This is a genomic window from Streptomyces sp. CA-146814, from assembly GCF_050942385.1.
Classification (GTDB): domain Bacteria; phylum Actinomycetota; class Actinomycetes; order Streptomycetales; family Streptomycetaceae; genus Streptomyces.
In genome coordinates this window covers 4855927-4912013 of sequence record NZ_CP192068.1, presented here as the reverse complement: position 1 = coordinate 4912013, position 56087 = coordinate 4855927, and the positions used below count along the sequence as shown (strand labels likewise).

Sequence of the window (56087 nt, the reverse complement as noted above, 5' to 3'; positions counted from 1 at the left end):
ACGGGTTGTTGAGCGTGATCCCGACCGTGGCGGCCTTCGGCCGGCCGCTCTCCGGATACGGGTGCAGACCGGTCTCGGCCGGACCGCCGAGCGTGAACACCGGCGCCTCCTCGGCCTGCGCCGGCGCGGCCGCCACGGCGAGCGAGGCCGCGGCCAGCAGGCCTGCGGCGGCGAGAGAACCGGCCGCGCTGCGCAGCGCGGTTCTCGGGGAGAAGCGTGTCATCGGGGACCTCTGGTACGTGGCGGGCGCTGTGTGACTGCTGTGAAACAGTACGGGTTCGACCGCGCAGCTCCCCGAACAGTTGCCCGGAGGAAGATCACGGATTGGGTACGGGGGTGTTCCCGACGCCCTTCACCTCGGCCCCGGCCTCCACCGTCCCCTTCGGCGGGACGACGGGGATGCCCAGGAACGGCAGCTTCAGCGCCGCGAACGCGTCCTTCGGCACGGCCGGCGCCAGCGGCTCGACCGGGGTGAGGCGTTCGTAGGCCGCGTCCTGTTCCGGCCTCGGGTCCGCCTCGCCCTTGTTGGGCCAGAGCGACATGGCGCGCTCGGCCTGCGCGGTGATGGTCAGCGACGGGTTGACGCCCAGGTTGGCGGAGATCGCCGAGCCGTCGACGACGCTGATGCCGGGGTGGCCGTAGAGACGGTGGTACGGGTCGATGACGCCTTCGTCCGCGCTCGCGCCGATCGGACAGCCGCCGAGGAAGTGGGCGGTGAGCGGGGTGCCCATCAGCTCGCCGACGTTGGAGCCGGCGAAGCCGTTGATCTCCTCCGCGAGGAGGGAGGCGCTGCGGGTGGCCTCCGGGATCTGGGTCGGGTTGGGCGCGCCGTGGCCCTGGCGGGCGGTGAGCAGGCCTTTGCCGATGCCGCCCGGTTTGCGGTACGTGGTCAGAGAGTTGTCGAGCGACTGCATGACGAGGCCGATGATGGTGCGTTCCGACCAGTGGTGGTTGGAGAGCGAACGCGCGGCGAGCGTGGGGTGCTTGACCATGTTGGCGAGCCAGCCGCGCACCCGGTGGGCCCCGTAGGGCACCTGGAGGATCGACATCGCGCCCATGGCGTTGGAGCCCTTGCCGTACCGGACCGGCTCGATGTGGGTGTTGTCGTCCGGGTGGATCGAGGAGGTGATCGCGACGCCCTGCGAGAAGTCGGCCTTCGCGATGCCGTGCTTCTTGCGGTAACGGCGGTCGCTGGTCTGGGAGCCCACCAGCGCCTCGGAGTTGGTCCGGGTCAGCTCGCCGAGCTTGGCGGAGAGCCGGGGCAGCAGGCCGCGGTCCTTCATGGAGTGCAGCAGGGTCTGCGTGCCGTACGTGCCCGCCGCGACGACCACCTTGCGCGCGCGCAGCCTGGTGGGCTTCGCCTTGCGGCGGCGGTCGGTGGGGACGGTGAGGACCCGGTAGCCGCCCTCGGGGTCGTCGGTGACCGCGACGACGGAGGTCATCGGGTGGATGACCGCTCCGGCCTTCTCGGCGAGGTGGAGGTAGTTCTCGTTGAGGGTGTTCTTCGCGCCGTGGCGGCAGCCCGTCATGCACTCGCCGCACTCGGTGCAGGCCTTGCGGGCGGGTCCGGCGCCGCCGAAGTACGGGTCGGGGACGGTGTCGCCGGGCTTGGCCTTGGCGGTGCCGTCGGCGTCCTTGCCGTCGCCGAAGAAGACGCCGACCGGGGCCAGGTGAAAGGTGTCGCCGACGCCCATCGCCTCGGCGGCGGCCTTGAGGTGGATGTCGGAGGGCGTCATGGTCGGGTTGAGGCGGACCCCGAGCATCCGGCGGGCCTGGTCGTAGTACGGCTTCAGCTCGTCCTGCCAGTCGGTGATCGCGGCCCACTGCCGGTCCTCGAAGAACGGCGCGGGTGGCACGTACAGCGTGTTGGCGTAGTTGAGCGAGCCGCCGCCGACCCCGGCGCCCGCGAGCACCATGACGTTGCCGAGCAGGTGGACGCGCTGGATGCCGAAGAGGCCGAGCGCCGGGGCCCAGAGGTAGTTCTTGAGGTCCCAGGAGGTCTTCGGGAGCGTGCCGGGGGTGAAGCGGCGGCCCGCCTCCAGGATGCCGACGCGGTAGCCCTTCTCGGTCAGCCGGAGCGCCGACACCGCGCCGCCGAACCCCGAGCCGACGACCAGGACGTCGTAGTCGTACGCGGCGTCGTCCTCGGCCGGCACATGGCTCACGGGCTGTTTCTGGGCAGGGCTGTCCTGGGACATGGCGCTCCTCACTACGGAATCGGGGCGGAAGGACGGGGAACGGCGACGGCGCTCAGCGCAGCCGGAACGCCTTCATCGCCTTCAGGCTGCGGGTCATGAACGCGGCGTGCTGTTCGTCGTCCATGCCGAAGGACGGGGCGAGCGGGATCAGCCGCTGCTGGGCGACGGTCTGGGCCTCGGTGTACTTGAGGATGCCTTCCGAGCCGTGCCGCCGGCCGAGGCCGGAGTCCTTCATGCCGCCCATCGGGGACTGGACGCTGCCGTAGGCGGGGGCGAACCCCTCGTTGATGTTGACGGTGCCGGTGCGCAGCCGGGCGGCGACCTCGTGGCCGCGCTTGGAGTCGGTGGTCCAGACGCTGGAGTTGAGGCCGTACGGCGTGGCGTTGGCCAGTGCGATCACCTCGTCCTCGTCGGTGAACCGGTAGAGGGAGACGACCGGGCCGAAGGTCTCCTCGGTGCAGACGGCCATCGGCGCCTCGACGCCGTCCAGGATGGTCGGCTCGTAGAAGAGCGGCCCGATGTCGGGGCGCGCGACGCCGCCCGCGACGAGCGTGGCGCCCTTCTCGACGGCCTCGGCGACATGCCGGCTGACCGTCTCCAATTGCCGCTCCCCGACGAGGGAGCCCATGTCGGCGCCGTACGCGAGGGAGGCGCCGAGCCGCATGGCCTTGGTGCGGGTGGCGAACCGCTGCACGAAGTCGTCGGCGATCGACTCGTGGACGTACAGCCGCTCGATGGAGATGCAGAGCTGCCCGGCGGAGGAGAAGCAGGCGCGGACGGCGCCCGCGGCGGCCTTCTCCACGTCGGCGTCCTTCAGGACGAGCATGGCGTTCTTGCCGCCGAGCTCCAGCGAGACGCCGACCAGCCGGGAGGCGGCGCCGATCGCGACCTCGCGGCCGGTGCGGGTGGAGCCGGTGAAGGAGACGTAGTCGGCGCGGCTGACGACCTCCGGGCCGACGACCGGGCCCTCGCCCAGCACGATCTGGAAGACCTCGGCGGGCAGCCCGGCCTCGATGAGCAGGTCACGGGCCCAGAGCGCGGTGAGCGCGGTCTCCGTGTCGGGCTTCATCACGACCGCGTTGCCGGAGACGAAGGCGGGCAGCGCGTCGCCGACGGACAGCTCGAAGGGGTAGTTCCAGGGCGCGATCTGGCCGATGACGCCGCGCGGCTGGCGCAGCTCGGTGACCTTGGTGAGGGCCGGGATGACCCCGGTGTGGCGGCGCGGCTTGAGGTAGGCGGCGGCCCTGCGCCCGTAGTGGCGGGCGGCGACGGAGACGGCCTGGACCTCCTCATGGGCGTGCAGGCGGGCCTTGCCGGTCTCCAGCTGGATGAGGTCGAGCACCTCGGACTGGCGGCTGAGGACCAGGTCGTGGAAGCGCAGGAGGACGGCGGCCCGCTGCCGTACGGGGGTGGCGGCCCAGGCGGGCTGGGCGGCGCGGGCCCGGTCGAAGGCGGTGGCGACGTCCTCGGGGGTGGACTCGGGCAGGTCGGCCAGCTTCTCGCCGGTGAACGGCGTGTGGTTGGCCGTGCGGCCCGATCCGACGACGCCGCGGATCAGCTGCGCGATCACCTCGGGGGTGACCACGTCGGCGGCGGTGCGCACGCCGGCGGGGGCGACCGCGACGGGGTTCGTACCGAGTGGGGCGTCAGGGGCCTGCGAGTCCGTCATGAGGCCGAGAGTATGTCCAGCCGCACCCTTTGGGTACCCGTGGGTAACAGTTTTTCACAGGACCCGACGCCCACCTCGGACCGTCCCGCCGATCGAGCCAGTGATCGCTGGCGGTATAACCGCTGATCAGGGCCTATACGGAGGTGTGAGCGGCCATGCCGTGGTCCGTCACGCCGAATTTCGGCCCTCGGCGTGACGGAAGGGCGTGGCGGCCGCTCAGCCCTGCTCGCCCGGCGCCCGCCAGCTGCGCAGCATGATGTCGAACTTCTCGCGGCTGGCGTCCCAGCCCTCCTGCGGCGCGGTCAGATACAGCGCGTACTCGGGGCCGCCGGAACCGCCGTAGTACATCTGGTCGATCCCGTGCCGGGGCCCCGGGTGGTCCTTGGTCTCGTGCCAGGTGAACTCCCAGAGCGAGCCGGGCCGGTCGCGGAAGGTGTTCTTCTCCAGCACGATCCGCTGGTACCCCGGCAGCCGCTCGGCCAGCTGCTGCTCCATGTTCCGCATGTGGAGATACGGATGGTCGAAGTCCGGGTCCGGGTCGACGCTGATCCGGATGCGGTGGGCCCCGCCGTCCGGCGTGTAGTCGATCTGCCCGTCGTTCACCTCGCGCGTCCAGTTCTCCGGTACGACGAGGCTGAAGCCCGCCGGATCGTCGACCCGGCGCCAGCCGTCGGGTATCTCGGGCGCGGGCGTGGTGGGAGCGGGCGGGGACGTCCGGGGGGTGCCGGACGTGGTGGGGGTGGGGGTGGTCGTCCGGCCGCTGGCCGAGGCGCCCTGTCCGTACTTCATCGCGGCCAGCCCGCCCGCGCCGCCGAGGATCGCCGCCGCGACGACCACGACGAGGACCGTGCGCCACCGCCGGGACCCGGCGCGCCGGGTGACGGGGGCGGAGCCGGGGCCGGTGAGGGGTCCGGTGGCAGGGAGGTGCGGGGGGCCGGTGGCGGGGAGGTGCGGGGGGCCGTCGGCGCCGGGCGTTCCGGGGATCCGGGCGGTGGAGCCGTCCGGGCCCGCGTATCCGTACCGGTGCTCCTCCGTGACCCGTTGCGTCGGCACGTACTCCTGGGCCGCGCGCGGGTGCCGGCCCTCCATGGCGTCCAGCAGCATCTGCTCGGTCTCGGCGGCCGTGGGCCGGCCGGCCGGGTCCTTGCGGAGGAGCGCGGTGATGACGGGTCCGAGCGGACCGGCGTTGACGGGCGCGGGCGGTTCCTCGGTGACGACGGCCTGCATGGTGGAGATCGGGGACGTACGGCGGAACGGCGATCGGCCCTCCACCGCCGTGTACAGCGTGGCCCCGAGCGACCAGAGGTCGGAGGCGGGTCCCGGGTCGCCGCCGCGTACCCGTTCGGGCGCCAGATAGTCGATGGAGCCGACCAGTTCACCGGTTCTGGTGATCGTGGAGTCGCCCTCGATCGCGGCGATCCCGAAGTCGGTGAGGAGCACCTGACCGCTCCGGGCCAGCAGGACGTTGCCGGGCTTGACGTCCCGGTGCAGCACTCCGGCGCTGTGCGCGGCGCGCAGCGCGCTCAGGACGTGCAGGCCGATCCTGGCGGCCTCACGCGGCGCGATCTCGCCCTTGGCCTTGGCCTCGTCGGCGAGCGAGGGCCCGTCGACGTACTGCATGACGATCCAGGGCCGCTTGTCGTACTCGATCACGTCATGGACGGTGACGACGCCGGGGTGCGTGATGCGGGCCGCCGCGCGCGCCTCCTTCTGCGTACGGGCGTGCAGGACGAGCCGGTCGGCCTCGGCGACGTACAGCCCGGCGGTCAACTCCTTGACGGCGACCGTGCGGTGCAGCACCTCGTCATGGGCGCGCCAGACCTTGCCCATGCCGCCGCGGCCGAGCTCCTCGCCCAGCCGGTAACGCCCCGCCAGCACCAGTCCCGCGGCCGTGCCCTGTGATCGGTCCACCTGTGTCCCCGCCCCCGTTCCTCAGCTTGCCAGATTACGGAGCGCGGGCGGCGGGACGGAACGGGGGATCGCCCACGAGACCGCACTGTGATGGTTGTCGACATCGCACAACAGCCGTGGCGGGCGAACCACGGTGACGTGCGGTCAGGCGTTGACCCGGTAGGAGGCGATGGCCTGCTGGTAGATCTCGGTGACCTTGTCGCGCTCGCTCTCCGGGCCGATGACCTGGACGATGTGGTAGCGGCCGTCGACGATCATGGCCAGGTTGCGGACGTAGACCTCGCGGCCGCCGCTGTCCTGCCAGGTGAACTGCCCTTCGGCCATGGCCTGTCGGCCCACGTCGACCCGGCGCAGCCCGGAGGAGGTGGCCCAGCTGGAGTCCCGGAACGGCTGGAGCTCGGGCTGCTTGACGCGCTGGTAGTCCAGCGGGTCGCTGCCGCCCTCCTTCACGGTGTCCCGGCCGGGAACGACGAGGAGCGTGAACCCGTCGCTTCCGTAACGGATCTGACGGTCCGCGTTGGCCGGGCTGCGCTGCCAGCCCTTCGGTACGCCGACCTCGAAGCCCTCCGCGTCCTTGCTGAGCGTGTAGCCGGGGGCGAGCGCGACGGCGGAGCGGCTGGTCTGCGGCTGCTGGGAGCCGGTGTCGGAGCTCGCGCCGTCGGAGGGCGCGGGTGAGCCGGAGGCGGCCGGTGGCGGTGCGGCGGAGCCGGTGGGCTGCCCTGGCGCACCTTGTCGGGTCCCGGTCTCCTGCTTGGGCATGAAGAGGAAGGCGTACGTGATGGCCGCGGCCATCAGCAGCAGGATGAGGATCAGCAGCAGCCGGCCGAGGTGGCGCGGCGAGCGCCCGTCGCGCGGCCGGGAGGGCTCGCGCAGCACCCGGGGGCCCTTGGGCTCGCGCGGTGCGCGGGACGGGCGGGGCTCCCAGGCGTCGGCCGGGTGGGCGCGGCCCTGGTCGGGACCGGGTGGCAGCAGCGACTCGTGGCGCGGCGGGGGCTGCCGCGGGTCGTGGCGTTCGGCGGCGCGCTGCTTCTCCAGCTGCTGCCGCTGCCGCTTGCCCTGCCGGTGGCGGCCGTGCGCCGAGCCGCCGCCGAACCGGCCCCGGCGCCTGCGGACCAGCTCGCCGCGACGGCGTACGACGGGGAGCCGGGTGGCGTCGGGGGCGGGCAGCGGGACGACGTCGGTGCCCGCCTCGGGCTCGGGCGCGGACCGCACGAGCGAACGCAACCAGCCGCGCAGCTCCTCGAAGTCCGGCCGCTCGGTGGGGTCCTGGCGCAGCAGCGACTCGACGACGGGCCGCAGCGGGCCGCACTCCTCGGCGAAGGCGGGCGGCTCGGCGCAGACCATCTGGACGAGCTCGGCCGCGCTCTCCTCCGGGTAGGGCGCGTGGCCCTGGACCGCGCGGTAGAGCAGCGCGCCGAGCGCCCACAGGTCGGTGGAGGGGCCGATGGGCGGCGCGAGCTGCCAGTTGTCGTGGACCGGACCGGCCTGCTCGGGCGCCCAGCGCTCGGTGACGGGCCCGACGACCGCGATCCGGGCCTGCCGGGCGCGCTCGGCGGCGAGCGGGGTGGCGGGGCCGCGGTAGACGGCCGTCTTACGGCTGCCCGCGACGGCCTCCTCCCAGGTGGAGGAGGGGGCGCGCTCGGCCGGGAGGCGAGGGGCCGGGGCGAGGGACGACTGTCCGGGGCGGCGGGAGTCGGCGCGCAGCGCGTCCGCGCCGGAGCCGCCGGCCGGAACGGGACGGCCGGAGCCGGGCCCGTCGTCCCAGGTGCCCGCGAGGTGGACGCGGCGCGGCGGGCGGGGGCCCTCCTCGTCGTCGTCCTCGTCCTCGTCGTCGTAGGGGTCCTCGGGCGGGCTGCCCCAGGGGCCGGTCAGACGGGGGCCGGGGAGGCCCGGGGTGGCGGGGGCGTCGGGTTCGGAGCGCTGCGGAGGGAGGGTGCCGGTCGCTTCGGCCTCGGGGGCCGGGGCCTCGGCCTCCTCCTGCTTCACGAGGTTGGCCGGAGTGGTCCCGGCCGCCTGCTGACGGTCCTCGGTGACCCGGGCGGCGGCGCGCGCACCGGCCCGGTAGGCGGCGATGGCCCCGGCACGGGCGGCCCGCAACTGGGCGGCGCTCGCGGCTCCGGGCTCGGCGGGGGGCCGGGGCGTGGGGGTGTAGGGCACGGCGGGCGTGGCGGGACGCGGAACGAGCTCCTGGCCGTCCGGGGTGCCGTGCGCCTCCTGCCCTCGGCCCTCGCTCCGGTCGTCCGGACGGCGGACGTGGTCCTGCGGCTGGGCTCGTACATACGGCGGTACGAGCGGGAGTTCCTGGCTCTCGTGGCTGTCGGCCGACGGCGGCAGGGCGTAGGCGCCACGGCGGTCCGGCGCGTCCGGCAGCTCCACCGGCTCGTCGGCGTCGACCGTCTCGACGACCGGTATCCCGAGCGTGTCGTCGGCCCCACCGACCCCGGGCCCCGCATAGGTCCCAGGCGCCTCGTACGCCCCCGGCCGGCCGCCGTACATCTCCGACGGCCGTCCGTACGTCTCCGACGACCCTCCGCCGTACGACTCCGACCGCTCTCCGTACGAGTCCGACCGCTTTCCGTACGGTTCCGACCCGCCTCCGTGCGCGTCCGACGTGCTGCCGTACGACTCCTCGTCCGCCACCGGCTCCTCGTCGGGCAGCGGCTCGGGGGCGTAACCGCAGAGCGCCTCCTCGGCGGCGCCCGCCGCGAGGCCGGTGAGCATCACGCGGCCGTCGTCGCAGACCAGGACCGTGCGGACGGTGATGTTCCGGTGGGTCCAGCCGTGCGCGTGGAGCACCCGCAGGGCGGTGAGCACGTCGGAGCCGATCTCGGCGGCCCGGAACGGGTTCAGCGGGCGTTCGGCGAGGAGCGCGGCGAGCGGGCGGGCGGCGACGAGCTCGCTGACTATCCAGAGCGAACCGGCCTCGGCGAACACGTCGAAGACCTGGTCCAGCCGCGGATGGTCGGGCACCTGGGCGGCGGCCTGCGCGGCCTCGATGGCCCGCCGGACCGCCGGGTCCGTACTCCGGCGGACCGCCCGCCCGGTGGTGCGCCCGCTCGCCGAGGCCCGGCCGTCGGCGTCGACCACCTCGGCGTCCACGATCTCCGGCAACGGCACCTGGCGGACCAGGACTTCCTGACCGCTGTATGTGTCGAACGCCCGGGTCTCGACCAGTTCGTACCCGTCGGACGGCGGCAGCGGAAGGCGGTAGCGGTCGGCAAGCACCCGACCCGCGTAGTCGTCCACGACGCCTCCCCAGAGCGCGCTGTTCCTCCGGCCATCTGTTCCGGCCATCTGTTCCGCACGAATCAGTCGGTTCAGTCAATTACGGTCGTTCGGCGGGCAATTGACCCACTGTTCCGGCTGCGTACGGTCTCCGTCGTCTTACGATACGTGGCAACGCGCGCCGACGGGCCGGGTCGCACCAACCCGGCCCGCCCAATACCTACCGCGCGGCCTGCCGACGCTCACTTCGTGGGCGTGAAGGTGGCGTGCGCCGTCTCGCGCAGGGTGCGGCACTCGTCGCCGTCCCACTCGTCGGCCTTGCAGCTGATCATGATCGAGTAGCCGCGCTGGGCGTCGACCTTGAAGCCGCGGTTGAGCACCCGGACCCGGTGGCCGTCCAGATTCCGCTCGAACTCCCAGTCCGCGACCGTGGGATAGCCGTTGTACTCGACCGCCCTTATGCCGCGGTGCTTGTAGTTCGCGCTCAGGAGCTTGGCGCTTCCGACGGCCCCCTGCCAGGCGGCGACGGCATCGTCCTTGGGCGAGCTGTTGAAGTCGACCTGGATGCGCGGGTAGCTCCCCCGGGTGACGCTGTACTCCCGGCCCGAGTTGTCGCCCCGTATACGGATGGGCCGGAAGTCCCCGGGCATCGCCATCGTGAAGCGGAACTGGTCGTCGGTGACCGTCCTGTACCCGGCGGGCAGGGAGCCGCCCGGCTCGTCGGTCTTCGGGTCGTCCCCGGCAGGGTCGTCCCCGGCTGGGTCGTCCGTACCGGGGTCGTCCGTCTTCGGGTCGTCCGTAGCCGGGTCGCCGGACGGGTCGCCGGTTGCCTTGCCGTCCTCGGTGCCCTGACCCTCCTTCTGGCCGCCGCCCTCGCCTTCGCCCTCGCCTTCCGAGCCGCCTGCCGCGGCACCGGCCGACGCCGCGGTGTCGCCCTTGCCGGCGCCGGACTTGTCGTCATCGCCGCCCAGCGTCAGCGCGAGGACGGTGCCGAGGATCGCCAGCGCGACGACCGCCGCGATGATCGCGAGCGTGCGGCGCGGCACGACGTCGGTGATCGAGGCGCGGGTGGTGGCCGGTGAGGTCGGCGGGCGCTGCGGAGGTACGGCCGCGCCCGACGCGGCCCCGGAACCCGCCGGTCTGGTCGCCGATCCGGGGCCGGTGGCCAGAGCGGTGGTGGCCGCCGGGCCGGTCGCCTTCGTGGCCTTGTCGCCCGGAGCGCCGGGAGGGGTGGCGGGCTTGGGCGGAGCGACCGGAGAGCCGCCGGTCGCAGCGGAGGCCTGGGAGGCCGGGGAGGCCGGGGAAGCAGGCGCCTGAGCAGCGGAGGCCGGGGACGCCGAGGCCGCCGCCGCGCCAGCCGCGCCCGCCGCGATACCGGAGGCCGCCTTAGCTCCCCGTACGGAACGGAGCGCTCCGCGCAGCCGGTCCCGCGCGCCCTCACCGGTACCGGACTCGCTCGACGCACCGGCCGGCTTCGGCGGCTTGGCGGTCTTCGCCGCCTTCGCGGCCCGGCCCGCGCCCGGCTCGGCATCGGCGGGGACCACCGGAAGCGCCATGACCTGCGTGGAGTCGGCGGGCGGGACCGCAGGCGCTTCGGGAGCGTTGATCACCTTGTTGAGCAGTGCTCGCGCCCCGGCGTCGTCGAGCCGCTGGTCCGGGTCGCGGGCGAGGAGCCCGTAGATGACCTCGGTCAGCGGGCCCGCGTTCTTCGGCGGGTCGAGCGGCTCGGTCATCACGGCCGTCAGGGTGGCGATGGCCGAGCCCTTGTCGTACGGCGGGGAGCCCTCGACGCTCGCGTACAGCAGGCCGCCGAGCGACCACAGGTCGGCGGGCGGTCCGGGCTTGTGGCCGCGGGCCCGCTCCGGCGAGATGTACGAAGGGGCGCCGACGAGCATGCCGGTGGAGGTGACCGAGGGGTCGCCCTCGACCTGGGCGATGCCGAAGTCGGTGAGGACCACGCGGCCGTCCTCGGCGATCAGCACGTTGGACGGCTTCACATCGCGGTGCAGGATGCCCTGGCGGTGGGCCGAGCGCAGCACGTCGAGGATGGCGAGCCCGACCTCGGCGGCCCGCTTCGGCGTCAGCGTGCCGTCCTCGCGGATGACTTCGGCCAGCGACTTGCCTTCGACCAGCTCCATGACGATCCACGGGCGGTCGTCCTCGTCGACCACGTCGTAGACGGTCACCGCGCTGTTGTTGCGGATCCGCGCGATCGCCTTGGCCTCACGCAGCGTGCGCGTGATCAGCCGGCGCTTCTCGTCCTCGTCGATGGCGCCGGGGAACCGCAGTTCCTTCACCGCCACCGTGCGGCCGAGCGTCTCGTCGTCGGCGCGCCAGACCGTACCCATGCCGCCCCGGCCGAGCACTCCCCCGAGCCGGTAGCGCCCCGCGAGGAGACGACCGTTCTTGTCCCCTTGGGGCTCCCGTGCCTGCTCCGCCTCCGACATGCGTCCCCTCTGCGATCAACCCGCCCTGGCAGAGCGTTCATTGTCCCTCACCCCGGGACCGGTCCTGGTGCCGGGTCCGGGGTCCGCCGCGATGCGAGCCGGAGAGGGAATATCCCACAGCCTCCTACCAACCCGGCCTCCCCGTCCAGCGCCGACCGGGCGGCCACCGCCCCGGAACGGGACCTCCGCCTCTCAACTGACCGAGAGGTCAAGGGCGGTGACCACCCGGGTGAACGCCGGCCGGCCCCTCCTCAGATCGGCACGATGTCCGGCGCTCCGAGCCGGGCCGCGTCCGCCGTGAGGTCGTCGGGCTGCCGCTGCGACTCGCGCTCGGCCTCCACCCGCTTCTCGTAGTGCTCGACCTCCCGGTCGATCTGGTCCGCGTCCCAGCCGAGCACCGGGGCCATCAGCTCCGCGCAGAGGCGGGCGCTGCGGGTGCCCCGGTCGAAGGTCTCGATGGAGATCCGGGTGCGCCGGGTCAGCACGTCGTCGAGGTGGCGGGCGCCTTCGTGGGAGGCGGCGTAGACGATCTCGGCGCGGAGGTAGTCGTCGGCGGCGGGCAGCGGTTCACCGAGGGTGGGGTCGGCGAGGATCAGCTCCAGAATTTCTTCCGTCATTGAGCCGTACCGGTTGAGCAGGTGCTCCACCCGGACGACATGGAGCCCGGTCCGGTCCGCGATCCTGGCCCGCGCGTTCCACAGGGCCTTGTATCCCTCGGCGCCGAGCAGCGGGGTGTCCTCGGTGACACAGGCGGCGACGCGCTGGTCGAGCCCGTGCACCGCCTCGTCCACCGCGTCCTTGGCCATGACCCGGTACGTCGTGTACTTGCCGCCCGCCACGACGACGAGGCCGGGAGCCGGATGGGCGACGGTGTGCTCGCGCGACAGCTTGCTGGTGGCGTCGGACTCGCCGGCCAGCAAGGGGCGCAGCCCGGCGTAGACGCCTTGGACGTCGTCCCTGGTCAGCGGGGTGTTGAGGACGGAGTTGACGTGTTGGAGGAGGTAGTCGATATCGGCGCTGGAGGCGGCCGGGTGGGCCTTGTCCAGGTCCCAGTCGGTGTCCGTGGTGCCGATGATCCAGTGCCGGCCCCAGGGGATCACGAAGAGGACGGACTTCTCGGTGCGCAGGATGAGGCCGGTGGAGGAGTGGATGCGGTCCTTGGGGACGACCAGGTGGATGCCCTTGGAGGCCCGGACGTGGAACTGTCCGCGCTCGTTGATGAGCCCCTGGGTGTCGTCGGTCCACACGCCGGTGGCGTTGACGACCTGCTTGGCCCGGACCTCGTACTCCCTGCCGCCCTCGACGTCCTGCACCAGCGCGCCGACGACCCGCTCGCCCTCGCGGAGGAAGCCGATGACCCGGGCGCGGTTGGCGACCTGGGCGCCGTACGAGGCGGCGGTGCGGACGAGCTCGGTGACGAAGCGGGCGTCGTCCATCTGGGCGTCGTAGTACTGCAGGGCGCCGACCAGGGCGTCCTTCTTGAGTGCGGGGGCGACGCGCAGGGCGTGCTTGCGGGAGAGGTGGCGGTGCACGGGCAGGCCGCGGCCGTGGCCCGAGGAGACCGACATCGCGTCGTACAGCGCGACGCCGGAGCCCGCGTAGAACCGCTCCCACCCCTTGTGCTGCAACGGGTAGAGGAACGGCACCGGCTTCACCAGGTGCGGGGCCAGCCGCTCCAGGAGGAGGCCGCGCTCCTTCAGCGCCTCGCGGACCAGCGCGAAGTCCAGCATCTCCAGATAGCGCAGCCCGCCGTGGATCAGCTTGCTCGACCTGCTCGATGTGCCGGACGCCCAGTCGCGCGCCTCGACCAGGCCGGTCGAGAGCCCTCTGGTGGCGGCGTCCAGCGCCGTGCCCGCGCCGACGACGCCCGCCCCGACGACCAGCACGTCCAGTTCGCGCTCGGCCATGGCGGCGAGCGCGGTGGTGCGCTCGGCGGGTCCCAGTGTCGCTGTCCTCACTGCTGCCTCCCGGTGGATCGGGGTGGTCGGACACGGGAGTGCCACCCGGCCGAGGGGCCGGCCGCCCGTGTCCACTCCTCGATTCTGTCCGCGCTCCCCGACTTCAGCCACCGCCTGTGGACAACACTCGGACGACAGGCGTCACGCAATGCGACATATAGGTCATATTTACGCCTAGTCTGACATTGCACTGTCCACAGCAGTTGCGAAAAACGTTCTCCGGTCTTAGGGAAGGCGGCCTTCGACATGCCCGCAGACCTCGCCGTCATCGGCCTCGGCCACCTCGGCCTCCCCCTGGTCCAGGCCGCCGTGGCCGCCGGGATCGACACCGTCGGCTACGACACCGACCCGCGCCCCGTCGCCGAGCTGCGCGCGGGCCGCACGCCCGTCGAAGGCTCCCTCACCGCGTCCGAGATCCGCCGCATGCTCTCCCGTGGCTTCCGGCCCACCACCAGCGCCGCCGAGCTGGGCCGGGTCCGTACCGCCGTGATCTGCGCACCCACGCCCCTCGGCCCCGACGGCACCGTCGACCTCACCGCACTCCGCGACGCCGCCCGCGCCCTGGCCGCCCGGCTGCGCCCGCACACCACCGTGCTGCTGGAGTCCGCCGTACCGCCCGGCACCACCGAGAACGTCCTGCGCCCGCTGCTCGAAGAGGGCTCCGGGCTCACCGCCGGGCGCGACTTCCACCTCGCCTGCTCCCCCAGCCGGCTCGACCCCGGCAACCGCACCCACACCTACGCCGCCACGCCCAAGGTCATCGGCGGCCTCACCCCCGCCTGCACCGAGTCGGCCGCCGCCTTCTACGGCCGCCTCACCGACAAGGTCGTCCGGGCCAAGGGGGTGCGCGAGGCGGAGATGACGAAGGTGCTGGAGACCAACTTCCGGCACGTCAACATCGCGCTGGTCAACGAGATGGCGGTGGCCTGCCACGACCTCGGCGTCGACCTGTGGGACGTCATCCGCTGCGCCGAGACCAAGCCCTTCGGGTTCCAGCCCTTCCGCCCCGGCCCCGGCGTCGGCGGCCACGGCGTCCCGGTGGACCCGGGCTGCCTCCCGTACAGCGGCCGCACACCCGGCCATCCGCTGCGGATGGTCTCGCTGGCGCAGGAGATCAACGACCGGATGCCGCGGTACGTCATCCAGCGCTGCGCCACCCTCCTGAACGAGCACGGCAAGTCCGTGCGCGGTGCCCGCGTCCTGCTGCTCGGCGTCACCTACAAGCCGGACAGCGCCGACCAGGAGGCCGCGCCCGCCCGCGAGATCGCCACCCGGCTGATGGACATGGGCGCCCAGATCGGCTACCACGACCCGCACGTCCTGGACTGGCGGGTGCGCGAACTCCCGGTCCCGCGCGCCGACTCGCTGTACGAGGCGGCGGCCGCCGCCGACCTGACCGTACTGCTCCAGCACCACCGCACCTACGACCTCCAGGGCCTCGCGGTGAAGGCCCAGCTCCTCCTGGACACGCGGGGCGCCACGCCGGCGGGGGCCGCGCACCGGCTCTGACCGTGCATACCGGCCATCAACACAGGTGCATATCGGCCATCGGATAGCTAGTGACCAATTTGGCTGCGTACTGCTACCGTGCGGCGTCACAGAGCGCACACGTGTTCGCGTCAAGAACCGCAGCTGCGCATTTCGCCCCAGGGGGAGAGCCACCGTGAGCCAGCCCGTGCAGCCGCCGAACCAGCCCCAGCAGCCGTACGGAGGCCAGCCCGTCGACGGCAACCCGTACGCCGCCGGACCGGCCCCCGCCCCCGCAGCCCCGACGGGCAACCCCTACGGCGAGCAGCCCCAGGCTCCCACCGGCAACCCCTTCGCGAACCCGCAGGGCCAGGCTCCCACCGGCAACCCCTTCGGCAACCCGCAGGGCCAGCCCGCCCCGTTCGGCGGCGGCGCCCCCTTCGCCCCGGCTCCCCCGGTCCGCAACGGCCTCGCCCTCGGCGTGCTCGTCGCCCTCGGCGCGGCGATCGTCGCGTCCATCCTGTACGGCGTACTCCTCGGCTCCATCGAGCGCGAGTTCGGGTACGCGGCGATCGGCGTCGGCTTCCTCGTCGGCTTCGCGGCGGGCAAGCTCGGCGGCGCCAACCCGGTGACCATCGCCGCGTCCGCCGTCTTCTCGGTCGGCGCCGTCTACTTCGGCCAGCTCATCGGCTACGCCATGGTGATGGCGAACGTCGCCCATGTCCCGTTCTCCGAGGTGTTCTTCGACCACTTCGACGCCGTGACGAGGGCCTGGAAGGAAGAGGCCGACTTCATGCGGTACGTCTTCCTCGGCCTCGGCGCGCTCGCCGCCGTCGGTGGCGCCAAGAAAGCGAACTGACACCTCGCGGAAGCAGACGGAAGGGCCCGTACCGCAGTGGCGGTACGGGCCCTTCCCGATCACGTACGAGCGTACGGGCGGGTCAGCGGCGGTGCTGCGAGTCCGCCACCGTCACCTCGACGCGCTGGAACTCCTTGAGGTCGCTGTAGCCGGTGGTGGCCATCGCGCGGCGCAGGGCGCCGAAGATGTTCATCGAGCCGTCCGGGGTGTGCGAGGGGCCGGTGAGGACCTCCTCCGTCGTCCCGACCGAGCCGAGGTCGACCAGCTTGCCGCGCGGTACGTCCTCGTGGACGGCCTCCATGCCCCAGTGGCGGCCGCGGCCCGGCGCGTCGGTGGCGCGGGCGAGCGGGGAGCCCATCATCACGGCGTCCGCGCCGCAGGCGATGGCCTTCGGCAGGTCGCCGGACCAGCCGACGCCGCCGTCGGCGATGACGTGCACGTACCGGCCGCCGGACTCGTCCATGTAGTCGCGGCGGGCGCCGGCCACGTCCGCGACGGCGGTGGCCATCGGGACCTGGATGCCGAAGACGTTGCGCGTGGTGTGCGCGGCGCCGCCGCCGAAGCCGACGAGGACACCGGCCGCGCCGGTGCGCATCAGGTGCAGGGCGGCGGTGTACGTGGCGCAGCCGCCGACGATGACCGGGACGTCCAGCTCGTAGATGAACTGCTTGAGGTTGAGCGGCTCGGCGGCGCCGGAGACGTGCTCGGCGGAGACCGTCGTACCGCGGATGACGAAGATGTCCACCCCGGCGTCGACGACGGCCTTGGAGAACTGGGCGGTGCGCTGCGGGGAGAGCGCGGCGGCGGTGACGACACCGGAGTCGCGCACCTCCTTGATGCGCTGCCCGATCAGCTCCTCCTGGATCGGGGCGGAGTAGATCTCCTGGAGCCGGCGGGTCGCCGTCTCGACCGGCATCTCGGCGATCTCGTCCAGCAGCGGCTGCGGGTCGGCGTGCCGGGTCCAGAGCCCTTCCAGGTTCAGGACGCCCAGGCCGCCGAGCTCACCGATGCGGATGGCGTGCTGCGGGGAGACCACGGAGTCCATGGGAGCGGCCAGAAACGGCAGCTCGAAGCGGTAGGCGTCGATCTGCCAGGCGATCGAGACCTCCTTCGGGTCCCGGGTGCGGCGGCTCGGCACGACAGCGATGTCGTCGAATGCGTAAGCCCGGCGGCCGCGCTTGCCGCGCCCGATCTCGATCTCAGTCACGATGTGTGGCCTTTCCCTCTACGTCTGCGCTGACCAGTATCCCCGACGCACACGTGAGGGGCGGTACCGGGAACTCCGGTCCGCCCCTCACCTGCGCCGATGCGTTACTTCCGGCTGTAGTTCGGTGCTTCCACCGTCATCTGGATGTCGTGCGGGTGGCTCTCCTTGAGACCCGCCGAGGTGATCCGGACGAAGCGGCCCTTGCTCTCCATCTGGTCGACGGAGGCGGCGCCCACGTAGCCCATGGTCTGGCGGAGGCCGCCGACGAGCTGGTGGAGGACGTTGGCCAGCGGGCCGCGGTAGGGCACCTGGCCCTCGATGCCTTCGGGGACGAGCTTGTCGTCGGAGGAGACCTCGCCCTGGAAGTAGCGGTCCTTGGAGTACGAACGGCCCTGGCCGCGCGACTGCATGGCGCCCAGCGAGCCCATGCCGCGGTACGACTTGAACTGCTTGCCGTTGATGAACATCAGCTCGCCCGGCGACTCCTCGCACCCGGCGAGCAGGCTGCCCAGCATCACGCTGTCCGCGCCGGCGGCGAGCGCCTTGCCGATGTCGCCGCTGTACTGCAGACCGCCGTCGCCGATGACCGGGACGCCCGCGGCGCGGGCGGCGAGCGCGGCCTCGTAGATCGCGGTGACCTGCGGGACACCGATACCGGCGACCACCCGGGTCGTACAGATGGAGCCGGGTCCGACGCCGACCTTCACGCCGTCGACACCGGCGTCGATCAGCGCCTGGGCGCCGTCGCGGGTGGCGACGTTGCCGCCGATGACGTCGATGGAGACGCTCGACTTGATCTTCGCCATCCAGGCGAGGGCGTTGCTGTTGTGGCCGTGCGAGGTGTCGACGATGAGGAAGTCGACCCCGGCGGAGGCGAGCGCCTGGGCACGCTCCAGCGCCTCAGGGCTGGCGCCGACGGCCGCGCCGACCAGCAGACGGCCTTCGGCGTCCTTGGCGGCGTTCGGGTACTGCTCGGCCTTCTTGAAGTCCTTGACCGTGATGAGGCCCTTGAGGATGCCCGCGTCATCGACCAGCGGCAGCTTCTCGATCTTGTGGCGGCGGAGCAGCTCCATGGCCTCCACGCCGGAGATGCCGACCTTGCCGGTGACGAGCGGCATCGGCGTCATGACCTCCCGCACCTGGCGCGAGCGGTCCGACTCGAAGGCCATGTCGCGGTTGGTCACGATGCCGAGCAGCTTGCCCGCGGCGTCGGTGACCGGCACACCGCTGATACGGAACTTGGCGCAGAGCGCGTCCGCCTCGCCGAGCGTGGCGTCGGGGTGCACGGTGATCGGGTCGGTGACCATCCCGGACTCGGACCGTTTGACCAGGTCGACCTGGTTGACCTGGTCCTCGATCGAGAGGTTGCGGTGCAGCACGCCGACGCCGCCCTGACGCGCCATCGCGATGGCCATCCGGGACTCGGTCACCTTGTCCATGGCGGCCGAGAGCAGCGGGATGTTCACGCGGACGTTGCGCGAGATGAGGGACGAGGTGTCGACCGCGTTGGGCAGGACCTCTGACGCGCCCGGCAGCAGCAGCACGTCGTCGTATGTCAGCCCGAGCGTCGCGAACTTCTCAGGCACTCCGTCGACGTTTGCAGTCATGACACCTTCCCCAAATGGTCTTGATCGGTGCGGATGTCCATGCTAACGGGCTCCACGGGTGTCTCATTCCACGACCAAGATCAGTTAGGCGTTCTGTAGCTTCCTACGGGGGCCCGACGGTTCGTGGGCTACTGCTCGGCCAGCGCCCGCAGCCTACTGAGCGCGCGGTGCTGGGCGACCCGGACCGCACCCGGGGACATGCCGAGCATCCGCCCGGTCTCCTCGGCGGTCAGCCCGACCGCGACCCGCAGGACCAGCAGTTCGCGCTGGCTCTCCGGGAGGTTGGCCAGGAGCTTCTTGGCCCAGGCGGCGTCGCTGCTGAGCAGGGCGCGCTCCTCCGGGCCGAGGGAGTCGTCGGGCCGCTCGGGCATCTCGTCGGAGGGGACGGCGGTGGAGCCGGGGTGGCGCATCGCGGCGCGCTGGAGGTCGGCGACCTTGTGGCCGGCGATGGCGAAGACGAAAGCCTCGAAGGGCCTGCCGGTGTCCTTGTAGCGCGGCAGCGCCATCAGGACGGCGACGCAGACCTCCTGCGCGAGATCCTCAACGAAGTGACGGGCATCACCGGGCAGCCGGTTCAGCCGGGAGCGGCAGTAGCGCAGGGCGAGGGGGTGGACATGGGCCAGCAGATCGTGCGTGGCCTGCGCGTCGCCGTCGACGGCCCGGTGCACAAGGGCACCGATCGCCGTGGTTTCGTCGTCACGCATCGGACCATGGTGCCCTGATGCCGTACGGTCCGCTCCATCGCGTCCCGAGTTGTGCACCGAAGCGTTATGAGCGGGTGCGCCGGATGTCATGTCCTGCGCCCTCCCCTTCCGCTCGACCGAATCGTTCCTACCGTTTCTGAGGAACTCCACGACTCAAGGATGCGTCATCGGCCGGGAAGCGTCACACGGCGCCGTCGGCGGGCGCCCGGATCCGGGCGCGTACCGCTGGTGACCCGTCCCGTCACCCCGTCCGCCGGCCTGCGGACGGGGGCGGTCCGGGCCGGGCGTCAGCGGACCAGCCCCCAGCGGAATCCCAGGGCCACCGCATGGGCGCGGTCCGAGGCCCCGAGCTTCTTGAACAGCCGCCTGGCGTGGGTCTTGACCGTGTCCTCGGAGAGGAACAGCTCACGGCCGATCTCCGCGTTGGAGCGGCCGTGGCTCATACCTTCGAGCACCTGGATCTCGCGCGCGGTGAGGGTGGGGGCCGCGCCCATCTCGGCGGACCGCAGCCGGCGCGGGGCGAGCCGCCACGTCGGGTCGGCCAGCGCCTGGGTGACGGTGGCCCGCAGCTCGGCGCGGGACGCGTCCTTGTGGAGATAGCCGCGGGCACCGGCGGCGACCGCGAGCGCGACACCGTCCAGGTCCTCGGCGACGGTCAGCATGATGATCCGGGCGCCGGGGTCGGCGGAGAGCAGCCGCCGGACCGTCTCCACACCTCCCAGGCCGGGCATGCGTACGTCCATCAGAATCAGATCCGAACGGTCGGCCCCCCAGCGGCGGAGGACTTCCTCGCCGTTGGCCGCCGTGGTCACGCGCTCGACACCGGGCACGGTGGCCACCGCGCGACGGAGCGCTTCTCGGGCAAGCGGGGAATCGTCGCAGACGAGCACGGATGTCATGACCGGCCTCCGCAGCTGATGCGCGTCACCTTGAGCCTCCAGGCTGATACAAGTCGTCACCTGTGCGGTTGACCCCTTCGGACATGTGCCCGAGCTCGTTCTCCGTCAACCGCATCCGCCCTCTTAACGATGGTCACTCGAAAGAGTTACGGGTCGGACCTTCGGGTTCGGCACTCTACGTGAGGGCCCGCACACGGAGGAGAGCGACGCGGGCGATTCACCCGTCAACCGGATCTTCACTCCCTGGCTTGCCCTATTTGGCGAGATTTCTTCCCTTTTAAGGGTGTCTGTGGCTAGATTCGCAAACAGTCATATTTACATCTACTAGCACCGCAGATGTACGGTCGAGACTCAGGTCACCGAAGAGACGATCGCCGATCACGGGCCGCCGGTTCACCGGCGGTCGAGGATGCCGCTTCCGACGCAGCACGGCTTCGAGGGGACAAGCGCAATGGCAGATTTCTCCCGCCTTCCCGGACCCAACGCAGACCTGTGGGACTGGCAGTTGCTCGCCGCCTGCCGAGGCGTCGACAGCTCCCTGTTCTTCCATCCCGAAGGTGAGCGCGGCGCCGCCCGCAGCGCTCGTGAGACCTCCGCGAAGGAGGTGTGCATGCGGTGCCCGGTGCGCGCCGAGTGCGCGGCCCACGCCCTCGCCGTACGGGAGCCCTACGGGGTGTGGGGCGGCCTGACCGAGGACGAGCGCGAGGAGCTCATGGGCCGGGCCAGAACCAGACTGATCACCGCGGCGCCCTCCGGCGCCACCACGGCCACCACGGGCTCCCGCCCGACCTGACACCCGGCAGCTCCGGTCGAACGCAGAAACGTTTCCTCAGCGCGGCCCCCAGCAGCCGGCACGGCCCCCCAGCAGTACGGCCCCCAGCGCGTCGGCCCCGGCAGCACGCCCTTCAGCGCGCGGCCGCCAGGGACAGCTGGTCCAGGGTGGCCGCGACCGCCGGGACCCGGGCCAGGTCCGGCAGCGTGAGCGCCACGATCTCCCGCTCGATCGCGGGCTCCACGGCGACGGTCCGGGCCCCCTTGGGGCGTACCGACTCCACCGCCAGCTCGGGCAGCACCGCCACCCCGAGTCCGGCCCCCACCAGGCCCATCACCGCCGGGTAGTCGTCGGTGGCGAAGTCGATCCGGGGCGTGAAGCCGGACGCCTCGCAGACCTCCACCAGCTGGCGGCGGCAGCGCGGGCAGCCCGCGATCCAGGACTCGTCGGCCAGCTCGCCGATGGAGACGCCCTCCGCGTCCGCCAGCCGGTGGCCGTCCGGGACCAGGCCGATCAACCGGTCGGTGAGGAGCGGCCGGACCACCAGGTCGTCCCACTCGCCGCCGGAGGCGCCGTACCGGAAGGCCAGCGCGATGTCGCAGTCGCCGTCGCGCAGCAGGTCGACCGAGCGCGGCGGTTCGGCCTCGACCAGCGAGACCCTGGTGCCGGGGTGCTCGGCGCGCAGGGCCGCCAGCGCGCCGGGCACCAGGGTGGAGCTGCCGCTGGGGAAGGAGACGAGCCTGACCCGGCCGGCCCGCAGCCCGGCGATGGCCGCGACCTCCTCCTCGGCGGCGGTCAGCCCGGCAAGAATGCCGGAGGCGTGCCGTACGAGCGCCTCGCCCGCCTGGGTGAGGCGCATCTCGCGGCCGGTGCGGATCAGCAGGGTGGTGCCGGCGGAGGACTCCAGGGCCTTCATCTGCTGGCTCACCGCGGGCTGGGTGCAGCCGAGTTCGCGGGCGGCGGCGGAGAACGAGCCGGTGGTGGCGACGGCGCGCAGGACGCGGAGGTGGCGTGCTTCGATCACGCCCCCACCATAAGAGCTTCTTGGGTGAGAGGCGAATTAATGGCGTACCCCTTTGGGGGTTGAGCCATTAGCGTGACCGTATGAGATTGCTGAGCGTGAATGTCGGCCGCCCTGCTCCTCTCCCCTCCGCCGGTGGTCCCGGCGGTCTCAGCGGGATCGACAAGCGGCCGTACGAGGGAAGCGTGCGGGTCTCGGACCCCGGGCCCAAGGGGACCGGCGGCAGCGGGCTCGCCGGGGACGCGGTCTGCGATCTGCGCCACCACGGCGGCAGCGACCAGGCGGTGTACGCCTTCGCGCGGGAGGACCTGGACGCGTGGGAGCGGCAGCTGGGCGGCCGGGAACTGGCCAACGGCTCGTTCGGCGAGAACCTGACCACCGTCGGGGTCGATGTGAGCGGCGCGCTGATCGGTGAGCGGTGGCGGGTGGGGCCGGAGCTGCTGCTGGAGGTGACGTCCGGGCGCATCCCGTGCCGGACCTTCGCCGATCACATCGGCGAGGAGAAGTGGGTGCGGCGGTTCACCCGGGAGGCGGTGACCGGCGCGTATCTGCGGGTGATCGAGCCGGGCACGATCCGGGCCGGCGACCCGGTCGAGATCGTGCACCGCCCGGACCACGAGGTGACCGCGGCCCTGCAGTTCCGGGCCACCACGACCGAGCGCACCCTGCTGCCGTCCCTGCTGGCCGCCGCGTCGGCCCTGCATCCGGAGGCGCTGCGCACGGCCCGGGAGTATGTGGCGGCGGGCGGTGGTTCCGGCGCGGGCGCGGGGCACTAACGTGCCGCGTATGACGACTGCACTGATCACGGGCGCGACGGCGGGTATCGGGGCGGCCTTCGCGCGGCGGCTCGCGGGCCAGGGGCACAACCTGGTGCTGGTGGCCCGGGACACCGCCCGGCTGCACGAACAGGCCACCGAACTGCACGACCGGCACGGCATCGAGGCCGAGGTGCTGCGCGCCGACCTGTCCACGGACGCCGGGATCGAGGCGGTCGAGAAGCGGCTCGCGGACCGTACGCACCCGGTCGACCTGCTGGTGAACAACGCCGGGTTCGGCAACAAGGGGCGCTACCTGGAAGTGTCCATGGCCGACGAGCTGACGATGCTGAAGGTGCACTGCGAGGCGGTGCTGCGGCTGACCTCGGCCGCCGCCACCGGCATGAAGGAGCGCGGCCGGGGCGGAGTGATCAACGTGGCGTCGGTCGCGGCGTTCGTGCCGCGCGGTACGTACGGCGCGTCCAAGGCGTGGGTCGTGCAGTTCACCCAGGGCGCGGCGAAGGACCTGGCCGGATCGGGGGTGCGGCTGATGGCGCTCTGCCCGGGCTTCGTCCGTACGGAGTTCCACGAGCGGGCCGGGATGGGGACCGGCAACATCCCGGGGTGGATGTGGCTGGACGCGGACAAGCTGGTGGCCTCGGCCCTGACCGACCTGGCCCGCGGCCGGACGGTGTCGATCCCGGATCCGCGCTACAAGGCGCTGATGGGGCTGGTCAAGGTCACGCCGCGCGGCCTGCTGGGCGGCGTCACCTCGCGTACGGGACGCAAGTACGGGCCCCAGTAGGCGCACGGGACGGCCCGGGCGGGCCGGTACGCATCGAGGCCCGGTGCCCCCGCGACGGGGGTACCGGGCCTCAGGCGTAAGGAAAGCTCCGTACTAGTGGGAGTGGCCGTGGCCGCCGTGACCGGCGTCGGCCTCTTCCTCGGCCGGCTTCTCGACGACCAGGGTCTCGGTCGTGAGCAGCAGCGACGCGATGGACGCGGCGTTCTCCAGGGCGGAGCGGGTGACCTTGACCGGGTCGATGACGCCGGCCTTGACCAGGTCGCCGTACTCGCCGGTGGCGGCGTTGAAGCCCTGGCCCTTGTCGAGCTCGGAGACCTTGGAGGTGATGACGTAACCCTCCAGGCCGGCGTTCTCGGCGATCCAGCGCAGCGGCTCGACGGCGGCGCGGCGGACGACCGCGACACCGGTGGCCTCGTCGCCGGTCTTGCCGAGGTTGCCCTCCAGGACCTTCACGGCGTGGACGAGGGAGGAGCCACCGCCGGAGACGATGCCCTCCTCGACCGCGGCGCGGGTGGCGGAGATGGCGTCCTCAAGGCGGTGCTTCTTCTCCTTGAGCTCCACCTCGGTGGCGGCACCGACGCGGATGACGCACACGCCGCCGGCCAGCTTCGCGAGGCGCTCCTGGAGCTTCTCGCGGTCCCAGTCGGAGTCCGTGGACTCGATCTCGGCCTTGATCTGGTTGACGCGGCCCTTGACGTCGTCGGCGTTGCCGCCGCCGTCGACGATGGTCGTGTCGTCCTTGGAGACGGTGACGCGGCGGGCGGTGCCGAGCACGTCCAGACCGGCCTGGTCGAGCTTGAGGCCGACCTCCTCGGCGATGACGGTCGCACCGGTGAGGGTGGCGATGTCGCCGAGCATGGCCTTGCGGCGGTCGCCGAAGCCCGGGGCCTTCACCGCGACGGCGTTGAAGGTGCCGCGGATCTTGTTGACGACGAGGGTGGAGAGCGCCTCGCCCTCGACGTCCTCGGCGATGATCAGGAGCGGCTTGGAGCCACCGGACTGGATGACCTTCTCCAGCAGCGGGAGCAGCTCCTGGATCGAGCCGATCTTGCCCTGGTGGATCAGGATGTACGGGTCGTCGAGGACGGCCTCCATACGCTCCTGGTCGGTCACCATGTACGGGGACAGGTAGCCCTTGTCGAAGGCCATGCCTTCGGTGAACTCCAGGTCCAGACCGAAGGTGTTGGACTCCTCGACGGTGATGACACCGTCCTTGCCGACCTTGTCCATCGCGTCCGCGATGAGCTCGCCGACCTGGGTGTCCTGCGCGGAGAGCGCGGCCACGGCGGCGATGTCGGACTTGTCGTCGATCGGGCGCGCGGTGGAGAGGAGCTCCTCGGACACGGCCTTGACGGCGGCGTCGATGCCCTTCTTCAGGGCGGCCGGGGAGGCGCCGGCGGCGACGTTGCGCAGGCCCTCGCGGACGAGCGCCTGGGCCAGGACGGTCGCGGTGGTGGTGCCGTCACCCGCTACGTCGTTGGTCTTGGTCGCCACCTCCTTGACGAGCTGGGCACCGAGGTTCTCGTACGGGTCGTCGAGCTCGACCTCGCGCGCGATGGTGACACCGTCGTTGGTGATGGTGGGTGCGCCGAACTTCTTGTCGATGACGACGTTGCGGCCCTTGGGGCCGATCGTCACCTTGACCGTGTCGGCAAGCTTGTTGACGCCGCGCTCAAGGGCGCGACGGGCGTCCTCGTCGAACTTCAGAATCTTCGCCATGGGCTGTACTTCCCTCTCAAAATGAACTGCGCCCCTCGCCGCCCGGCTAGTTGTTACGCAGGGGGCCAGGGGCGCAGAACACAGGCAAACGTGGGTGAATTACTTCTCGACGATCGCGAGGACGTCGCGGGCCGAGAGGACGAGGTACTCCTCGCCGTTGTACTTCACCTCGGTGCCGCCGTACTTGCTGTACAGGACGACGTCGCCGGTCTTGACGTCGAGCGGAAGACGCTCGCCGTTCTCGAAGCGGCCCGGGCCCACGGCGAGGACGACGCCCTCCTGGGGCTTCTCCTTCGCGGTGTCCGGAATGACCAGGCCGGAGGCCGTGGTCTGCTCGGCGTCGAGCGGCTGGACCACAATGCGGTCCTCGAGCGGCTTGATCGCAACCTTGGAGCTGGTGGTCGACACGATCCGGTCTCCCCCTTCGGAGATCTCACGGGGTTTAGCAGTCAGTGGGCGGCGACCAGACCGATCCGTCGTCGCGGGTGCCGGACCTGCCCTGTCGCACAGTGTGGTGCTGGCACTCTCCAGGGGGGAGTGCCAGACCTGAGACTATGACCGCGATTAGCACTCGGTCAAGCGGAGTGCCAATTCACCACCCTCGCGCCGTCTCGATCGGGGCTCCGTCGGATCACCGTCCGGACAACGCGGGGGCGGAGTCCCGGGTTCCGTACGACGGTACGGAGATGACGCATCCCGAGCACCGGCTGCCCGGACGACCGGCCGAGAGGGGCGCGGCGGCGGGGCAGCCGCCGGCGCCGGGCGGCTGCGCGGATCCGCTGCTGGGGCTGTTCCTGGTGGTCGCCGAGGTGGCGGTCTGCGCCCCGCTGTTCCTGGGGCTGGGGCTGCGCGCCGTGGCGCGGTCCTCCGCGACGGCCCACGCCAAGGGGACTCCCCCGCCCGCCGACCCCGGCACGGGCTGGGTTCCGGTCGCCGTTCTCGGGGCCCTGGCCGTGGTGGTCGCCCTCGTCGCCGTGCTGCTGCTGCGCGGCCAATGGCTCTGGGCCGGCGGTATGCAGGTGATCGTGGCGCTGGTGCTGTGCGCGGCCGCCCTCGCGTCGGCGGGTGGGGGCGAGGCCCGGGAGGAGCCCCCGAACCCGGCCCCCACCTGGAACTCCCCACCCTGCCGCAGCGGGGGCGACAGCGACGAATGCGCGCGCAGCGGGGGCTGAGCGCGCATTCGGGGCCGTACGCCCGACAGTCGGGCAGTCGGGCAGTCGGGCAGTCGGGCAGGGGTCAGACGTAGTCCTCCAGCTTCGCCACCGCGTACCCCTTGTCCGTGATCGTCTTCATGACCGTGCGGATCATGTCCGGCATCGTGCCCTTCCAGGCGCCCTTGCCCCGGAAGTGGGTGAGGACGATGTCGCCGGGGTGCAGGTCCCGGTCCCACTCGCGCCACTCCATGTGGTCGGCGAAGGCCTCGGCGGACCAGAGCGGTACGGCGGTGATGCCGCAGGACTTGGCGACGACGAGGGTGTCGCGGTTGTAGTTGCCGTACGGCGGGCGGAAGAGGGTCGGCCGCTTCCCGTACTGCTTGAGGATCTTCTCCTGCTGGCCGCAGATCTCCCGCTTCTGCTCGGCGTAGGAGAGGCCGGGCAGATAGCGGTGGTTGAGCGTGTGGTTGCTGATGACCACCCCGCGCTTCTGCATCTTCCTGAAGTAGCCGTAGTCGTCGTTGATGACGTAGTCGCTGACGAACGCGCTGTACGGGATGGAGAGTTCGGTCATCATCCGCAGCAGCGCGGGGTCCTTCTCCGCACCGTCGTCCATGGTGAGGAAGACGATCTTCTCCTTGGTGGGGACGGTGGTGAAGACCGGCGGCAGCCCCTCGTCGTCCCGGACCTCGAACCCTTTGCGGGTGGTGATGCGCGGCTTCACCTTCGGGGGTTCGGGCGCCGCGAGCGGGACCTTGGCCAGCCCCCACTTCTTCGCGGCGACGGCCCGTGCGGCCTGTTTCCGCTTGAGCTCCTCGGCGTACGCGTCCAGAGCGCGGGCGGGCCCGCCCTGCGCGGCCTCGCCCTGCTGACCGGCGGCGGGCTTCGCCGGTCCGCCCGGGGCTTCCGCCCCGCCGCCGGCCGTCTCCGCCGCGCAGGCCGAGGTGACGGTGGCGGCCAGGAGGGCCGCCAGCACGACGGAGACCGGTCGGTGCCGCTTCGTGGGTGATTTTCCTTTTTGTCGTACTAGCTGCATGGCGCCGCATCCTGCCAGCCGCCCGCCCGCCTCCCGTCCCCGACACCGCGAGGGGGTCGTGCCCGTCGCCCGACCGGCGGACAGGGGCCGGCGCGCACCGGCCACAATGGACCGGGTGAACGCATCGACCCCCTCCGCCTCCTCCGCCTCCTCGGCCGGCGACCCCGCCCGCGCCGCCTTCGCCGCGCTGCGTACGCCCGAGGGCCGGCACCTGCTGGCCGAGCTGCGCGACCACGACCCGGCCGACGAGCTGGCCACCGCGACCCGGCTGCGGCGTACGCATCCGGCGGAGCTGGTGTCGGCGGCGCTCGGCCAGGCCCGGCTGCGGCAGCGGGCGGTGGCGAAGTTCGGGGCCGAGGACGCGTACCGGATGTACTTCACGCCCAACGGTGTCGAGCAGGCCACCCGCACCTCGGTCGCGGAACACCGCGCCGCCCGGTTCGCCGCGCTCGGCGTGCGGAGCGTGGCGGACCTGTGCTGCGGCATCGGCGGCGACGCCATCGCGCTGGCCCGCGCCGGGATCGCCGTCCTCGCCGTGGACCGCGACCCGCTCACCGCCGAGGTGGCCCGCGCCAACGCGGAGGCGCTCGGGCTGGGCGCGCTGATCGAGGTGCGGTGCGCCGACGTCACGGAGATCGACACCTCTCCGTACGACGCCGTCTTCGTGGACCCGGCCCGGCGGGGCGGCCGGGGCAGGATCTTCGACCCGGAGGCGTACTCGCCCCCGCTCTCCTGGGCCACGGCCGCCGCACTGAAGTCCCCGCGCGCCGCGCTGAAGATCGCGCCCGGCATCCCGCACGAGGCGATCGGCCCGGAGGCGGAGGCCGAGTGGATCTCGGACGGCGGAGACGTGAAGGAGGCGGTGCTCTGGTACGGGGAGGGCATCGCGCCCGGTTCGTTCCGGGCCACGTTGCTGCCGTCCGGCGCCACCCTCACCGCCCCGGCCCCGCTGCCCGCCCCGCCGGTGGGCCCGGTCGGACGCTATCTGTACGAGCCGGACGGCGCGGTGATCCGGGCGCACCTGGTCGCCGACATCGTCGAGCGGTGCGGCGGACGGCTGGTGGACGAGACGATCGCGTACGTCACGAGCGATGTGCCGTACTCCTCGCCGTACGTCGCCGGGTACGAGATCACCGATCAGCTGCCGTTCAACATGAAGAAGCTGAAGGCGCTGCTGCGGGAGCGTCAGGTCGGCGTGCTGACCGTCAAGAAGCGGGGTTCGGCGGTCGAGCCGGAGGAGCTGCGCCGCCGGATGAAGCTCAGCGGCCGGAACGCGGCGACGGTGTTCCTGACCCGGGTGGCCGGGGCTCCGACGATGCTGATCGGGCACCCTCTGGGGTGAGCGGGTCCGGGGTGTGCCGGTCCGGGGCAGGCGCCGTCAGGACGCGCAGCACCCAGCGGCGGTGCGTCAACGCCTTGACGGCGCCGATGAGTCCGGTGAGCCAGGCGACCATGCCGAGGCCCATGATCAGGGCGACCATGCCGTACGTGTCGTCGCCGGGCCGGGCGCTCGCCGGGCCGATCACGCAGAGCGCCAGCCCGCCCGCCGCCAGGGCGAACGACAGCAGCAGCCAGACCAGGCTCATCCCCGGCAGCCGCACCTCCCGGTCGCGCTCCGGATCCCGGTCCAGCGCGCCCCACTCCACGAGCAGCGCGCGGACCTCCCGGTCCCGGGCGACGTGGAGGGAGGCCAGGACGACGGCGGGGATCAGCGCGCCCGCGCCGAGGAGCAGGGACAGGATTCCGGCGATCCCGCTGAAGAAGTCCGCCGCCGCCTGCTCGACCATGACGAGTCCGGACCCCACGAGCAGCCACCCGAACGCGGCGAGCCCGGCCCACATCAGCAGCACACCGAGCCGCTCCGGCCCCAGGTGCATCCGCACCAGCGCGCGCAGGATCACCGCGCGGTCGGCGAGCATCGCCTCGCGGTCCGGCCAGGTCCGGATCTCCACGGGAGGCGGGGGCGGCGGCAGCGAGGAGCGGGATGACATGGACCAGACACTATCCGGGGCGGCCCGGGGCCCCGTGGCTCAGGCGTCCCGCAGCGCCTGCGCCCCTTCTGTTCAGGCGTCCCGCAGCGCCTGGACGTCCAGCTTCCGCATCCCGAGCATGGCCTTCATCGTGCGCTCCGCCTTCGCCGGGTCCGGGTCGGCCAGCAGCTTCGGCAGCTCGTTCGGGACGATCTGCCAGGAGACGCCGTACCGGTCCTTGAGCCAGCCGCACTGGCCCTCCTCGCCGCCTTCGGAGAGCGCGGTCCAGAGCCGGTCGACCTCGGCCTGGTCGGCGCAGTCCACGGAGAGCGAGATCGCCTCGGTGAAGGGGAACTGCGGGCCGCCGTTGAGCCCCATGTACTCCTGGCCCGCGAGGCGGAAGCTGACCGTGAGGACGGAGCCCGTCTCGCCGGGGGCCTCTTCGCCGTAGTAGCTGATGTCCAGGATGCGGGAGTCGCCGCCGAAGATCGCGATGTAGTGCTCGGCGGCCTCCTTCGCCTGGCCGTCGTACCAGAGACAGGGGGTGATCTTCTGCATGATGGTCGTCTCCTCGTTCGGCCGCCCCGTGGTCGGGGTGGACCTCGTGGAAGGTAGACCGCCCCGGGCGCCCGGACTCATCGGCCCGCCGCGTCCTCACTCATCGGCCCGCCGCGTCGCCTCCATGCTCCGCCGCGACCGCCTCGCCGACCACCGGACCGCCGAAGGCTCGCCTCTCCCCCGGCAGCAGGACGTACGCCGCCAGCGCGGCGGCCGCCAGGAGCCCGGCCGCGACCCAGAACGCGGCCGCGTACCCGGAGGCCAGAGCCGTACGTCCGGTGGCGCCGCCCGTGACCTGGGCGGCGACCGTGACCAGCACCGCCAGGCCGAGCGAACCGCCGACCTGGCGCGAGCTGTTGAGCAGCCCGGACGCCATCCCGGTCTCGCCGGGCACCACGTCGGCCGTGGCGGCCGTGCCGAGCGGGACGAAGCAGAGGCCGATGCCGAGCGAGCAGAGCAGCGACGGGCCGAGGATCGAGGTGAGGAAGGAGCCGTCGGCCGTGGCGGTGGCCGCGAACCAGCCCATCCCGAGCGCCGCCAGCGTGCCGCCCACGGTCATCAGCCGCCGGATGCCGAGGACCGCGACCGCGCGGGTGGCGAGGATGGCGCCCGCGACGACGCCCACGCAGAACGGCAGGAACGCGAACCCGGCGGCGGTCGGCCCGTAGCCGAGGACCAGCTGCAGGTGGAGCGAGACGAAGTAGAACGCGCCGAACTGGGCCGAGGCCAGCAGCAGGCAGAACAGGTTGGCCGTGAGCACCGGCCGCCCGCGCAGCAGGCCGGGCCGGAGCAGAGGTGACTCCGTACGGAGTTCGACGGCGACGAAGGCGGCCAGCAGGAGCACCGCCGCGCCGAGCGTGGAGAGCGTGACGGCCGAGGACCAGCCGTCGTCCGAGGCGCGTACGAGTCCGAGGACCAGCAGCGTCGTCCCGGCCGTGGCGAGGAGGGCCCCGGCGAGGTCCAGCCGGGCGCCGGTCCGCCGCCGCCCGCCGACCGGGCCGGTGCGCGCGGCGGCGGCCAGGGCGAAGGCGACGATCGGCACGTTGACGAGCATCACGGCCCGCCAGCCCGCCGCATCGGTGAGCACGCCGCCCGCCAGCACCCCGACCGCGCCGCCCGCCGCGCCCGCCATGCCCCAGAGCCCGAGCGCCCGGGAGCGGGCGGGCCCCGCCGGGAAGGCGAGGGTGATCAGGGCGAACGCCACCGGCGCGAGGGCCGCCGCGCCGACGCCCTGGACGGCCCGCGCGGCCACCAGCGACCCGGGCGACCAGGCGAGGCCGCCGGCCAGGCTGGCCAGCCCGAAGAGGACGAGCCCGGCCGTCAGGACGCGGCGCGGACCGGCCAGGTCGGCGAGCCGGCCGCCGAGCAGGAGGAGTCCGCCGAAGGCGAGGGCGTACGCGTTCACCACCCAGAGCAGCCCGTCCCGGCCGAAGCCGAGGTCGCCGCGGATGTCGGGCAGCGCCACGTTCACCACGGACATGTCCAGCGACACCAGGAACTGCACGGTCAGCGCCACCACCAGCAACCACCGCGCCTGCCGCGCGGCCGCCCCGTCCGTCTCCTTCTCCGACCCGCCTGCCACCGTGCCGCCGCCCATGACGCGCCCTCCCCTTCGCCACCCTCGACCGGAGAATTACCATACACGTATAGAAAATAAACCCGCCGCTCCGGAGAAGGACCCGAAAGGGGAGAATGCCGGGGTGTCAGGCAGCGAGAAGACCGAGAAGCAGACCCGGAAGACCGAGCAGAAGAAGAAACCCGTGGGCCGCCCCCGCAGGCTCGACCCCGACGTGATGGTCGCCACCGCGCGCCGCATCGTCGAGGAGGAGGGTGTGGCCGCGCTGTCCATGCGGCGGGTGGCGAAGGAGCTGGGCTCCACGCCGATGGCGCTGTACCACTACGTGCAGGACAAGGACGAGCTCCTCATGCTCACCCTCTCCGGCACCGCGGCCGCCTTCCCGCGCCCGGAGCTGCCCGAGGACCCGCGCGAGCGGCTGGTGGCGGTGGCCGCGCACATGCACGACATCATCGGCCGCATCCCCTGGGTGCTGGACATCCTGGCACTCGGCGAGCTGACCGACCGGAACGCGCTGTGGATGGTGGAGGAGATCATCGACTGCGCCCTGGCCTGCGGCCTCTCCCCCGCCCGCGCGGTGCGCGCGTACCGGACGATCTGGAGTTACGTCTACGGCGACCTGGTCTTCCGCAGGGCGGCGGCCCGCCGGGCGGAGCAGCCCTCGCGCCGGGAGTTCTTCCCGGAGATGATCACGGAGAAGGACACGGCGGAGCTGCCCCGGCTCACCGAGGTGAAGGAGCACTGGCGGGAGTACGCCGCCGACTACGAGACCGCCGCCGAACTGGACGCGATCGTGGCGGGGCTGATCAGCCGGGGAACACCGGGCTGACGGACTCCGTGGAGGCGCCCCTCACCCCACCGCCTCGAACCGCCACCGGTGCACCGGCCGGGTGATCAGGGCGGCGTCGGGCTCGGGGAGTTCGGGGAGGTCCTCGGCGTACGACGCCTGCTCCCACCACGTCATGACCAGCACCCGGTCCTGCGGGGCGCGCAGGAGTTCGCGGCGGGCGGGCTCGCGGGACAGTTCGGCGGACCGGGCCCGCGCCCACTCCAGGAGCTCGCCGCCGCGGCCCTCCACGGCACGGGCCTCCCACATCAGGACGACGGTCGCGGCGCTCATGAGTACAGGTTGTCCTTGCTGATCTCGTGCACGTGGTCGTGGTCGTGCGCGTGCTGGTGCTTCCCCGGAACGTGCGGCTCCGTCACCGGCAGCGAGGAGTCCGCCGACAGCTCCAGGTCGGACGGGCGCCGGTTGCGGGCGACCATCTCCGCGCCGAGCGCCGCGACCATCGCGCCGTTGTCCGTGCAGAGCCCCGGTCGCGGCACCCGCAGCCGGATGCCCGCCCGCTCGCACCGCTCCTGCGCCAGCGCGCGGAGCCGGGAGTTGGCCGCCACGCCGCCGCCGATCATCAGGTGGTCGACGCCTTCGTCCTTGCAGGCCCGGACGGCCTTCCGGGTGAGCACGTCCACCACGGCCTCCTGGAAGGACGCCGCCACATCCCGTACCGGCACCTCCTCGCCCGCCGCCCGCTTCGCCTCGATCCAGCGCGCGACCGAGGTCTTCAGGCCGGAGAAGGAGAAGTCGTACGGGGCATCGCGCGGGCCGGTCAGGCCGCGCGGGAACGCGATGGCCTTCGGGTCGCCCTCGCGCGCCAGGCGGTCGATGACCGGGCCGCCGGGGAAGCCGAGGTCCAGCACGCGGGCGATCTTGTCGAACGCCTCGCCCGCCGCGTCGTCGATCGTGGCGCCGAGCGGCCGCACGTCGCTGGTGATGTCGGGCGCGAGCAGGAGCGAGGAGTGGCCGCCGCTGACCAGGAGCGCCATCGTCGGCTCGGGCAGCGGGCCGTGCTCCAGCTGGTCGACGCAGATGTGCGAGGCGAGGTGGTTGACCCCGTAGAGCGGCTTGTTCAGCGCGTACGCGTACGCCTTCGCGGCCGAGACGCCGACCAGCAGCGCGCCCGCGAGTCCGGGGCCGGAGGTGACCGCGATCCCGTCGAGGTCGCGGGCGCTGACGCCGGCCTGCTTCAGGGCGCGCTCGATGGTGGGGACCATCGCCTCCAGGTGGGCGCGGGACGCGATCTCCGGGACGACGCCGCCGAAGCGGGCGTGGGTGTCGACGCTGGAGGCGACGGCGTCCGCGAGCAGGGTGGTCCCGCGCACGATGCCGACGCCGGTCTCGTCGCAGGAGGTCTCGATGCCGAGTACGAGGGGTTCGTCGGCAGCCATCATTCAGTCCCGGTCTCTGGTGCGTTGTCCGTTGCGTGTTCGTCCATGGTGAGGCGCATGACGAGCGCGTCGATGTTCCCCGGCTGGTAGTAGCCGCGCCGGAAGCCGATCGGCTCGAAGCCGAACCGCTCGTACAGCTTCTGCGCGCGCGCGTTGTCGACCCGGACTTCGAGGAGCACGGTGGCGCACTCGAAGGCGGTCGCGGCCTTCAGCAGGTCGGCGAGGAGTTCGGAGCCGAGGCCGGTGCCCCACGCCTCGCGGCTGACGGCGATGGTCTGGACGTCGGAGAGGTCGCCGAGGGCGGCGAGCCCGGCGTACCCGACGATCCTGCCGGTGGCCGGCTCCTCGGCGACGACGTAGTGGCGGGTGGCGCCGGGGCCGCGCGCGTGGGCCAGCTCGGACCAGAACATGCCGGGCGACCAGGCGTCGTCCGGGAAGAGCGCGTGCTCCAGCTCCAGGACGGGTTCGATGTCCCACCAGCGCATCTCGCGCAGCACGGTCGTGACGGCGGTGCTCACCGGGGAGTGACCACCTTGTAGTTCTTCGGGACCTGCGCGTCGGGCCGGCGCAGATAGAGCGGCTGGGGCTCCAGCAGCTCCTGCCCGGCCGCGAGCCGTTCGGCGGCGAGCGCGGCGAGCGCACCGGCGGCCACGTGCTCGGGGCCGCGCGCGTCCGGGAAGGCGTCCGGGTAGAGCACCGCGCCCTGGCCGACCACGGGGAGCCCGGCGAGTGCCCCGGCGATGTCGGCGGGCCGGTCGACGGCCGGATCACCCGTACGGGTGCGGGCGTCCTCGTACCGCGCCCAGTACACCTCCTTGCGCCGCGCGTCCGTCGCCACGGCGAAGGGCCCGTCCAGGCCGCCGTCCTGCCCGGCGGCGTACGCCAGTCCGTCCAGGGTGCAGATCCCGTGTACGGGGACGTCGAGGGCGGAGCCGAAGGTGGCGGCGGTGACCAGGCCGACCCGCAGCCCGGTGTACGGGCCGGGGCCGACGCCCACGACCACGCCCGTCACGGCGTCGAGCTTCACCCCGGCCTCGGCGAGGACCCGGTCGACGGCGGGCAGCAGCAGTTCGCCGTGCCTGCGGGCGTCGACCTGGCCGGAGGCGGCGATGACGGACGTACCGTCGTGCAGGGCGACGGTGACGGCGGGCGTGGCGGTATCCATGGCGAGCAAGAGCACGCAAACAGCCTACGGCTCCGCCGACGGCGGTACGGCGCCCGTACGGCGTCCCGGCCTGCCCGCCGCCTGCTGCTACCGTCACCGGGTATCCGCGGGTACGACGTAAACGCTTGTACGACATGCGGCAGGGCGCGGTCGAAAGGGGAGTTCACGGTGTCAAGGGGAAGCTCGGGAATGGTGGCCGGGCTCACTGCGGCGGCGGTCGTCGCGGTCGCCGTCCTCGCCTACCAGGCATCGGCGAACGCACCCGATTCGGTGGCGTCCTCCTCCTCGGCCGCTCCGAAGACCTCGGCCTCCGCCTCCGCGCAGCCGACCGCGAAGCCGAAGCCCACACAGGACGCCTTGGCCGTCCCGGCGGCCTCGGGCACCGGCGAGCGCGTCGTCTACGCGCTGAAGGACCGGCGGGTCTGGCTGGTGGAGGGCAACGGCAAGGCGCTCCGTACGTTCACGGTGATGCCGAGCCCCGTCAGCCCGCCGCCCGGCACCTACCAGGTCTCCTCGCGCTCGGGCACGGTCCAGGGCTCGGACGGCGTGCCCATCGAGCACGTGGTGCGGTTCGCCAACGTCAACGACGTCGCGGTGGGCTTCAGCGCGGCGCAGGACGGCTCGATGGAGGCCCCGGACCCGACGTCGAAGACCGGCGGCGTACGGATGAAGCGGGCGGACGGCAACGCGATGTGGACCTTCGCGACGGTCGGCGCCAAGGTGGTCGTGGTCCCGTAGCCCGCGCGGCCCGTCGCGGCCGCACCGCGGCCTCGGGCCCGTAACGCGTTCTTACGCCGCGGCCCGTAATGCTTTCTTACGCCGCGGCCCGTAACGCGTTCTTACGCCGCCCGGCGCCGCTCAGCGTTCTCGTCGCCGGTCTCCTCGTCACCGTCGGCCGCGTCCCGCTCGCTCGGCGGGGTGGAGACCGCGGTGGCCGCCGCGCACGAGGCGAGCAGATCCTTCATCGACAGGTCGGACGGCGTCGGCTGCTGCCGCGGCTGCTCCGCACGCTCGGGCGTCGGCATGGATGCCTCCTGGGTTCCGGTGGAGGTCATGGTTAGGCAGCCCTAACCACGTCTCGTACCCATGTGACCACGACCACGGTCCCGTGCGCAACAATTTGCCGACAGTCCGTCGGGAAGGCCGCCTCCGCGTTGAGCCCCGGCTACGCCAGCTCCTCCCGCAGCCCCGCCCAGCGCGGGCCGATGCCGACCAGCGTCACCTCGCGCCGCTCGTCGTCCGTGTCGCCGGTCGCGCGGTCGATGAGCACCCGCAGCCGGTCCTCGGCCAGCTCCTCCACCTTGCCGTCGCCCCACTCCACGACCACCACCGACTCCGGCAGCGACACATCGAGGTCCAGGTCCTCCATCTCATCTAGCCCGCCACCGAGGCGGTACGCGTCGACGTGGACCAGGGCGGGTCCTTCCACCAGGGAGGGGTGGACGCGGGCGATGACGAAGGTGGGCGAGGTGACCGCGCCGCGCACACCGAGGCCTTCACCGAGGCCCCGGGTCAGCGTCGTCTTCCCGGCGCCCAGCTCGCCCGTGAGCATGACCAGGTCGCCGGGGGCCAGGACGCGGGCGAGCCGGCGGCCCAGGTCCTGCATCTGCTCGGGCGACTCGACGGTGAGCGTGACGGTGACGGCCTCGGGAACGGCCTCGGTGACGGCTTCCGGAACGGCCGTCTCCGGGCTAGCGGCGGCCGGGCTGCTGTGCGGTGCTTCCATGCTCGCCAACGTTAGCGGCAGCCACCGCTCCGCCGCGTACGAGCAGGTCGGCCAGCCGGTCGGTGACCGCCTCCGGGTGCTCCAGCATCACCAGGTGCCCGGCGTCCGGCACCAGGACCAGCTCGGCCTCCGGCAGCACGTCCGCGATGGCCTCGCTGTGCGAGCTGGGGGTGACCAGGTCCTTCTCCCCGGCCAGGATCAGCACGGGCACGTCCCGGAAGGCGGGCAGCGCACCGCTCTTGTCGTGCTCGGTGAAGGCCGGGTAGAACTCGGCGACCACGTCGATCGGGGTCGACTCGATCAGCCGCTCCGCGAACCGGGCGACCGCCGGGTCCACGTCCCGCGAGCTGAACGAGTACCGCTTGATCAGCCCGGCGAAGAGGTCGGCGGTGGCCCGGCGCCCCTTCTCCACCAGCTCCGCCTGCGTCCCCAGCGCCCGCAGCACGCCCGGCAGCACGCGGCGCACCGCCCGTACGCCCGCCACCGGCAGCCCGAAGTTGACCTCGCCGAGCTTGCCGCTGGAGGTGCCGACGAAGGCCACAGCGGCGACCCGGTCGCGGATGAGGGCCGGGTACTGGTCGGCCAGCGCCATCATCGTCATGCCGCCCATGGAGTGGCCGACGAGCACGATCCGCCCCTCGGGGGCCGCCGCGTCGATGACGGCCTTGAGGTCGCGGCCGAGCTGGTCGATGCCGACGGCCACGCCGTCCGCCTGGGCGCGCCCGCGCTCGGAGCGGCCGTGGCTGCGCTGGTCCCAGTAGACGGCCCGGACGAGGCCGCGCAGGGCGGCGCGCTGGAAGTGCCAGGAGTCCTGGCCGAGGCAGTAGCCGTGGCTGAAGACGACGGTGACGGGGGCGGGGGCCTTGCGCCCGAAGAGCCGGCGGCGGCGGTTGCCCTCGGAGCCGGTCCCGTCTTCCGGCTGCGCGGGCTCGACCTCGTCGACCTCGTAGTACAGCTCGGTCCCGTCGTCGGCGACGGCCCGGCCCGGCGTCCCGCGCAGCGAGCCGTACGGTCCGGTCGCGTCCAGCGCGAGGCGGGCCTTCTTGCGCATCCCGCGCCCGACGGTGAGCCGCTCGACGGCGACCCCGGCCGCCGCGCCGGCGGCGAGCACTCCTATCGCGGCCCCGGCGACGCCCGCCCGGCGCCATCCGGGCGCCGTCGCGGCGGCCACCGCCATGACCTCTCCCGCCGCCGCCCCCGCGCTGCTCTCGCTCACGGTCCCGTGCCCCCGCTCGGTTCTGCCGTCTCGTTCACGTACACCCTCGGTACCCGGCTGCCGATCCGGGTGACGATCTCGTACCCGATCGTGTCGGCGGCCACCGCCCAGTCCTCGACGGTCGGCTCGCCCCGGTCGCCCGGTCCGAACAGCACGGCCTCCGCGCCCGGTTCGGGCCGGTCGCCGCCGAGGTCGACGACGAACTGGTCCATGGCGACGCGGCCCGCCGCCGTACGGACCGTGCCGCCGACCAGGACGGGCCCGCGCCCCGACGCGTGGCGCGGGACGCCGTCCGCGTAGCCCACCGGGATGAGGCCGAGCGTGGTCTCGGCGGGGGTGGCGTAGTGGTGGCCGTAGCTGACGCCGTGTCCGGCCGGGACGTCCTTGACCAGCGCGACGGCGGCGGCGAGCGTCATCACCGGGCGCAGCCCCAGCTCGGCGGGGGTGCCGAGCTCGGGGGCGGGTGAGACGCCGTACATCGCGATACCGGTCCGTACGAGGTCGAAGTGCGCCTCCGGAAGCGTCAGCGTGGCCGGGGAGTTGGCCAGGTGGCGCACCTCGGGGTCGACGCCCTCCTTCTCCGCGTACGCGACCATGTCCCGGAACACGGAGAGCTGGGCGGCGTTGGCCGGGTGGCCGGGCTCGTCGGCGCAGGCGAAGTGGGACCAGAGGCCGGTGATCCGGATGGTGCCGGTCCGCTCGGCGGCGCGGGCCTCGGCGACGAGTTCGGGCCAGTCGGCGGGCTGGCAGCCACCCCGGCCGAGACCGGTGTCGGCCTTGAGCTGGACGCGGGCCGGGCGGTCGGCGGCAGCGGCGGCCGCGACGACCTCGCGCAGCGCCCACAGCGCGCCGACCGACACGTCGATGTCCGCCTCGATCGCCTCGCGCCAGGGCCCGCCGGGCGTCCAGAGCCAGCACATGATCCGGCCGTCGAGACCGGCGGCCCGCAGCGCGAGCGCCTCGTGCGGGGTGGCGGTGCCGAGCCAGGTGGCCCCGGCCTCGCGGGCGGCCCGGGCGCACGGCACGGCCCCGTGCCCGTACCCGTCGGACTTCACCACGGCCATGAGCTGTGCACCGGCCGCCCGCTCGCGCAGGGCACGCACATTGGCGCGCAGCGCGGCGAGGTCGATCTCGGCACGGGCTCTCAGGGACGCTGTCTCGTTCATCGCGCCCAGTCTCTCAGAGGCGCCCGCCACCTCCCGGGCAGTGCACGCCGGTATCCACACCTATGTACGTTTCATCACATGCCGGAGGTGGTCGACCAGGACCGGCACATGGCTGTCGGCGACGTCCTTCACGGCGGTGATCAGCGTGACCGGCCCGCCTTCGCGCACGATTCCCACCAGCCGGTCGACGGCCTCGGTGTGGGCCGGGTCGTCCAGTTCGGTGCGGTAGCGGTCGACGAAGGTGTCGTGGCGGGCGCCGGAGCGGTCCTGGTGGTACCAGGAGCGCAGCTCGTCCGAGGGGGTGATGTCCTTCAGCCACACGTCGATCGCGGCGCGCTCCTTGGAGACGCCGCGCGGCCAGAGCCGGTCGACGAGCACGCGGGTGCCGTCGCCGTCCTCGGGCGGGTCGTAGACCCTGCGTACGCGTACGGGTTCGCTGCCGCTCACGGTCAAGGCCTCTCTGCGGGGGCTTCCACCTTCGCCCCGGCTCACCCCGCCCGCACGTCGCGCCAGGCCGCCGGGATGGAGTCCGCGACGTCCTGCGCGGAGACCGGGGCGCCGTCGGAGTGGTGCCGGGCGGCGAGTCCGTGCAGGTAGGCGCCGACGGACGCGGCGTCGCGCGGGGCCAGTCCGGCCGCGAGCAGCGATCCGGTCAGCCCGGAGAGCACATCGCCGCTGCCGGCCGTGGCGAGCCAGCCGGTCCCGGTCGGGTTGACCCGTACGGGGGTGTCGCGGGCCTCCGCGACCAGGGTCGTGGACCCCTTGAGGAGGACGGTGGCGCGGTAGCGGGCGGCCAGTTCGCGTACGGCGGCGAGCCGCCCGGCCTCCACCTCCTCGCGCGCCACGCCGAGCAGCGCGGCGGCCTCCCCGGCGTGCGGGGTCAGGACGGTGGCGGCGGTCCGGGTCCGTACGGTGTCGGGGTCCAGCAGCCGCAGCCCGTCCGCGTCGACCAGTACGGGGACGTCGGCGCCGAGCACGTCGGCTGCGGCCTCCTCCGCCCACCGGCCGTCCCCGAGGCCGGGCCCGATCACCCAGGCCTGGACGCGCCCGGCCTTCGACGGCGGCCCGGCGTGCACCAGCGTCTCCGGGAAGCGGGCGATCACCTCGTCCGCGCCGGGCCCGACGTACCGCACGGCCCCGGCTCCGCCGCGCAGGGCGCCCGCGACCGCGAGGACCGCCGCGCCCGGATAGCGCTCGGATCCGGCGACGACGCCGACGACGCCCCGGCTGTACTTGTCGCTCTCGCCGCCCGGCACCGGCAGCAGCGCCGCCACGTCCGCGTACTGGAGCGCCTCCAGGTCCGGCGGCTCCGGCAGCTCCGGCCCGAGCCCGATGTCCACCAGCCGCAGGGCGCCCGCGTGTTCGGCGGCCGGGTCGATGAGGTGGCCCGGCTTGTACGTGCCGAAGGTGACGGTCGCGTCGGCGCGGACGGCCTCCCCGTGCACCTCCCCGCTGTCGGCCTCGACGCCGCTCGGCAGGTCGACGGCGACGACCGGCGTACGGCCGTGGCTCCGGGCCACCGCCCGCAGCAGGGCCGAGGCGTTCTCGCGGAGCCCGCCGCGTCCGCCGATGCCGGTGATGCCGTCCACGACGAGGTCGAGCGCGCCGCCGATGTCGTCCGGCTTGTCGACGACCTGCCCTCCGGCGGCCAGGAACGCGGCGAGACCGCCGGCGTGCGCCCGGTCGGGCGAGACGAGGAGGGCGCGCACTCCGGCGCCCCGCCGGGCGAGGCGTGCGCCCGCGTACAGCGCGTCGCCCCCGTTGTCGCCGCTGCCGACCAGGAGCAGGACCCGGGATCCGTACACCCGGCCGCTGCGCCGCAGCAGATCGCCGCAGGCGGCGGCGAGGCCGGCGGCGGCGCGCTGCATCAGGGCGCCTTCGGGCACCCGCTTCATCAGGGCGGCCTCGGCGGCCCGTACGGTCTCCACGCTGTAGACACGTCGCATGGCACCAACCCTGGGCGATCACGGGGCCGAACGCCACCCCCGCAGACCCGCGCACGGGCCGTCGGGGGTGGGCATGGGGCTCACCCCTCGGCGATCACGACGGCCGGAGGCGGTTCACCCCTCCGCGTTCACGACGGCTGACGCCACCCCCGCAGACCCAGGGCGGTTCACCCCTCCGCGATCACCACCGCCGAAGCCACCCCCGCGTCATGGCTGAGCGAGACGTGCCAGCCGCGCACGCCCAGTTCGGCCGCGCGGGCGGCGACCGTGCCGCTCACCCGCAGCCGGGGCTGCCCGCTCTCCTCGACCCAGACCTCCGCGTCGCTCCAGAGCAGCCCGCCCGGTGCGCCGAGCGCCTTCGCGAGGGCCTCCTTCGCGGCGAACCGGGCGGCGAGCGAGGCGACGCCGCGACGCTCGCCGCTGGGCAGGGTCAGCTCGCTCGCCGAGAAGAGCCGGTCGGCCAACTGGGGCGTACGCTCCAGCGCGGCGCCGAACCGCTCGATCTCGGCCACGTCGATCCCGACTCCGATGATCACGAACCCACCCTCGCCATCCCCATCACGCGGGGCGCGCGCCCCGGCTCACTCCACGGTCACGGACTTCGCCAGATTGCGCGGCTGGTCCACCTCGTTGCCACGGGCCGTCGCCAGCTCGCAGGCGAAGACCTGGAGCGGCACGGTGGCGACCAGCGGCTGAAGCAGCGTAGGCGTTACGGGGACGGTGATGAGGTGGTCGGCGTACGGGACGACGGCCTCGTCGCCCTCCTCGGCGACGACGATGGTGCGCGCGCCCCGGGCCCGGATCTCCTGGATGTTGGAGACGATCTTGTCGTGGAGGACGGAACGGCCGCGCGGCGAGGGCACGATGACGACGACCGGCAGGCCCTCCTCGATGAGCGCGATGGGCCCGTGCTTGAGCTCGCCGGCCGCGAACCCCTCGGCGTGCATGTAGGCGAGCTCCTTGAGCTTGAGCGCGCCTTCGAGGGCGACGGGGTAGCCGACGTGGCGTCCGAGGAAGAGGACGGTGTCGTGGTGGGCGAGGGAGCGGGCCAGCGCGCGGACGGGCTCCATGGTCGTGAGGACGCTCTCGACCTCGGCGGAGATCGCGGAGAGCTGGCGCACCACCGTACGGATCTCGTCACCCCACTTCGTGCCGCGCAGCTGGCCGAGGTACAGGGCGACGAGGTAGCAGGCGACGAGCTGGGTGAGGAAGGCCTTGGTGGAGGCGACGGCGACCTCGGGCCCGGCGTGGGTGTAGAGGACGGCGTCGGATTCGCGCGGGATCGTCGAGCCGTTGGTGTTGCAGATGGCGAGGACCTTGGCGCCCTGTTCGCGGGCGTGGCGCAGCGCCATCAAGGTGTCCATGGTCTCGCCGGACTGGGAGATGGCGATGACGAGGGTGCGCTGGTCGAGGATCGGGTCACGGTAGCGGAACTCGCTGGCGAGCTCGGTCTCGCAGGGCAGCCGGGTCCAGTGCTCGATGGCGTACTTGGCGATCATCCCGGCGTGGAAGGCGGTGCCGCAGGCGACGATGACGACCTTGTCGACCTCGCGGAGTTCGGCGTCCGGGATGCGGACCTCGTCCAGGGTCAGTGAGCCCTCGCCGTCGATCCGGCCGAGGAGGGTGTCGGCGACGGCCTGGGGCTGGTCGGCGATCTCCTTGAGCATGAAGGAGGCGTAACCGCCCTTCTCGGCGGCGGAGGCGTCCCAGTCGACGTGGTACTCGCGCACCTCCGCCAGGTCCCCGTCGAACCCGGTGACGGTCACGCCCTCGCGGCTCAGCTCGACGACCTGGTCCTGGCCCAGCTCGATGGCGGAGCGGGTGTGGGCGATGAAGGCGGCGACGTCGGAGGCGAGGAACCACTCGTCGTCCCCCACGCCCACGACGAGCGGCGAGTTGCGCCGGGCGCCGACGACGACGTCCGGCTGGTCCGCGTGGACGGCGACCAGGGTGAAGGCCCCCTCCAGCCGCCGACACACCTGCCGCATGGCGTCCGCGAGGTCCCCGCCCGCCGAGAACGCCTCGGCCAGCAGATGCGCGACGACCTCGGTGTCCGTCTCCGACCCGAGCGCGTGCCCGCGCCCCGTCAGCTCGCGCCGCAGGGCCGCGAAGTTCTCGATGATCCCGTTGTGGACGACGGCGACCCGGCCCGCGTTGTCCAGGTGGGGGTGGGCGTTCACATCGTTGGGCGCCCCGTGTGTGGCCCACCGCGTATGCCCGATCCCGGTCCGCCCGGCCGGCAGCGGCCGGTCCCCCAGCTCCTTCTCCAGATTGACGAGCTTGCCCGCCTTCTTCGCGGCGGCGAGCCCACCGTCCGCGAGCACGGCGACACCCGCCGAGTCGTAGCCCCGGTATTCGAGGCGCTTGAGTCCCGCGACGACGACGTCCTGCGCCGACTGCCCACCGACATAACCCACGATTCCGCACATAACGGCAGCCTAAGGCCGGAAGCGGCTCCACGGCGGGGCGAGCCGCGCCCGACGGCATGTCACACCGCCCGGCGCGGCCCACTGTTCCGGTTCTCGGCCCTCACGGATCCCAGGGCCTGCGGTCGAACTGTCCTAGGAGCAGTACTGCGCCGCCTTGCCGATCGACCGGTACATGCAGTCCGCGTTCTCGATCAGTTGCAGCACCGCGTCCCGGTTGCGGGAGGTCTCGCGTTCGATGACCTCGTCCGGCGGGTAGAAGCCGCCGCCCGAGGCCGAGCGCGGGTACATCTCGAAGGTGTAGCCGAAGATCCGCTGCGAGCCCCACAGCCAGTCGTCGATCGAGCCGTCCGTGATGTACAGGTCGCTGGACTGCTCGGCCGTGTAGCCGTTGCTCGCCGCCATCTTCTGGCCCACCGCCGCGAACGCGTTGCGGTCGTCGGCCGTCATGCCGGGGGCCGTGTCGTTGTACGTGTAGCCGAACGGCCACAGCACCAGCTCGCTGTACGTGTGGAAGTCGATGGCCGCCGTGATCTGCTGCTTCCCGCCGACCACCCGGCTGCGTACGAAGTCCGCCACGACCTTCGTCTCCGGCGCGGACTCGGCGGCCCTGCCCCGGTAGGTGTCCGAGGACGGGCTGGAGGAGGAGCCGCCGCAGCAGCCCCACTTGAAGGCCCAGTTGCGGTTGAGGTCGGTGCCCACGGCGGTGGAGCCGGAGTTGGGCTGCCGGTTCTTGCGCCAGCTGCGGTACGAGCCGGAGGCGATGTCGTACTCGCCGCCGTCCGGGTTCATGTCCGGGATGATCCACAGCTCGCGGTCGTTGACCGCCCGGGTGATCCGGGAGTCGCTCCCGTACCCCGCCGCGAACTCGCGGAGCAGGTAGAGCGACATCTCGACGGTCAGGTGCTCGCGGGCGTGCTGGTGGGCGGTGAAGAGGACCTCGGGCTCGGCCTCGTCGGTGGCCACGTTGTCGCTGATCTTGATCGCGACGATGTCCCGGCCCTGGTAGGTCTTGCCGATGACGCGCTTGCTCATGATCGAGGGGTTGGCGGCGACACGGGCGTCGATCGCCGCCGTCATCTCGGCGTAGTTGTGGTACCGGGAGTCGGCCGGCGGGAAGTCGAGCGCGCCGACGCCTTCCTCGCCGTGGGCGTGGGCGTCCGGTGCGGGCAGCGCCGCCAGGACGTGGCCCTTGGCGCGGAGCTTCCTGACCTGGTCGGCCTTGGCGCTGATCACGATGCCGTGGTCGTGCACCTCGTCGATCGTGACGCCGGTACGGAGGATCTCGGTGCGCGCGGCAGGGGTGGTGCGCCCGGTGATCTCGTACTGGACCGGCCGCTCCTCCGCCGCGACGACCGTGTTCCGGGCGGCGGGCTCGGCGGTGGCGACGGCGGTCGCCGGGGCGGCGAGACCGAGGGCGAGGAGGACGGCGAGGGTGGCGTTCCGCCGGGCCTTCGTCCTGGCCGTGCCGGGCTTCGTTCTGGCTTTCGCCGGGCGGGATTTCCGTGTGTTGGCGAGTCGCATGCTGGCAGTCTCCTGAGTCCGTCGGGGTGGGGGGTGGAGCTGTGCGACGGGCACAGGATGGAGCCATGTCATGAGCGGGTCAAGGTGTAGGTTTCGGCCACTCCCGCACGGCACCGGTGTCCTCAGAGGCGGCGGTAGGTGCGGCCGCCCCGCCGGGGCAGCGCCCTCGGGTCGTCCCCGTCCGTCGCGGTGGCCTCCAGGGCGAGATGCAGTTCGGCTCGTACGGTGGCGTCGGTGAGGTTCTGCCCGAGGCGCTCGGCGCACCGGGTGAGCCAGATCGTCAGGGTGGTGCGGTGGACGTGCAGCTCGGTCGCGGCGGGAGCGGTTCTGGCGTGGTGGCGCAGCCAGCAGGCGAGGGCGATCCGCAGATGGGGTTCGAGCCCACCGACCAGGCCGACGGCCCAGGTGCGGGCCGCGCCGGTGTCCAGGATCCCGCCGGGCAGGGTCTCCAGCCGAGCCCGGCCATCTTCCCGGTCGTCTTCCTGGACGTCCTCCCGGTCGTCCTCCCGGTCGCCCTCCTGGACGTCCTCCTCGCCGTCCTTCTGGCCGTCGCTCCCTGCCCCACGGTCGCCGTCCTCCTGGTCGTCCCCCCGCGTGGGAGCGCGGAGCGCGAGCAGCAGATGGGCCTGCACCGTGATGTCGTCGAGGTCCGCGCCGAGCAGGACGGCGAGGCCGCGGAGCCGGGTGCGGACGGTGCCGGGCGAGAGTCCGAGCGCGGCGGCGGCACGCGGGGCGCTGCCGGTGCGGAGCCGCACCAGGAGCAGGTGCCGGTGTTCCGGGGTCAGCGGGCCCAGCACGGATCGCGCCCAGGCGGTGTACGGGCCCGGGGGGAGCAGGCGGGCGAGCTGCGGGGTGCCGACGGCGTCGGCGGGGACGATGCGGTGGGCGGGGGTGGCGCTGTGCCGGGCCGACCCGGCGTCGGCGTGGGCGGTGGGCATCTCGGCCAGGGGCAGGGGTCCGGCCAGGCCCGCGAGGAGGCCGTGGCGTTCGCTCACCCGGGACACCAGGCGCAGGATCCGCCCGTCGTCGCTGCCGGGGTGGAGTTCGGCGACCAGGAGTTCGCCGTCCACCTCACCGATCAGGGCGCAGGATCCGCCGTGCCCGGCCAGGGACGGGCGGGCGGCCCGCCAGAGGACCTGGTGGGCGGTGGGGACGTCGGGGCCGATGAGCCGGTAGAGCGTGACGTGGGTGAGCCCGCCGGCGCCCACGGTGTTCGTGACGGAGGTGGTGTGGCCGGCCAGGAGCAGCCGGAGCAGGGTGGCGTGCAGCCGCATCTGCTCGGCGCGCAGCTCGGCGGCGCGCTGCCCGCGCACCTCCAGGAGGGCCGCCGTGGTGGTGGCGACGAGCCCGACGTGCTCGGCGTGCACGGTCGGTGCCGGACGCAGGACGAGGACGGCTCCGGCCGCCGGGCGCTGCACATGGTGCGGGTGGTCCTGCGGATGGGCCGCGGCGTGGACACCGTCGGCCGCCGCGCCGGCAGGCGTGCTGCAGACGGCCCCGGCGATCGGGTCGGTCAGCACCGCCGATCCCTGGATGAGCACGGCGGCCTCGCTGACCAGCTGCGCCCCGGACCGTGTCGCGGCCCGCAGCAGCCGGTCCGCCACCGCTTCCCGCGCCGTGCGGACAGCCCCCTGTCCGGCGGCGTCGGGTCCGGTCGTGTACGTGGTGCTCATACCGCGCCCCCTCGGCGGACGGAGCGCGCCGCGCACCCGCGGTGCGGGTGCGCGGCGCGGCGATGACGGGAGATGACGGGAACGGGTCAGGGAATGCGGGCGACGGCTCCCCAGCCGGCCCGGGCGGTCGTGGTGCCGGTGTTCGCGTCGGGCCGCCAGTTCGGCCAGGACACCATCCCCGGCTCCACCATCTCCAGCCCGTCGAAGAACGCGATGGTGGTCTCCGGCTCGCGGAAGATGTACGGGATCGCCCCGCTGCTGTTGTACTCGTCCTGGACCGCCCGGTGGGCCTCGTCCGACGCGGTGGAGTGGGACAGGGAGAGGTAACTGCCCGAGGGCAGGCGCTCCACCAGCCGCCGCACCAGGGACAGCGCGTCGTCCCAGTCCACGATGTGCCCCAGCACGTCGGAGATCACGAGGGCGACGGGCTCGCTCAGGTCCAGGGTCTTGGCCGCGCCCTCCAGGACGGCCTCCGTGTCCCGCATGTCCGCCTCCACGTAGGCGGTCGCGCCCTCGGCGCTGCTGGTCAGCAGCGCGTGGACGTGCAGCAGCACGAGCGGGTCGTGGTCGACGTAGACGATCTTCGCGTCCGGGGCTATCCGCTGCGCGACCTCGTGCGTGTTGTTCGCCGTCGGCAGGCCCGCGCCGACGTCCAGGAACTGCCTGATCCCGGCGTCCCGGGCGAGGTAGGTCACCGTACGGCGCAGGAAGTCGCGCGACTCCTTCGCGAACGTCTCGATCAGCGGGTACTTCTCCCGGTAGGCGTCGCCCGCGGCCCGGTCCGCCGGAAAGTTGTCCTTCCCGCCGAGCCAGTAGTTCCACACGCGCGCGGAGTGCGCGACGCTCGTGTCGATCTGCGCGGGCAGTTCAGCCCCGTTCCCGGTCGTACTCATCCTGAAGAACCTTCCTCGTCCGGTCCGGACGCATCGCCATCACGCACGAAACGTCCAGCATCGCCTGATATTCCTGTACCGACGGGTTGCTGTCCCACACCTCCGCCGTTCCCGGCAGCCCGCCCTCACGCACCACATGATCCGCGATTTCCCGGATCTCCACCCGGTACAGGCTCAAGGCCGGAACTCCGGTCAGCGGATGGGGCGGTGAGTCCTCGTGGTGCAGCTGCACCATCACGTCCGGCCGGTCCGCGGCCTCCTGGAGCGCGGCGAGCTGCTCGCGCATCACCTCACCGCCGCCGACCCGGCAGCGCAGCGCGGAGACCGGCAGGACCGCCCACACCCGCGCCTGCTGCTCCCGCAGCCGCCGCTGACGCATCGCCAGCAGATCCGCACGCCGCCGCCGGGTCGCGGCGTCCAGGTCCGGCCGCATCGCCGCGTCCACGGCCATGGCGTACGCCGGGGTCCGCAGCAGCAGCGGTACGAGCGCCGGGTCCCAGGTGCGTACGAAGCTCGTGGCGGACTCCACGCTCATCAGGTCCATGAGCCAGGGGTCCATCGCATCGCGCCACGGATGCCACCAGCCGGGCATGTTGGCCGCGTTGAGCCGGCCCATGATGTCGTCGGTCTCGGCCGCACCCGCCCCGTACCGGTCGAGCAGGGCGGACACCTGCCCCACGTCCAGCGAGGTCTGCGCCTGCTCCAGCCTCCGCAGCGTCGAGGGGTGCCAGCCGAGCAGCTTGGCGGCCTGGGGTACGGACAGGCCGGCGCCTTCCCGCAGGTGCCGCAGCCGCGCCACCAGGACCAGGTGCTGAGCCGTCCGGCCCGACCGTTCACGCGCCACGGCTCCTCCTCCTGCTCCGGCCCGGCATCCGACTCCTGCTCCTGTTCTGCTGCTCCTGCTCTCCTGCTCCTGCTCTCCCGCTCCCCGCTCACGCTCGGGATGCGGCTCCGGCCCCCGCTCCGGCATCCGACACTTCGCGCAACCTGCGCACAGTGCACACAGCGCACCTTGCGACGATCGCGCGCCGCTCTCATCGTGAGTATGTCCGACTCCAACGACCGCAGCACGGCGGAGCGTTCCCGTCCCACCATCATCACCCGCCCATGGAACGTCAGTTGAGCGGCGGGTGACCCGACCTGCCGGTACGCGACGAGCGGGGCCCCGACACCCCTCCCGCGCCCCGGACCCGACGGCCCCTCACGCCCGCACCGCACCGCACCCTGGAGCCCGCCCCATGACCCACCCGCACCTGATCCACCCGGACCCTCGCCCCGCCCCTGCCCCCGCCCTCGCCCCACCGAGGCAGCTCCCCCGGCGCCCCCTGGACCTCCGCGTCCGCACCCGGCGCATCCAGGTCGAGGAGCTCATCGTCGACGACCCCGGCAAGGTTCTCGACCACGCCCGGCAGGCCGCCCTCACCGCCCCCGACACCGCCGCCGTCCTCGGCCACAGCCCCACCACCCCGCTCACCCTCCCGGCGGCGGCGGCCCTGCTCTCCGCCCTCCACGAACCCGGGGAACTCGCCGCGATGGGCCTGCGCCTCACCGTCCGCACGACCCACGTCACCGCCTCCGACCAGCAGACCGAGCCCGTCTCCCTGGAACTGTCGTACGCCCCCGACCCGGAGGCTTGACCTCAAGCCGACTTGAGGTCGGAGGGTGACCTCATGACGATCTCACCGGAAGACCGCACGGCGGTTCAGAACTGGATCAGGAGCACGGCGTACCCCCTCACCACCGCCGACCCCTCGGCGTCCCTGGAAGACCTGAGGCCGCTCCTGGACCTGCTCGGCGAGCGGACGGCCGTGGTCGGTCACGGGGCCGGCACCCGTGGAGCGCATGAACTCTTCGCCCTCCAGATGCGCGTCGCCAGGCTTCTGGTCGGTGAGGCCGGATTCCGCGCCGTCGCCTTCGACCAGGACTGGACGCTCGGCGTCCGGCTCGACACCTACGTACGCACCGGGGCGGGAGATCCCGTGGCGCTGCTGGAGTCCGCGGAGCCCTTCTGCCGCACCGCCGAGGTGCTGGCCCTCGTCCGGTGGATGCGGGCCTTCAACGAGGAGCACCCGCACGACCCCGTCCGCTTCGCCGGGGTCAGCCCCCACGAGACGGGGCCGTCGGCATACGACACGGTGGCCGGCTACGTGCGCCGGGCCGCACCCGCGCTGCTGGACGAGCTGGAGTCCTGTTACGCCGGCCTCCGGCCGGAGGGCGAGGTGGCCGCGCACACGCGCCGGTTCCGCGCCCTGCCGGACAGGCGGTCCTGGCGCGACCGGGCGCGGGCGGCCCACGCCCTGGTGGCGGGGGTACCGGCCTCCGACGGCCACGCCTGGGCGCTCCACAACGCCCGGGTGATCGTCCAGTACCACGAGCTCCACGACCACGACGACGATCCGCTGGACCCGCACAACATGGCCGCCTACGAGCGGTTCTTCGCCGAGAACGTCCTGTGGTGGCACCAGCACAGCGGCCACCAGGTGCTGTTCTGGACCTCCAGCTCCCATTCCGCCAAGGCACCGGGCCGGATCATCAGCTTCCCGCCCGACCCGGGCGGCGCCTCGCGTAACGCCGGCAGCCACCTCCAGGACCGGCTCGGGGACCGCTACCTGTCGATCGGGCTCACCTTCGGCCGCGGCGAACTGGCCACGTACACCGGCACCCCGCCCCACCGGGTGCCCGGACCCGTACCACCGCTGGTGGAATCGGTCCTGGAGGACGACGCGGCGGGTGACTACCTGCTGAACCTCCGTACGGACGCTCCGGCGCCCGTCACCGACTGGCTCGCCGGGACCGCCGTATCCCGGGCCATCGGACCACGCCACGACCCGGACGACGACACCGCTCACCACATGACGGGCGGTTCCCTGGCCGAGTGGTTCGACGTCCTCGTGCACCGGCGGCACGTGACACCGGCCCGCCCGCTCCCCCGCTGAAGCAGCCTGGCGGGAGGATCACCCCTCCCCCAGCTTCCTCCGCAGCGCCGCCCTCTCCGGCTCGGTGCCCGCCAGCTCCAGCGCCTCCCGATAGGCCACGGCGGCCTCCCCGTCCCGCCCCAGCCGGCTCAGCAGATCGCCGCGCGCCACCGCGTACGGCCCGTACGCCCGCAGCCGGAGCTCCCCGCCCAGCGCGTCCAGCAGCGCCAGCCCCTCACCCGGCCCGTCGCGCATCGCCACCGCGACCGCGCGGTTCACCGCGACCACGGGGGACGGGGTCAGGGTGAGGAGCACGTCGTACAGGGCCACGATCTGCGCCCAGTCCGTCGACTCCACGTCCGCCGCCTCGTCGTGCAGCGCGGCGATGGCGGCCTGCACGCCGTACGGCCCGGCCGGTCCGCCGGTCAGCGCCCGCACCACCAGCGCCCGGCCCTCGTCGATCATCGCCCGGTCCCAGAGCCTGCGGTCCTGGTCCTCCAGAAGCACCGGCTCGCCCTCCGGACCGGTCCGCGCCGCGCGCCGGGCGTGGACGAGGAGCAGCAGCGCGAGAAGCCCGGCGCTCTCCCGCTCACCGGGGAGCAGACGGTGCAGTATCCGGGCCAGCCGGAGCGCCTCCTCGGCCAGGTCCAGCCGCTGGAGACGGGGGCCCGAGCTGGCCGCGTACCCCTCGGTGAAGACCGAGTAGACGACCTGGAGCACCCCGGGCAGCCGCTCGGGCAGTTCGTCGGGGCCGGGCACCCGGAACGGGATCCGGGCCTCGCGGATCTTCTTCTTGGCCCGCACGATCCGCTGCGCCATGGTCGCCGTCGGTACGAGGAAGGCCCGCGCCACCTCGGGGGTGGTGAGCCCGGCGAGGCAGCGCAGGGTGAGGGCGGTACGGTCCTCGGCGGCGAGGGCGGGGTGGGCGCAGGTGAAGAACAACTGCAGCCGCTCGTCCGGCAGTTCATCCGCCCCGGCCGGTGCTGCGACGGCCTCGTCCCGTTCCGCGTCCGCCTGGAGTACGGCGAGCCGTGCCGCGTACGCCTGGTCCCGCCGCAACCGGTCCACCGCCTTGCGCCGCGCGGTCGTCAGCAGCCAGGCCCCGGGCCGGGCGGGAACGCCCTCGGCCGGCCAGTGGCGCAGGGCCGCCTCGATCGCCTCGGACGTCACCTCCTCAGCCAGGTCGAGATCCCCGAACCGCCGTACGAGGGAGGCGAGCAGCAGCCCCCGCTCCTCCCGGAACACCGCCTCGACGGCGACCTGCGCATCCCCGGGGTCCGCTCCCTCGCCCGCCACCGCCGTCAGCCCGCGAAGTCGCCGAAGTCCGCGACCGGCCGGACGACGACCGAGCCGCCGTCGCGCGCACCGGGACAGCGGGCCGCCCAGTCGAGGGCCGTGTCGAGGTCCGGCACGTCGATCACGAGGAACCCGCCCAGCAGCTCCCGCGTCTCCGCGAACGGCCCGTCCGTCACGGTCCGCTCCCCGGCCGGCGAGACCCGCACGGTGGTCGCGGTCACCAGATCGGCCAGCGACTCGCCGGAGACGAGGATCCCGGCGTCGCGTACGTCCTTGTCGTAGGCCATCCAGTCCGCGACGGTGCACTGCGGCGCCCCGCCCTGCTCGTCGACGGCCCCGCTGTGGATCAGCAGCATGTACTTCATGGTCCGACTCCTGTCGCCTCGGTGTTCCCAGCCCCTCGGGGCTGCCTTACACCATGACGACGAACGGCCCGGGCCCCGATCGACACGCCGCCCGAAGTTTTCTTCCGGACCTCAGGGAAGGAGCGTGAGCGCGGGCACATGCCTGGGCTTGACCACCGTGAAGTGACGACGGTCGAGGGTCGCGACACGCTCCACGCCGTAACGCTCAGCCACTGCGATCACCGACGCGTCGACCGCTCGGCGTTCCCGAAGCGCCGCTCCATGCGCTCGCGAAGGTAGTCGTCGTGCCGCTCCGCAAGGTCCGCCGGTCCCTGGATGCTGCCGATCAGAGCGATCAGCCCCTCCGGCACCGGCTCGTCCTCGGACGGCTGCTCGGTCACTCCAGCACTGTAGAACCGCGCAACCCCGCGCGAACAGGACAGCGCCGCCTTCACGCGCTCAGGCGAAACGGCTCGGTACCGTCCGCGCGGACCTCACCGCATCCCCGGCACACCCCCGCCACCGGTGACCGGAACGCCCGGTCGCAGTCGTCGCAGTTCTGCAGGGGCACGACCGGCGCCGCGACGGGCAGCGGCGCCGGGAGGAGCGTGATCAGGCGGTGGCGCAGCAGCTTCGCCGGGTGCCGGAGCGGTACGGGCGGGTCGTCGGTGAGCGCCTCCCGTACGGCATCGGGCCGCATCCCCCGCTCCAACCAGGCCGCGACCCCGGGAACGAGCCGCCGCACGTCCTCCTCGGAGAGGACGAAGACGGGCGCGGTCCGCCGCAGCCCGGCCAGCAGGTCGGCCGCCGCCGCGTACAGCGCCTCGGTGGGACGGCACGGACCGGGCAGCGGCGGGCGCGGCGGCTTGGACGCGGTGGGCGGCGGGACGAGCCGGGGCTCGGGTTCGGCCTCAGGCTCCGGTTCGGGCTCGGCCTCAGGCTCTCGTACGGGTTCGGCCTCGGGCTCTCGTACGGGCTCGACCTCAGGCTCCGGTACGGGTTCGGCCTCAGGCTCTCGTACGGGTTCGGCCTCAGGCTCTCGTACGGGCTCCGGTTCGGCCTCCGGCTCCGGTACGGGAACGGCTTCACGGTCCCGTACGGGCGTCGCTTCCGCCCACCGGGCCGCCGCCTCCGGGTGGTTGTACGACTCCGTGCGCGTGGCCACCCGGCCGCCTTCCACCCGCTCCCGGGTGCGGCGCAGGAATCCGTGGCGCTCCAGCTCGCGCAGCCCGGCCGCGATGGCCGTCTCGCCCTCCGGGAAGGTCGCGGCGAGCGCCTTGATGCCGATGCGCCTTCCGGCGGGCAGCGACTGGATGTGGGTGCCGAGGCCGATGGCCAGCAGGGACAGGTCCCGGTGCTGGGAGAGCCGGTTGGAGATGATCGAGTAGCCGTCGGTGAGGCGGATGTTGATGTGCACGACGCCGGAGGACGCGGCGCGCGAGGGCGCGCTAACCTGCTGGGTATCCATCGGGAAGGTGTTGCTTCCTTGTTGGTCAGGCCTTCGGTCGGGATGCCAGTCCCGGCCGGGGGCCGTCTCATGTCTGTGGTGGTGTTCAGCGCGAGCATATGCCCGCCAACAGGGCCAAAATCCAGCCCGGTTGGCACAGTTCACCCGTGTGAGTGACGGCGCCCTCGCGCGCGCCCCGAGGGTGACCGACGGCCGGTCATGGGTTGGGTTGGGTTATTTATCCAGTAATGAAAAGCAAGTAATGAAAAGCACGTACTTAAAAGCTTTTACGTCGTGGTCGACCACGTCACGGCCCACCACGTCCCGGCCCACCGCATCGCGGTCCACCGGGTCGCGGCCCACCGGGTCGTGGCAGTCACGATCCGGTGGAACCACCGACCGCCGTCATCCCTCAGAGCCGGCGAAGCTCCCACAGACGCCAGACGGCGTCCTCGGCGAGGCGGTGCCCGCCCAGGACGGCTGAGCGCGTCACCACGTGGCGCTGCCGGTGCCAGACGGGGATCAGCGGGGCGTCCCTCGCGATGGCGTCCTGGATGGCGCGGAACGGCTTCATCGCCCGGCCGCGATCGGCGAACCGCTGCGTGTCCCTGATGACGTGGTCGACCTCGGCCGATGCGTAGCCGTTGTCGAGAACGTTCCCGGTCCCCACCAACGGCTGGACGAACGTGTCCGCGTCCGGAAAGTCAGGCACCCATTGGAAGAGGTGGATGTCGAAATCGCCTTTGCGGCTGCGCTTCTGGTACGTGGTGAAGTCGCGTTCCTCGATCAGCTCGACCCGGAAAAGGCCGCCTTTCTCGAACTGGCGCTTGAGTTCGCGTGCCTCGATGGCGGCGGTACCGCCCTGGTGGCCCAGCCTGACGCGCACCGGTGGGGTGATCTCGGCGGATCGCAGAAGCTGCGTCGCATACGCGAGGTCCGCCTCCGGGTAGCGGTCGAAGAACGCCGTGCTGTGTCCGGCAACGCCTTGCGGGACCAGTGAATACAGCGGCGTCACCGTGTGCTTGAAGACCTCGCCCGCCAGATGTCCGCGGTCGATGAGGGCGGCGACGGCTCGGCGGGCCGCGACGTTCCGTAAGGGCCTCCGCGAGGAGTTCATGTTCAGGACGAGATAGTGCGCCTCGGCGCTGTTTCCGACCGAGAGGCGTACGTCGGTGTCGCCGGGATCGATTCCCGCGAGGGTGGCGGACGGAAGCCCCGCATAGGCGATGTCGACCGTTCTGGCGTTCCACGCCGCTTCGACGTCCTGCGGGGTCTCGAAGTAGCGGACCGTGACCACGACGCCCTTCGTGGTCACGGCTCCCTTGTACGCGGGGTTCGGTTCGAGGGTGAGGGATTCCTGCTCCTTGTAGGACGACAGGAGGTAGGGGCCCGAGCCCGAGGCGCTCTTCTCCTCCCGCAGCCGGTCCGCCGGGAACTCCGCCGGGTCGACGATGGAACCCGCTCCCGTGGCGATCTTCGACGGCCAGGTGGCGTCGGCGGTCGTGAGGTGGAACGTCACGAGAGACCCCTGGGCCTCCACGGAGTCCAGGTTGGCGAACAAGGGCGCCGGTCCCAGCGGGTCACGGATACGGAGGATGCGATCGAACGAACGCTTCACCGCGCTCGCCGTGAGCGGATTTCCGTTCGAGAACGTGAGGTCGCCGCGTATGTCGCATTGATACGTGGTGAGCGCGGATCCGACGAAGGCGCACGACTCGGCCGCGTCGGGTTTCGGTACGGGCGAACCCGGCTCGAAGGTGAGGAGGCCCTGATAGATGTTGTTGTACACCGCCCAGGACCCGTTGTCGTACACACCGGCCGGGTCGAGGCTCGTCAGATGGCTCGACGTACCGATGACGATCGGTTCTTCTTTCGCCGCCTCGGTCTGCGGCAGCTGACAGCCACTGGCGAAGAGAAGAGCGAGAGACCCGGCTGCTATTCCGGGACGGATGAGTTTCATGAACGCGCTCGTGCTTCCTTGGTCCATGGGCAGGGCAATGGGGGTGCCGTGCCACGGTGGCTGGAACGTAAGGGCAGCGCGTGGGGGTTGCCATCCGTAGGCCGGAATCACGGATACGGCACCAGGGAGTCACCGCACGGGATACGGACGAGATACGTATAGGTGATCGGCCCGCTCCGGATATTCAGGGCCGGAGGCACTTCCTACGTTGGTCATGACCGCGATCCCGAGGAGATGGCGCCATGACCAAGGTCTACTTCCAGGTCAATGTCCCCACCCGGAACGCCGTACAGCCCGAGCGGTGCGGCCTGCACGTCTTCACCGGGGCCGCCGAGACCGAGGCGGAAGCCCTCCGCATCGCGCGCGAGACCTGTGACGCGGCGGCCGTCGCCCGCGCGGCCGGCTTCGCGATCCCGCGCCGACGGCCGGACGGCTGGGGAGCGCGCGGAGTGCGTTCGGGCTGGGTGCTCGACTGGGCGGGCGCCACCGTGGCCGTGTGGGAGCACGACAGGACGTTCTGGACCTTCCGGGACCGGGATCAGGGAGTCGGTCCCAGGCGGTGAGCGAGGTCGCGGCGGGAGAGCGCGCCGGTCTTCCGCATCGCGCCGGCGATGTGCTGCTCCACGGTGCGCGGGGAGAGGTGCAGG

General features: G+C 72.6%; 52 protein-coding genes (2 of these 52 only partly in view). 12 read left to right on the top strand and 40 right to left on the bottom strand.

All coding sequences use genetic code 11. The annotated features are described in order from the left end of the window. The 7 genes from ACQP09_RS22130 to ACQP09_RS22100 all read right to left on the bottom strand — a co-directional run. Positions 1 to 223: the 5' end (the start) of a peptidase gene (locus ACQP09_RS22130; RefSeq protein WP_433402169.1), read on the bottom strand. 1550 nt of this gene lie to the left of the window's left edge; the window shows 223 of its 1773 coding nt (coding positions 1-223); its start codon is at positions 221 to 223; the stop codon falls past the left edge of the window. Positions 224 to 317: 94 nt separating this feature from the next. Then, positions 318 to 2198 (bottom strand): GMC oxidoreductase, encoded by a 1881-nt coding sequence (locus tag ACQP09_RS22125; RefSeq protein ID WP_433402167.1) that lies wholly within the window; start codon positions 2196 to 2198, stop codon positions 318 to 320. A gap of 52 nt (positions 2199 to 2250) precedes the next feature. Then, a complete protein-coding gene (locus ACQP09_RS22120; protein WP_433402165.1) occupies positions 2251 to 3867 on the bottom strand; it encodes a succinic semialdehyde dehydrogenase in 1617 nt (538 codons plus the stop codon). Between the two features lie 216 nt (positions 3868 to 4083). After that, on the bottom strand, positions 4084 to 5778 hold the full coding sequence (locus ACQP09_RS22115; protein ID WP_433402163.1) for a serine/threonine-protein kinase: 1695 nt from the start codon (positions 5776 to 5778) through the stop codon (positions 4084 to 4086). 144 nt (positions 5779 to 5922) lie between these two features. Then, a complete protein-coding gene (locus ACQP09_RS22110; RefSeq protein WP_433402161.1) occupies positions 5923 to 9024 on the bottom strand; it encodes a protein kinase in 3102 nt (1033 codons plus the stop codon). Positions 9025 to 9245: 221 nt separating this feature from the next. Beyond that, positions 9246 to 11450, bottom strand: a complete 2205-nt coding sequence (locus ACQP09_RS22105; protein WP_433402159.1) for a serine/threonine-protein kinase — start codon at positions 11448 to 11450, stop codon at positions 9246 to 9248. 251 nt (positions 11451 to 11701) lie between these two features. Further along, positions 11702 to 13408 (bottom strand): glycerol-3-phosphate dehydrogenase/oxidase, encoded by a 1707-nt coding sequence (locus tag ACQP09_RS22100; RefSeq protein WP_432151169.1) that lies wholly within the window; start codon positions 13406 to 13408, stop codon positions 11702 to 11704. 246 nt (positions 13409 to 13654) lie between these two features. Here ACQP09_RS22100 and ACQP09_RS22095 point away from each other — a divergent pair, with 246 nt between their 5' ends. Continuing rightward, the gene (locus ACQP09_RS22095; RefSeq protein WP_433402156.1) at positions 13655 to 14917 is read left to right on the top strand and encodes a nucleotide sugar dehydrogenase; all 1263 of its coding nucleotides are present in this window, start codon (positions 13655 to 13657) and stop codon (positions 14915 to 14917) included. 154 nt (positions 14918 to 15071) lie between these two features. After that, positions 15072 to 15734 carry a hypothetical protein gene (locus ACQP09_RS22090; protein ID WP_433402154.1) on the top strand — a complete coding sequence of 221 codons (663 nt, stop codon included), beginning with the start codon at positions 15072 to 15074 and terminating at the stop codon, positions 15732 to 15734. 82 nt (positions 15735 to 15816) lie between these two features. Here the strand turns inward: ACQP09_RS22090 and ACQP09_RS22085 are convergent, their stop codons facing one another. From ACQP09_RS22085 to ACQP09_RS22070, 4 genes are all read right to left on the bottom strand, one after another. Continuing rightward, positions 15817 to 16941: a GuaB3 family IMP dehydrogenase-related protein gene (locus ACQP09_RS22085; RefSeq protein ID WP_018490868.1), complete on the bottom strand. Its 1125-nt coding sequence runs from the start codon at positions 16939 to 16941 to the stop codon at positions 15817 to 15819. Between the two features lie 104 nt (positions 16942 to 17045). Next, positions 17046 to 18548, bottom strand: a complete 1503-nt coding sequence (gene guaB, locus ACQP09_RS22080) for an IMP dehydrogenase (RefSeq protein ID WP_404064575.1) — start codon at positions 18546 to 18548, stop codon at positions 17046 to 17048. Positions 18549 to 18676: 128 nt separating this feature from the next. Then, positions 18677 to 19252, bottom strand: coding sequence for a sigma-70 family RNA polymerase sigma factor (locus tag ACQP09_RS22075; RefSeq protein WP_030561783.1), 576 nt, complete (start codon positions 19250 to 19252; stop codon positions 18677 to 18679). Between the two features lie 287 nt (positions 19253 to 19539). Next, on the bottom strand, positions 19540 to 20151 hold the full coding sequence (locus tag ACQP09_RS22070; RefSeq protein ID WP_003948568.1) for a response regulator transcription factor: 612 nt from the start codon (positions 20149 to 20151) through the stop codon (positions 19540 to 19542). Between the two features lie 451 nt (positions 20152 to 20602). Between ACQP09_RS22070 and ACQP09_RS22065 the strand changes: the two genes are divergently transcribed. Beyond that, positions 20603 to 20944, top strand: coding sequence for a WhiB family transcriptional regulator (locus ACQP09_RS22065; RefSeq protein WP_026238029.1), 342 nt, complete (start codon positions 20603 to 20605; stop codon positions 20942 to 20944). A 112-nt stretch (positions 20945 to 21056) separates the two neighbouring features. On the opposite strand, the gene ACQP09_RS22060 is transcribed toward ACQP09_RS22065, so the two are convergent. Beyond that, positions 21057 to 21947 carry a LysR family transcriptional regulator gene (locus tag ACQP09_RS22060; RefSeq protein WP_432151166.1) on the bottom strand — a complete coding sequence of 297 codons (891 nt, stop codon included), beginning with the start codon at positions 21945 to 21947 and terminating at the stop codon, positions 21057 to 21059. 80 nt (positions 21948 to 22027) lie between these two features. Between ACQP09_RS22060 and ACQP09_RS22055 the strand changes: the two genes are divergently transcribed. Together ACQP09_RS22055 and ACQP09_RS22050 are read left to right on the top strand one after the other, a co-directional pair. Then, entirely contained in the window at positions 22028 to 22720 is a 693-nt protein-coding gene (locus ACQP09_RS22055) for an MOSC domain-containing protein (RefSeq protein WP_433402151.1), read from the top strand. 10 nt (positions 22721 to 22730) lie between these two features. Beyond that, a complete protein-coding gene (locus tag ACQP09_RS22050) occupies positions 22731 to 23504 on the top strand; it encodes an SDR family NAD(P)-dependent oxidoreductase (RefSeq protein WP_433402149.1) in 774 nt (257 codons plus the stop codon). Positions 23505 to 23597: 93 nt separating this feature from the next. Here ACQP09_RS22050 and groL read toward each other — a convergent pair whose 3' ends face one another. After that, a complete protein-coding gene (groL, locus tag ACQP09_RS22045; RefSeq protein WP_237327533.1) occupies positions 23598 to 25223 on the bottom strand; it encodes a chaperonin GroEL in 1626 nt (541 codons plus the stop codon). Between the two features lie 99 nt (positions 25224 to 25322). Next, positions 25323 to 25631, bottom strand: coding sequence for a co-chaperone GroES (gene groES, locus ACQP09_RS22040; protein WP_003966899.1), 309 nt, complete (start codon positions 25629 to 25631; stop codon positions 25323 to 25325). Between the two features lie 278 nt (positions 25632 to 25909). Here groES and ACQP09_RS22035 point away from each other — a divergent pair, with 278 nt between their 5' ends. Further along, positions 25910 to 26395: a DUF6234 family protein gene (locus ACQP09_RS22035; RefSeq protein ID WP_433402146.1), complete on the top strand. Its 486-nt coding sequence runs from the start codon at positions 25910 to 25912 to the stop codon at positions 26393 to 26395. Positions 26396 to 26459: 64 nt separating this feature from the next. Here ACQP09_RS22035 and ACQP09_RS22030 read toward each other — a convergent pair whose 3' ends face one another. Beyond that, positions 26460 to 27413, bottom strand: a complete 954-nt coding sequence (locus tag ACQP09_RS22030; protein WP_433402144.1) for a polysaccharide deacetylase family protein — start codon at positions 27411 to 27413, stop codon at positions 26460 to 26462. A 106-nt stretch (positions 27414 to 27519) separates the two neighbouring features. Here ACQP09_RS22030 and ACQP09_RS22025 point away from each other — a divergent pair, with 106 nt between their 5' ends. Further along, on the top strand, positions 27520 to 28755 hold the full coding sequence (locus ACQP09_RS22025; RefSeq protein ID WP_433402143.1) for a THUMP-like domain-containing protein: 1236 nt from the start codon (positions 27520 to 27522) through the stop codon (positions 28753 to 28755). On the opposite strand, the gene ACQP09_RS22020 is transcribed toward ACQP09_RS22025, so the two are convergent. The 3 genes from ACQP09_RS22020 to ACQP09_RS22010 all read right to left on the bottom strand — a co-directional run bounded on the left by ACQP09_RS22020 (position 28673) and on the right by ACQP09_RS22010 (position 31538). Beyond that, a complete protein-coding gene (locus ACQP09_RS22020) occupies positions 28673 to 29404 on the bottom strand; it encodes a hypothetical protein (protein ID WP_433402141.1) in 732 nt (243 codons plus the stop codon). The two genes, ACQP09_RS22025 and ACQP09_RS22020, sit on opposite strands and share 83 nt — an antisense overlap. Before the next feature lie 72 nt (positions 29405 to 29476). Then, a complete protein-coding gene (locus ACQP09_RS22015; protein WP_433402139.1) occupies positions 29477 to 29941 on the bottom strand; it encodes a VOC family protein in 465 nt (154 codons plus the stop codon). A gap of 100 nt (positions 29942 to 30041) precedes the next feature. Next, positions 30042 to 31538, bottom strand: coding sequence for an MFS transporter (locus ACQP09_RS22010; RefSeq protein ID WP_433402137.1), 1497 nt, complete (start codon positions 31536 to 31538; stop codon positions 30042 to 30044). Between the two features lie 103 nt (positions 31539 to 31641). On the opposite strand from ACQP09_RS22010, the gene ACQP09_RS22005 reads away from it, so the two are divergent. Next, positions 31642 to 32346, top strand: coding sequence for a TetR/AcrR family transcriptional regulator (locus ACQP09_RS22005; RefSeq protein ID WP_433402135.1), 705 nt, complete (start codon positions 31642 to 31644; stop codon positions 32344 to 32346). 21 nt (positions 32347 to 32367) lie between these two features. Here ACQP09_RS22005 and ACQP09_RS22000 read toward each other — a convergent pair whose 3' ends face one another. Genes ACQP09_RS22000 through tsaB form a run of 4 tightly spaced genes read right to left on the bottom strand, consistent with a single transcriptional unit; the run spans position 32368 to position 34908 of the window. Next, the gene (locus ACQP09_RS22000) at positions 32368 to 32637 is read right to left on the bottom strand and encodes a hypothetical protein (protein WP_433402133.1); all 270 of its coding nucleotides are present in this window, start codon (positions 32635 to 32637) and stop codon (positions 32368 to 32370) included. After that, complete coding sequence (gene tsaD / locus ACQP09_RS21995) at positions 32634 to 33743, bottom strand: tRNA (adenosine(37)-N6)-threonylcarbamoyltransferase complex transferase subunit TsaD (RefSeq protein WP_433402131.1); 1110 nt, start codon at positions 33741 to 33743, stop codon at positions 32634 to 32636. The genes ACQP09_RS22000 and tsaD overlap by 4 nt, the downstream gene beginning before the upstream one ends. Beyond that, a complete protein-coding gene (gene rimI / locus ACQP09_RS21990; RefSeq protein ID WP_433406707.1) occupies positions 33743 to 34228 on the bottom strand; it encodes a ribosomal protein S18-alanine N-acetyltransferase in 486 nt (161 codons plus the stop codon). The genes tsaD and rimI overlap by 1 nt, the downstream gene beginning before the upstream one ends. 29 nt (positions 34229 to 34257) lie before the next feature. Further along, positions 34258 to 34908 (bottom strand): tRNA (adenosine(37)-N6)-threonylcarbamoyltransferase complex dimerization subunit type 1 TsaB, encoded by a 651-nt coding sequence (gene tsaB / locus ACQP09_RS21985; protein WP_433406706.1) that lies wholly within the window; start codon positions 34906 to 34908, stop codon positions 34258 to 34260. Between the two features lie 189 nt (positions 34909 to 35097). Between tsaB and ACQP09_RS21980 the strand changes: the two genes are divergently transcribed. Further along, positions 35098 to 35646 (top strand): hypothetical protein, encoded by a 549-nt coding sequence (locus ACQP09_RS21980; protein WP_433406704.1) that lies wholly within the window; start codon positions 35098 to 35100, stop codon positions 35644 to 35646. A 101-nt stretch (positions 35647 to 35747) separates the two neighbouring features. Here the strand turns inward: ACQP09_RS21980 and ACQP09_RS21975 are convergent, their stop codons facing one another. From ACQP09_RS21975 to ACQP09_RS21920, 12 genes are all read right to left on the bottom strand, one after another. Further along, on the bottom strand, positions 35748 to 35933 hold the full coding sequence (locus ACQP09_RS21975) for a hypothetical protein (protein ID WP_433402129.1): 186 nt from the start codon (positions 35931 to 35933) through the stop codon (positions 35748 to 35750). Between the two features lie 140 nt (positions 35934 to 36073). Then, entirely contained in the window at positions 36074 to 36634 is a 561-nt protein-coding gene (tsaE, locus tag ACQP09_RS21970) for a tRNA (adenosine(37)-N6)-threonylcarbamoyltransferase complex ATPase subunit type 1 TsaE (RefSeq protein ID WP_432151153.1), read from the bottom strand. Beyond that, the gene (locus ACQP09_RS21965; protein WP_433402127.1) at positions 36600 to 37850 is read right to left on the bottom strand and encodes an alpha/beta fold hydrolase; all 1251 of its coding nucleotides are present in this window, start codon (positions 37848 to 37850) and stop codon (positions 36600 to 36602) included. The genes tsaE and ACQP09_RS21965 overlap by 35 nt, the downstream gene beginning before the upstream one ends. Further along, complete coding sequence (gene alr / locus ACQP09_RS21960; protein ID WP_433402125.1) at positions 37847 to 39016, bottom strand: alanine racemase; 1170 nt, start codon at positions 39014 to 39016, stop codon at positions 37847 to 37849. Before alr ends, ACQP09_RS21965 begins: the two co-directional genes overlap by 4 nt. A gap of 60 nt (positions 39017 to 39076) precedes the next feature. Continuing rightward, positions 39077 to 39463 carry a DUF488 domain-containing protein gene (locus ACQP09_RS21955; protein ID WP_433402124.1) on the bottom strand — a complete coding sequence of 129 codons (387 nt, stop codon included), beginning with the start codon at positions 39461 to 39463 and terminating at the stop codon, positions 39077 to 39079. A 41-nt stretch (positions 39464 to 39504) separates the two neighbouring features. Beyond that, entirely contained in the window at positions 39505 to 40962 is a 1458-nt protein-coding gene (locus tag ACQP09_RS21950; protein WP_433402122.1) for an NAD(P)H-hydrate dehydratase, read from the bottom strand. A 167-nt stretch (positions 40963 to 41129) separates the two neighbouring features. Next, a complete protein-coding gene (locus ACQP09_RS21945) occupies positions 41130 to 41498 on the bottom strand; it encodes a holo-ACP synthase (protein WP_432151148.1) in 369 nt (122 codons plus the stop codon). 45 nt (positions 41499 to 41543) lie between these two features. Further along, complete coding sequence (gene glmS / locus ACQP09_RS21940; RefSeq protein WP_433402120.1) at positions 41544 to 43391, bottom strand: glutamine--fructose-6-phosphate transaminase (isomerizing); 1848 nt, start codon at positions 43389 to 43391, stop codon at positions 41544 to 41546. A gap of 132 nt (positions 43392 to 43523) precedes the next feature. Beyond that, positions 43524 to 44912: a M14 family metallopeptidase gene (locus tag ACQP09_RS21935; protein WP_433402118.1), complete on the bottom strand. Its 1389-nt coding sequence runs from the start codon at positions 44910 to 44912 to the stop codon at positions 43524 to 43526. 122 nt (positions 44913 to 45034) lie between these two features. Further along, on the bottom strand, positions 45035 to 46585 hold the full coding sequence (locus tag ACQP09_RS21930; RefSeq protein WP_433402116.1) for a helix-turn-helix domain-containing protein: 1551 nt from the start codon (positions 46583 to 46585) through the stop codon (positions 45035 to 45037). Positions 46586 to 46671: 86 nt separating this feature from the next. After that, positions 46672 to 47478: an SAM-dependent methyltransferase gene (locus tag ACQP09_RS21925; protein ID WP_404064638.1), complete on the bottom strand. Its 807-nt coding sequence runs from the start codon at positions 47476 to 47478 to the stop codon at positions 46672 to 46674. Then, positions 47453 to 48322, bottom strand: coding sequence for a helix-turn-helix domain-containing protein (locus tag ACQP09_RS21920; protein WP_433402114.1), 870 nt, complete (start codon positions 48320 to 48322; stop codon positions 47453 to 47455). Before ACQP09_RS21920 ends, ACQP09_RS21925 begins: the two co-directional genes overlap by 26 nt. A gap of 394 nt (positions 48323 to 48716) precedes the next feature. On the opposite strand from ACQP09_RS21920, the gene ACQP09_RS21915 reads away from it, so the two are divergent. Both ACQP09_RS21915 and ACQP09_RS21910 read left to right on the top strand, forming a co-directional pair. Beyond that, complete coding sequence (locus tag ACQP09_RS21915; protein WP_433402112.1) at positions 48717 to 49115, top strand: hypothetical protein; 399 nt, start codon at positions 48717 to 48719, stop codon at positions 49113 to 49115. Between the two features lie 33 nt (positions 49116 to 49148). Further along, on the top strand, positions 49149 to 50414 hold the full coding sequence (locus tag ACQP09_RS21910; protein WP_433402110.1) for an erythromycin esterase family protein: 1266 nt from the start codon (positions 49149 to 49151) through the stop codon (positions 50412 to 50414). Positions 50415 to 50432: 18 nt separating this feature from the next. On the opposite strand, the gene ACQP09_RS21905 is transcribed toward ACQP09_RS21910, so the two are convergent. The 5 genes from ACQP09_RS21905 to ACQP09_RS21885 form a co-directional block, all read right to left on the bottom strand. After that, a complete protein-coding gene (locus ACQP09_RS21905) occupies positions 50433 to 51689 on the bottom strand; it encodes an RNA polymerase sigma factor (RefSeq protein ID WP_433402109.1) in 1257 nt (418 codons plus the stop codon). A 5-nt stretch (positions 51690 to 51694) separates the two neighbouring features. Continuing rightward, positions 51695 to 52054 (bottom strand): YciI family protein, encoded by a 360-nt coding sequence (locus ACQP09_RS21900; protein ID WP_433402107.1) that lies wholly within the window; start codon positions 52052 to 52054, stop codon positions 51695 to 51697. A 218-nt stretch (positions 52055 to 52272) separates the two neighbouring features. Beyond that, positions 52273 to 52434, bottom strand: coding sequence for a hypothetical protein (locus ACQP09_RS21895; RefSeq protein WP_433402105.1), 162 nt, complete (start codon positions 52432 to 52434; stop codon positions 52273 to 52275). Between the two features lie 50 nt (positions 52435 to 52484). Then, positions 52485 to 53501: a hypothetical protein gene (locus ACQP09_RS21890; RefSeq protein WP_433402104.1), complete on the bottom strand. Its 1017-nt coding sequence runs from the start codon at positions 53499 to 53501 to the stop codon at positions 52485 to 52487. 391 nt (positions 53502 to 53892) lie between these two features. Continuing rightward, complete coding sequence (locus ACQP09_RS21885; protein ID WP_433402102.1) at positions 53893 to 55440, bottom strand: ABC transporter substrate-binding protein; 1548 nt, start codon at positions 55438 to 55440, stop codon at positions 53893 to 53895. A 242-nt stretch (positions 55441 to 55682) separates the two neighbouring features. Here ACQP09_RS21885 and ACQP09_RS21880 point away from each other — a divergent pair, with 242 nt between their 5' ends. Then, positions 55683 to 56003 carry a hypothetical protein gene (locus tag ACQP09_RS21880; protein WP_433402101.1) on the top strand — a complete coding sequence of 107 codons (321 nt, stop codon included), beginning with the start codon at positions 55683 to 55685 and terminating at the stop codon, positions 56001 to 56003. Here the strand turns inward: ACQP09_RS21880 and ACQP09_RS21875 are convergent. Further along, positions 55979 to 56087, bottom strand: the 3' portion of a protein-coding gene (locus ACQP09_RS21875) for a LuxR C-terminal-related transcriptional regulator (protein WP_433402099.1). Its footprint extends 2771 nt past the window's final position; 109 of the gene's 2880 nt are visible here — the last part of the coding sequence; the start codon falls outside the window, past its right edge; it ends in the stop codon at positions 55979 to 55981. The two genes, ACQP09_RS21880 and ACQP09_RS21875, sit on opposite strands and share 25 nt — an antisense overlap.

Excerpts from the sequence above, each read along its gene's own strand:
- ACQP09_RS22125 (WP_433402167.1), bottom strand. The coding sequence starts at position 2,198 with ATGTCCCAGGACAGCCCTGCCCAGAAACAGCCCGTGAGCCATGTGCCG.
- ACQP09_RS22120 (WP_433402165.1), bottom strand. The coding sequence starts at position 3,867 with ATGACGGACTCGCAGGCCCCTGACGCCCCACTCGGTACGAACCCCGTC.
- ACQP09_RS22105 (WP_433402159.1), bottom strand. The coding sequence starts at position 11,450 with ATGTCGGAGGCGGAGCAGGCACGGGAGCCCCAAGGGGACAAGAACGGT.
- ACQP09_RS22095 (WP_433402156.1), top strand. The coding sequence starts at position 13,655 with ATGCCCGCAGACCTCGCCGTCATCGGCCTCGGCCACCTCGGCCTCCCC.
- guaB (WP_404064575.1), bottom strand. The coding sequence starts at position 18,548 with ATGACTGCAAACGTCGACGGAGTGCCTGAGAAGTTCGCGACGCTCGGG.
- ACQP09_RS22075 (WP_030561783.1), bottom strand. The coding sequence starts at position 19,252 with ATGCGTGACGACGAAACCACGGCGATCGGTGCCCTTGTGCACCGGGCC.
- ACQP09_RS22070 (WP_003948568.1), bottom strand. The coding sequence starts at position 20,151 with ATGACATCCGTGCTCGTCTGCGACGATTCCCCGCTTGCCCGAGAAGCG.
- ACQP09_RS22065 (WP_026238029.1), top strand. The coding sequence starts at position 20,603 with ATGGCAGATTTCTCCCGCCTTCCCGGACCCAACGCAGACCTGTGGGAC.
- ACQP09_RS22055 (WP_433402151.1), top strand. The coding sequence starts at position 22,028 with ATGAGATTGCTGAGCGTGAATGTCGGCCGCCCTGCTCCTCTCCCCTCC.
- ACQP09_RS22050 (WP_433402149.1), top strand. The coding sequence starts at position 22,731 with ATGACGACTGCACTGATCACGGGCGCGACGGCGGGTATCGGGGCGGCC.
- groL (WP_237327533.1), bottom strand. The coding sequence starts at position 25,223 with ATGGCGAAGATTCTGAAGTTCGACGAGGACGCCCGTCGCGCCCTTGAG.
- ACQP09_RS22035 (WP_433402146.1), top strand. The coding sequence starts at position 25,910 with ATGACGCATCCCGAGCACCGGCTGCCCGGACGACCGGCCGAGAGGGGC.
- ACQP09_RS22030 (WP_433402144.1), bottom strand. The coding sequence starts at position 27,413 with ATGCAGCTAGTACGACAAAAAGGAAAATCACCCACGAAGCGGCACCGA.
- ACQP09_RS22025 (WP_433402143.1), top strand. The coding sequence starts at position 27,520 with ATGGACCGGGTGAACGCATCGACCCCCTCCGCCTCCTCCGCCTCCTCG.
- ACQP09_RS22020 (WP_433402141.1), bottom strand. The coding sequence starts at position 29,404 with ATGTCATCCCGCTCCTCGCTGCCGCCGCCCCCGCCTCCCGTGGAGATC.
- ACQP09_RS22015 (WP_433402139.1), bottom strand. The coding sequence starts at position 29,941 with ATGCAGAAGATCACCCCCTGTCTCTGGTACGACGGCCAGGCGAAGGAG.
- ACQP09_RS22010 (WP_433402137.1), bottom strand. The coding sequence starts at position 31,538 with ATGGGCGGCGGCACGGTGGCAGGCGGGTCGGAGAAGGAGACGGACGGG.
- ACQP09_RS22000 (WP_433402133.1), bottom strand. The coding sequence starts at position 32,637 with ATGAGCGCCGCGACCGTCGTCCTGATGTGGGAGGCCCGTGCCGTGGAG.
- tsaD (WP_433402131.1), bottom strand. The coding sequence starts at position 33,743 with ATGGCTGCCGACGAACCCCTCGTACTCGGCATCGAGACCTCCTGCGAC.
- rimI (WP_433406707.1), bottom strand. The coding sequence starts at position 34,228 with ATGCGCTGGTGGGACATCGAACCCGTCCTGGAGCTGGAGCACGCGCTC.
- tsaB (WP_433406706.1), bottom strand. The coding sequence starts at position 34,908 with ATGGATACCGCCACGCCCGCCGTCACCGTCGCCCTGCACGACGGTACG.
- ACQP09_RS21980 (WP_433406704.1), top strand. The coding sequence starts at position 35,098 with ATGGTGGCCGGGCTCACTGCGGCGGCGGTCGTCGCGGTCGCCGTCCTC.
- ACQP09_RS21975 (WP_433402129.1), bottom strand. The coding sequence starts at position 35,933 with ATGCCGACGCCCGAGCGTGCGGAGCAGCCGCGGCAGCAGCCGACGCCG.
- tsaE (WP_432151153.1), bottom strand. The coding sequence starts at position 36,634 with ATGGAAGCACCGCACAGCAGCCCGGCCGCCGCTAGCCCGGAGACGGCC.
- alr (WP_433402125.1), bottom strand. The coding sequence starts at position 39,016 with ATGAACGAGACAGCGTCCCTGAGAGCCCGTGCCGAGATCGACCTCGCC.
- ACQP09_RS21950 (WP_433402122.1), bottom strand. The coding sequence starts at position 40,962 with ATGCGACGTGTCTACAGCGTGGAGACCGTACGGGCCGCCGAGGCCGCC.
- glmS (WP_433402120.1), bottom strand. The coding sequence starts at position 43,391 with ATGTGCGGAATCGTGGGTTATGTCGGTGGGCAGTCGGCGCAGGACGTC.
- ACQP09_RS21935 (WP_433402118.1), bottom strand. The coding sequence starts at position 44,912 with ATGCGACTCGCCAACACACGGAAATCCCGCCCGGCGAAAGCCAGAACG.
- ACQP09_RS21930 (WP_433402116.1), bottom strand. The coding sequence starts at position 46,585 with ATGAGCACCACGTACACGACCGGACCCGACGCCGCCGGACAGGGGGCT.
- ACQP09_RS21925 (WP_404064638.1), bottom strand. The coding sequence starts at position 47,478 with ATGAGTACGACCGGGAACGGGGCTGAACTGCCCGCGCAGATCGACACG.
- ACQP09_RS21915 (WP_433402112.1), top strand. The coding sequence starts at position 48,717 with ATGACCCACCCGCACCTGATCCACCCGGACCCTCGCCCCGCCCCTGCC.
- ACQP09_RS21910 (WP_433402110.1), top strand. The coding sequence starts at position 49,149 with ATGACGATCTCACCGGAAGACCGCACGGCGGTTCAGAACTGGATCAGG.
- ACQP09_RS21900 (WP_433402107.1), bottom strand. The coding sequence starts at position 52,054 with ATGAAGTACATGCTGCTGATCCACAGCGGGGCCGTCGACGAGCAGGGC.
- ACQP09_RS21890 (WP_433402104.1), bottom strand. The coding sequence starts at position 53,501 with ATGGATACCCAGCAGGTTAGCGCGCCCTCGCGCGCCGCGTCCTCCGGC.
- ACQP09_RS21885 (WP_433402102.1), bottom strand. The coding sequence starts at position 55,440 with ATGAAACTCATCCGTCCCGGAATAGCAGCCGGGTCTCTCGCTCTTCTC.
- ACQP09_RS21880 (WP_433402101.1), top strand. The coding sequence starts at position 55,683 with ATGACCAAGGTCTACTTCCAGGTCAATGTCCCCACCCGGAACGCCGTA.